This window comes from Mesorhizobium sp. KR2-14 (assembly GCF_040049255.1).
Lineage (GTDB): Bacteria > Pseudomonadota > Alphaproteobacteria > Rhizobiales > Rhizobiaceae > Pseudaminobacter.
In genome coordinates this window covers 1-57,671 of sequence record NZ_JBDZDR010000012.1, presented here as the reverse complement: position 1 = coordinate 57,671, position 57,671 = coordinate 1, and the positions used below count along the sequence as shown (strand labels likewise).

At 61.2% G+C, this 57,671-nt stretch carries 46 protein-coding genes and 2 pseudogenes (1 of these 48 running past the window's edge); 15 read left to right on the top strand and 33 right to left on the bottom strand.

From position 1 onward, the window contains the following. The 3 genes from ABLE86_RS21490 to ABLE86_RS21480 all read right to left on the bottom strand — a co-directional run. A protein-coding gene (locus ABLE86_RS21490) for an ABC transporter permease subunit (protein ID WP_348781036.1) crosses the window boundary here: on the bottom strand, window positions 1-871 show its 5' portion. It extends 329 nt beyond the left edge of the window; only the first 871 of its 1,200 coding nucleotides appear in the window; its start codon is at window positions 869-871; its stop codon lies beyond the left edge, outside the window. 68 nt (window positions 872-939) lie between these two features. Then, window positions 940-1,971, bottom strand: a complete 1,032-nt coding sequence (locus tag ABLE86_RS21485) for a transporter substrate-binding domain-containing protein (RefSeq protein WP_348781035.1) — start codon at window positions 1,969-1,971, stop codon at window positions 940-942. A gap of 313 nt (window positions 1,972-2,284) precedes the next feature. Further along, window positions 2,285-3,184 (bottom strand): LysR family transcriptional regulator, encoded by a 900-nt coding sequence (locus ABLE86_RS21480; RefSeq protein ID WP_348781034.1) that lies wholly within the window; start codon window positions 3,182-3,184, stop codon window positions 2,285-2,287. Between the two features lie 128 nt (window positions 3,185-3,312). Between ABLE86_RS21480 and glyA the strand changes: the two genes are divergently transcribed. The 4 genes from glyA (at window position 3,313) to ABLE86_RS21460 (ending at window position 8,300) form a co-directional block, all read left to right on the top strand. After that, window positions 3,313-4,590 (top strand): serine hydroxymethyltransferase, encoded by a 1,278-nt coding sequence (gene glyA, locus ABLE86_RS21475; protein WP_348781033.1) that lies wholly within the window; start codon window positions 3,313-3,315, stop codon window positions 4,588-4,590. A 144-nt stretch (window positions 4,591-4,734) separates the two neighbouring features. Then, entirely contained in the window at window positions 4,735-5,631 is an 897-nt protein-coding gene (gene purU / locus ABLE86_RS21470) for a formyltetrahydrofolate deformylase (protein ID WP_348781032.1), read from the top strand. Window positions 5,632-5,706: 75 nt separating this feature from the next. Continuing rightward, entirely contained in the window at window positions 5,707-6,957 is a 1,251-nt protein-coding gene (locus tag ABLE86_RS21465) for a D-amino acid dehydrogenase (RefSeq protein WP_348781031.1), read from the top strand. Window positions 6,958-6,974: 17 nt separating this feature from the next. Beyond that, window positions 6,975-8,300: a D-serine ammonia-lyase gene (locus tag ABLE86_RS21460; RefSeq protein WP_348781030.1), complete on the top strand. Its 1,326-nt coding sequence runs from the start codon at window positions 6,975-6,977 to the stop codon at window positions 8,298-8,300. A gap of 540 nt (window positions 8,301-8,840) precedes the next feature. On the opposite strand, the gene ABLE86_RS21455 is transcribed toward ABLE86_RS21460, so the two are convergent. The 4 genes from ABLE86_RS21455 to ABLE86_RS21440 form a co-directional block, all read right to left on the bottom strand. Beyond that, the gene (locus tag ABLE86_RS21455; protein WP_348781029.1) at window positions 8,841-10,394 is read right to left on the bottom strand and encodes a helix-turn-helix domain-containing protein; all 1,554 of its coding nucleotides are present in this window, start codon (window positions 10,392-10,394) and stop codon (window positions 8,841-8,843) included. A 151-nt stretch (window positions 10,395-10,545) separates the two neighbouring features. Continuing rightward, entirely contained in the window at window positions 10,546-10,875 is a 330-nt protein-coding gene (locus ABLE86_RS21450) for a hypothetical protein (RefSeq protein WP_348781028.1), read from the bottom strand. Window positions 10,876-11,103: 228 nt separating this feature from the next. Next, window positions 11,104-11,730, bottom strand: a complete 627-nt coding sequence (locus ABLE86_RS21445; RefSeq protein ID WP_348781027.1) for a hypothetical protein — start codon at window positions 11,728-11,730, stop codon at window positions 11,104-11,106. A gap of 310 nt (window positions 11,731-12,040) precedes the next feature. Beyond that, window positions 12,041-13,150 (bottom strand): DUF1194 domain-containing protein, encoded by a 1,110-nt coding sequence (locus tag ABLE86_RS21440; RefSeq protein ID WP_348781026.1) that lies wholly within the window; start codon window positions 13,148-13,150, stop codon window positions 12,041-12,043. 429 nt (window positions 13,151-13,579) lie between these two features. Between ABLE86_RS21440 and ABLE86_RS21435 the strand changes: the two genes are divergently transcribed. Next, entirely contained in the window at window positions 13,580-14,032 is a 453-nt protein-coding gene (locus tag ABLE86_RS21435; RefSeq protein ID WP_348781025.1) for a hypothetical protein, read from the top strand. Beyond that, the gene (locus ABLE86_RS21430; RefSeq protein ID WP_348781024.1) at window positions 13,969-15,405 is read left to right on the top strand and encodes a universal stress protein; all 1,437 of its coding nucleotides are present in this window, start codon (window positions 13,969-13,971) and stop codon (window positions 15,403-15,405) included. The genes ABLE86_RS21435 and ABLE86_RS21430 overlap by 64 nt, the downstream gene beginning before the upstream one ends. 120 nt (window positions 15,406-15,525) lie before the next feature. Here the strand turns inward: ABLE86_RS21430 and ABLE86_RS21425 are convergent, their stop codons facing one another. From ABLE86_RS21425 to ABLE86_RS21370, 12 genes are all read right to left on the bottom strand, one after another. Continuing rightward, on the bottom strand, window positions 15,526-16,227 hold the full coding sequence (locus tag ABLE86_RS21425; protein WP_348781042.1) for a VIT family protein: 702 nt from the start codon (window positions 16,225-16,227) through the stop codon (window positions 15,526-15,528). Window positions 16,228-16,394: 167 nt separating this feature from the next. Continuing rightward, window positions 16,395-18,134, bottom strand: coding sequence for a sulfate permease (gene sulP, locus ABLE86_RS21420; protein ID WP_348781023.1), 1,740 nt, complete (start codon window positions 18,132-18,134; stop codon window positions 16,395-16,397). Between the two features lie 30 nt (window positions 18,135-18,164). After that, the gene (locus ABLE86_RS21415) at window positions 18,165-19,061 is read right to left on the bottom strand and encodes an MBL fold metallo-hydrolase (RefSeq protein ID WP_348781022.1); all 897 of its coding nucleotides are present in this window, start codon (window positions 19,059-19,061) and stop codon (window positions 18,165-18,167) included. Window positions 19,062-19,076: 15 nt separating this feature from the next. Then, window positions 19,077-19,520: a YeeE/YedE family protein gene (locus tag ABLE86_RS21410; protein ID WP_348781021.1), complete on the bottom strand. Its 444-nt coding sequence runs from the start codon at window positions 19,518-19,520 to the stop codon at window positions 19,077-19,079. Beyond that, a complete protein-coding gene (locus tag ABLE86_RS21405; protein WP_348781020.1) occupies window positions 19,520-19,948 on the bottom strand; it encodes a YeeE/YedE family protein in 429 nt (142 codons plus the stop codon). Before ABLE86_RS21405 ends, ABLE86_RS21410 begins: the two co-directional genes overlap by 1 nt. Beyond that, on the bottom strand, window positions 19,945-20,262 hold the full coding sequence (locus ABLE86_RS21400) for a metalloregulator ArsR/SmtB family transcription factor (protein WP_348781041.1): 318 nt from the start codon (window positions 20,260-20,262) through the stop codon (window positions 19,945-19,947). Before ABLE86_RS21400 ends, ABLE86_RS21405 begins: the two co-directional genes overlap by 4 nt. Window positions 20,263-20,509: 247 nt before the next feature. Continuing rightward, window positions 20,510-20,716 carry a DUF2892 domain-containing protein gene (locus ABLE86_RS21395; RefSeq protein WP_348781019.1) on the bottom strand — a complete coding sequence of 69 codons (207 nt, stop codon included), beginning with the start codon at window positions 20,714-20,716 and terminating at the stop codon, window positions 20,510-20,512. A gap of 501 nt (window positions 20,717-21,217) precedes the next feature. Then, complete coding sequence (locus tag ABLE86_RS21390) at window positions 21,218-23,389, bottom strand: cyclic nucleotide-binding domain-containing protein (protein WP_348781018.1); 2,172 nt, start codon at window positions 23,387-23,389, stop codon at window positions 21,218-21,220. Between the two features lie 160 nt (window positions 23,390-23,549). Continuing rightward, the gene (locus tag ABLE86_RS21385) at window positions 23,550-24,992 is read right to left on the bottom strand and encodes an FAD-dependent oxidoreductase (RefSeq protein ID WP_348781017.1); all 1,443 of its coding nucleotides are present in this window, start codon (window positions 24,990-24,992) and stop codon (window positions 23,550-23,552) included. A 23-nt stretch (window positions 24,993-25,015) separates the two neighbouring features. Beyond that, complete coding sequence (locus tag ABLE86_RS21380; RefSeq protein ID WP_348781016.1) at window positions 25,016-28,330, bottom strand: adenylate/guanylate cyclase domain-containing protein; 3,315 nt, start codon at window positions 28,328-28,330, stop codon at window positions 25,016-25,018. A gap of 250 nt (window positions 28,331-28,580) precedes the next feature. Further along, window positions 28,581-29,318 (bottom strand): cyclic nucleotide-binding domain-containing protein, encoded by a 738-nt coding sequence (locus ABLE86_RS21375; RefSeq protein WP_348781015.1) that lies wholly within the window; start codon window positions 29,316-29,318, stop codon window positions 28,581-28,583. A gap of 211 nt (window positions 29,319-29,529) precedes the next feature. Beyond that, window positions 29,530-29,658 (bottom strand): hypothetical protein, encoded by a 129-nt coding sequence (locus tag ABLE86_RS21370; protein ID WP_348781014.1) that lies wholly within the window; start codon window positions 29,656-29,658, stop codon window positions 29,530-29,532. 29 nt (window positions 29,659-29,687) lie between these two features. Between ABLE86_RS21370 and ABLE86_RS21365 the strand changes: the two genes are divergently transcribed. Next, window positions 29,688-29,870 carry a hypothetical protein gene (locus ABLE86_RS21365; RefSeq protein WP_348781013.1) on the top strand — a complete coding sequence of 61 codons (183 nt, stop codon included), beginning with the start codon at window positions 29,688-29,690 and terminating at the stop codon, window positions 29,868-29,870. A 497-nt stretch (window positions 29,871-30,367) separates the two neighbouring features. On the opposite strand, the gene ABLE86_RS21360 is transcribed toward ABLE86_RS21365, so the two are convergent. The 8 genes from ABLE86_RS21360 to ABLE86_RS21325 form a co-directional block, all read right to left on the bottom strand. Further along, window positions 30,368-31,084 (bottom strand): peptidylprolyl isomerase, encoded by a 717-nt coding sequence (locus ABLE86_RS21360; RefSeq protein ID WP_348781012.1) that lies wholly within the window; start codon window positions 31,082-31,084, stop codon window positions 30,368-30,370. Further along, window positions 31,081-31,797, bottom strand: coding sequence for a respiratory nitrate reductase subunit gamma (gene narI / locus ABLE86_RS21355; protein ID WP_348781011.1), 717 nt, complete (start codon window positions 31,795-31,797; stop codon window positions 31,081-31,083). Before narI ends, ABLE86_RS21360 begins: the two co-directional genes overlap by 4 nt. A gap of 17 nt (window positions 31,798-31,814) precedes the next feature. Next, a complete protein-coding gene (narJ, locus tag ABLE86_RS21350; protein ID WP_348781010.1) occupies window positions 31,815-32,438 on the bottom strand; it encodes a nitrate reductase molybdenum cofactor assembly chaperone in 624 nt (207 codons plus the stop codon). A 3-nt stretch (window positions 32,439-32,441) separates the two neighbouring features. Then, window positions 32,442-33,974: a nitrate reductase subunit beta gene (narH, locus tag ABLE86_RS21345; RefSeq protein WP_348781009.1), complete on the bottom strand. Its 1,533-nt coding sequence runs from the start codon at window positions 33,972-33,974 to the stop codon at window positions 32,442-32,444. After that, window positions 33,971-37,729, bottom strand: a complete 3,759-nt coding sequence (locus ABLE86_RS21340) for a nitrate reductase subunit alpha (protein ID WP_348781008.1) — start codon at window positions 37,727-37,729, stop codon at window positions 33,971-33,973. Before ABLE86_RS21340 ends, narH begins: the two co-directional genes overlap by 4 nt. Beyond that, the gene (locus ABLE86_RS21335) at window positions 37,726-38,979 is read right to left on the bottom strand and encodes an MFS transporter (RefSeq protein ID WP_348781007.1); all 1,254 of its coding nucleotides are present in this window, start codon (window positions 38,977-38,979) and stop codon (window positions 37,726-37,728) included. Before ABLE86_RS21335 ends, ABLE86_RS21340 begins: the two co-directional genes overlap by 4 nt. Before the next feature lie 4 nt (window positions 38,980-38,983). Then, window positions 38,984-39,562 carry a hypothetical protein gene (locus tag ABLE86_RS21330; protein ID WP_348781006.1) on the bottom strand — a complete coding sequence of 193 codons (579 nt, stop codon included), beginning with the start codon at window positions 39,560-39,562 and terminating at the stop codon, window positions 38,984-38,986. 941 nt (window positions 39,563-40,503) lie between these two features. Then, window positions 40,504-40,851: a hypothetical protein gene (locus tag ABLE86_RS21325; protein WP_348781005.1), complete on the bottom strand. Its 348-nt coding sequence runs from the start codon at window positions 40,849-40,851 to the stop codon at window positions 40,504-40,506. Window positions 40,852-41,150: 299 nt separating this feature from the next. On the opposite strand from ABLE86_RS21325, the gene ABLE86_RS21320 reads away from it, so the two are divergent. Continuing rightward, complete coding sequence (locus ABLE86_RS21320; RefSeq protein ID WP_348781040.1) at window positions 41,151-42,629, top strand: protein adenylyltransferase SelO; 1,479 nt, start codon at window positions 41,151-41,153, stop codon at window positions 42,627-42,629. Window positions 42,630-42,704: 75 nt separating this feature from the next. Here ABLE86_RS21320 and ABLE86_RS21315 read toward each other — a convergent pair whose 3' ends face one another. Further along, window positions 42,705-43,691 carry a diaminopimelate dehydrogenase gene (locus tag ABLE86_RS21315; protein ID WP_348781004.1) on the bottom strand — a complete coding sequence of 329 codons (987 nt, stop codon included), beginning with the start codon at window positions 43,689-43,691 and terminating at the stop codon, window positions 42,705-42,707. Window positions 43,692-43,914: 223 nt separating this feature from the next. Between ABLE86_RS21315 and ABLE86_RS21310 the strand changes: the two genes are divergently transcribed. From ABLE86_RS21310 to ABLE86_RS21285, 6 genes are all read left to right on the top strand, one after another. Next, on the top strand, window positions 43,915-44,043 hold the full coding sequence (locus tag ABLE86_RS21310) for a hypothetical protein (protein WP_348781003.1): 129 nt from the start codon (window positions 43,915-43,917) through the stop codon (window positions 44,041-44,043). A gap of 879 nt (window positions 44,044-44,922) precedes the next feature. Continuing rightward, window positions 44,923-46,263, top strand: a complete 1,341-nt coding sequence (locus tag ABLE86_RS21305; protein ID WP_348781002.1) for an efflux RND transporter periplasmic adaptor subunit — start codon at window positions 44,923-44,925, stop codon at window positions 46,261-46,263. Between the two features lies 1 nt (window position 46,264). Next, window positions 46,265-46,981 carry an ABC transporter ATP-binding protein gene (locus ABLE86_RS21300; protein WP_348781001.1) on the top strand — a complete coding sequence of 239 codons (717 nt, stop codon included), beginning with the start codon at window positions 46,265-46,267 and terminating at the stop codon, window positions 46,979-46,981. Further along, complete coding sequence (locus ABLE86_RS21295; protein WP_348781000.1) at window positions 46,978-48,213, top strand: ABC transporter permease; 1,236 nt, start codon at window positions 46,978-46,980, stop codon at window positions 48,211-48,213. The genes ABLE86_RS21300 and ABLE86_RS21295 overlap by 4 nt, the downstream gene beginning before the upstream one ends. Window positions 48,214-48,761: 548 nt before the next feature. Further along, on the top strand, window positions 48,762-49,679 hold the full coding sequence (locus ABLE86_RS21290; protein ID WP_348780999.1) for a DUF1259 domain-containing protein: 918 nt from the start codon (window positions 48,762-48,764) through the stop codon (window positions 49,677-49,679). A gap of 115 nt (window positions 49,680-49,794) precedes the next feature. Next, window positions 49,795-50,991 (top strand): MFS transporter, encoded by a 1,197-nt coding sequence (locus ABLE86_RS21285; protein ID WP_348780998.1) that lies wholly within the window; start codon window positions 49,795-49,797, stop codon window positions 50,989-50,991. Window positions 50,992-51,338: 347 nt separating this feature from the next. On the opposite strand, the gene ABLE86_RS21280 is transcribed toward ABLE86_RS21285, so the two are convergent. The 3 genes from ABLE86_RS21280 to ABLE86_RS21270 form a co-directional block, all read right to left on the bottom strand. Next, window positions 51,339-51,923 (bottom strand): DUF4337 domain-containing protein, encoded by a 585-nt coding sequence (locus tag ABLE86_RS21280; RefSeq protein ID WP_348780997.1) that lies wholly within the window; start codon window positions 51,921-51,923, stop codon window positions 51,339-51,341. Between the two features lie 240 nt (window positions 51,924-52,163). Next, on the bottom strand, window positions 52,164-52,583 hold the full coding sequence (locus ABLE86_RS21275) for a hypothetical protein (RefSeq protein WP_348780996.1): 420 nt from the start codon (window positions 52,581-52,583) through the stop codon (window positions 52,164-52,166). Between the two features lie 205 nt (window positions 52,584-52,788). Beyond that, window positions 52,789-53,250 carry a metallophosphoesterase family protein gene (locus ABLE86_RS21270; RefSeq protein WP_348780995.1) on the bottom strand — a complete coding sequence of 154 codons (462 nt, stop codon included), beginning with the start codon at window positions 53,248-53,250 and terminating at the stop codon, window positions 52,789-52,791. 305 nt (window positions 53,251-53,555) lie between these two features. On the opposite strand from ABLE86_RS21270, the pseudogene ABLE86_RS21265 reads away from it, so the two are divergent. After that, window positions 53,556-55,034, top strand: a pseudogene (locus tag ABLE86_RS21265) (protein adenylyltransferase SelO). A 323-nt stretch (window positions 55,035-55,357) separates the two neighbouring features. On the opposite strand, the gene catB reads toward ABLE86_RS21265, so the two are convergent. Both catB and ABLE86_RS21255 read right to left on the bottom strand, forming a co-directional pair. After that, entirely contained in the window at window positions 55,358-55,996 is a 639-nt protein-coding gene (gene catB, locus ABLE86_RS21260; protein WP_348780994.1) for a type B chloramphenicol O-acetyltransferase, read from the bottom strand. Between the two features lie 601 nt (window positions 55,997-56,597). Next, a pseudogene (locus ABLE86_RS21255) lies at window positions 56,598-57,671 on the bottom strand (IS91 family transposase); the annotation flags it as partial.

Genomic DNA, 57,671 nt, shown 5'->3' with positions numbered 1-57,671 from the left:
CGTCGATGGCGCCGCGCACGATCTCGGCGATGTAGGCCGCGCTGTTGACGACGACCGCCAGCAGCAAGGCCGCCATTTCGGGGCTTATGCTTGTGCCGCCATGGGCCTGGAACTTCGAGGCGATCGGATAGTCGAGTACAACCGCGCCGGTGGCCAGCATGAGGCAGAACAGCGCCAGCGCCGAAGCCGCGCAAATCCACCGCAGCTTCACGCTGAAAATCGCTCCTGCGGCGGTAACCAGGGCTGCGGCCAGTAGTGCAAGCGCCACCCAGGAACCTTCACCCGCCCAGACGGGAACCGGAAAATAGAGCCCCTGCTGGCTGATGATGATGCCGCCATAGAGCTTGGCTGCGGCAGCCAGCGGCGGAAAATGCAGGACTACGGCGAAATACCAGAAGACGAGCTGGATCAGCAGCGGCGTGTTGCGGACGAACTCGACGCACCAGAACGAAATGTTGCGCACCACCCAGTTGGTGGAGAGGCGGCCGACGCCAAGGAGCGTTCCGAGCACCGTGCTCAGCACAATGGCGAGAATGGCGATCTTGATCGTGTTTACGAGGCCGCTGACAAAGGCCTGCGCGACTGAAAGGTCCGCGGTGAAATCGGAGAAACCGGGCCAGAAGCTTCCGTCGAAGACAAAGGTCTTGCCTTCGCTGATGTCGAAGCCGGCGGCGTCCAGGAGGAACGAGAAGCTGAACTTGATGCCGTGTCTTGCCAGACCTTCTTTGACGGCAACGGCAAAGACTGCGACCAATCCGATGGCTGCAGCGATGATAGCGAGCTGAATGGCTTCGTGCCTGAGCCGATTGCGCCGCCGCCGCGAACCATCATTTGCGGGGAGATGGTACGCATCCGTTTGTTCAATGGTCATATCGAAGTACCAAACGCTTTCTCAGAGTCGCTGAGGCGGAAGTTCCGCCTCAGCGAGCATGTGTTGGATCAGTTCCAGAGGGGCGAGTAGATCGCGCCGCCCTGCGTCCAAAGCGCGTTCGGGGTGCCCTTGCGGTCCAGATACATGCTGGTGTTCGGGCCGAGGTTGCGATCGTAGATTTCGCCGTAGTTGCCGACGGCCTTCACTGCCTGGGCGACGAAATCTTCCGGAAGGCCGAAGTCCTTGCCGTAGCCGGCGCCCACGCCGAGGAACTTCTGGACGAACGGATCTTCGCTCTTCAGCTGTTCATCGAGGTTTGCCTGGGTGATGCCGGACTCTTCTGCCTGGAACAGGCCGAAGCTGATCCAGCGCAGCGCGTTGCGCCACTTGGAGTCGTTGGCGGCGACGAAACCGGCAAACGGCGACTTGTCGAGCGTGTCGGGGAGGATCACGTAGTCGGCCGGGTTCGGCGAGTTGCCGGCCCAGGCGGCGAGTGCCGACTTGTCGGTGCTCATCGCGTTGCAGCGGCCCGAGTTCAGGGCTGCGAACAGCTTCTCGAGGTTCTCATAGGTCAGAACCTTGGAGTTCTTCCAGCCGCGTGCCTTGAAGGCGCCGGTCAGAACCGTCTCGGTGGCGGAGCCCTGCGTCGTGCAGATGGTGGCGCCGTCGAGATCGGCGAACTCCGTCACGCCGCTGTCGGCCTTCACCATGATGCCAGTGCCGTCGTAGAAGTTGATCGGCAGGAAGTCGATCGCAATCGACGACTCGCGCGCCGGCTTCATGGTGGTGTGCGCGAAAACGACGTCGACCTGGTTGGTCAGCACGGCATCGAAGCGGCTCTTGTCGGTGACGGTGACGAACTTGACCTTCGAGGCGTCGCCCAGGACCGCAGCGGCGACGGCCTTGCAGAAATCGACGTCCAGGCCTTCCATCTGGCCCGTCGTGGTGTTCAGATAGCCAAAGCCCGGCGCAGTATTGTCGGTGCCGCAGTTCAGCGTCCCGCGCTGCTTGACGGTATCCAGCACCGACGCCGACGCCTGGGTGGCGGCAAAGGCAAGCCCGGCAAACGCGCCGGCCGCCAGGATTTTCATAAGTTTCATCGCATTCCTTCCCATATGACGAAAATGTGCGTGGACACGCAGTATGGCTGCATCGTGGCGTAGAATTGAAAGGCGATAGGCAACGGCGGCCATCAGCCGTTCTTGAAGCAAGCGGCTTCCGCCATCTGGCCTATTTTCGCTGTTGAGGTTCCTCCCGCAAGCGCGCCCATCAATCGACCGCCGCAGGATAGAAATGCGGTATATTCAGGTCTACTTAATTCTCCTTGACTTACAGTTTAGAAAATATGGGCAATCGCCGTGGGGCCACCGCGAGCCGAAAGCCAACTGGCGCGTTGACTGCCTTGCCTTTGCGTCAATTCAGGGGCCTGGCCCGACCTTCGATCTGCGCAATAAAGGCCTGCAGGGCAGGGCTGCGCTTTTCGCCTTTGCGGAACGCCAGCGAGATCTTGCGCCGGATTTCGGGCACGACCTTGCAGACCCATACGTCCTCGAGATCGTTGCTTGCGCGCAGCCCGGGCAGCATGGAGATGCCGTAGTTCTCGCGGATGAGCGCAATGGTGACCTCAAATCCCTTGCAGCGCGCCACGATGTGCGGGTTAAAACCCGCCGCCTGGCAGGCATCGGTCAGCATCCGCGTATAGGTCGACGAAGCCGTGTCGATCGCCCAGCGTTCGTTCCGCAGTTCCTGCAGGGTCACGGTAGGCCGCTCAGCGAGGTGGTGGTCTTTGGACACCATCACATTGAAGATGTCTTCCATGAGCGGGATGGTTTCGAGATTTGGGTCCAGCGCGCCCGGCGGCACGTTCAGATCGTCGATGATCGCCACGTCGGTCTGCCAGCTGCGCAGTGCGGCAAGGCTCTCGGCCGGTTCCATCTCGTCGAACTGGACGATCAGTCGGGGATGCAGCTGAAGCAACTCGCGCACGGTGCCCGGTATCAGCGCCGCGGCAACGGAGGGGAACGCCGCCACGCGCAATTCGCCGGCAATTACCTTCTTCAGTTCGGCAATGTCGGCGCGCGCCGATTCCAGTTCGGCAAGAATGCGCTCGGCGCGTTCGACGAGCTGCTGGCCGGCCAGCGTCAGGCTGACCCCGCGGCCGCGGCGCTCGATCAGGTCAATGCCGACCTCTTCTTCCAGAAGGGCAAGTTGCTGCGACACGGCCGAGGGCGAGACGTAGAGCGCCTCGGCCACCGCCGCCATGGTCTTGCGGATCGACAATTCGCGTAGGGCGCGCAGCCGGGCGAGATCCATCTTCAGTCTCCATTCTGCGCAAAATCATTAGCAAATCAGAGCGCATATGCAAAGATTATTAACTTTTTCTGGATCAAGGAACTCACTAGGGTTCTCTCAATACCTTCAAGCGGTATCCGGAGATAACCATGACCGTTCATACGAAAAACCATTTTAACGCCTCGGTTGCCGAGCGCGACCCGCTCATTGCCCAGGCGCTGGATGGCGAGAGGAAGCGCCAGCAGAGCCAGATCGAGCTCATCGCGTCCGAAAACATCGTCAGCCGCGCGGTTCTGGATGCTCTCGGCCACGAGATGACCAACAAGACCCTCGAGGGCTATCCCGGCAACCGTTTCCACGGTGGCGGCGAGTTCGTCGACATCGTCGAGCAGGCTGCGATCGACCGTGCCAAGGAGCTGTTCAAGTGCGGCTACGCCAACGTCCAGCCGCATTCGGGAACCCAGGCAAACCTGGCCGTCTTTTATCTGCTGCTGAAGCCGGGCGACAAGGTGTTGTCGCTTGATCTGGCCGCCGGTGGCCATCTGTCGCACGGAATGAAGGCCAATCTCTCCGGCCGCTGGTTCGAGGCGCACAACTACGGCGTGAACCCGGAAACCGAGGTGATCGACTACGACGAGATGGAGCGCGTGGCGATGGAAGTCCGTCCCACCCTGCTGATCACCGGTGGCTCGGCCTATCCGCGCGAGCTGGATTTCGAGCGCATGGGCCAGATCGCCAAGAAGGTCGGCGCGTGGTTCCTGGTCGACATGGCCCACATTGCGGGTCTGGTTGCCGGCGGCGTGCATCCCTCGCCGTTCCCGCATGCCGATATCGTCACCTGCACTACGACCAAGACGCTGCGCGGCCCGCGTGGCGGCCTGATCCTGACCAACAACGAAGACTGGTATAAGAAGCTGCAGTCGGCCGTCTTCCCCGGCGTGCAGGGCTCGCTCCACAGCCAGGTTCTCGCCGCGAAGGCGATCTGCCTTGGCGAAGCGCTGCAGGACGACTTCAAGGTCTATGCAGCCCAGGTCAAGGCGAACGCCAAGGTGCTGGCCGAGACGCTGTCGAATCGCGGCATCCGCATCGTTTCGGGCGGTACGGACACGCACATCGTGCTGATCGACCTGTCGACCAAGGGGCTCATCGGAAAGCAGGCGGAAGTCGTGCTGGCGCGCGCCAACATCACCTCCAACAAGAACCCGATCCCGAACGACAGCCCGCGTCCGCCGGAATGGGTCGGCATGCGCCTTGGCGTCTCGGCTGCGACCACCCGCGGCATGAAGGAAGACGAGTTCCGCACGCTCGGCAACGTCATCGCCGATCTCATCGAGGCGGAAGCGGCCGGGAATGCCGATGCCGTGGTTGAAGCTTCGAAGGCAAAGGTTACCCAGCTTGCCGAGGCGTTCCCGATCTACGGGAACTGACCGCCCCGGGCTGTAGCCGGATCACCGAGAATGCCGCGCCTCGCGCGCGGCATTCGCCACGCCTGCTGGCCAACAAGCCGACAGCTTTCAGCCGCCAGCACTGCGTGCCGCTGCCTGAACGGCACCCGATAAGGAATATCGTCCATGTCCAGCCAGAACCCCCGCTTTGCACTGCGCGTCACATGCCCTTCGATCCGCGGCGTGACTGCCGCGATTGCCTCCTACCTGGCCGAGAACGGCTGCAACATCTCCGACAGCGCCCAGTTCGACGACGCCGCCACTGGCCGCTATTTCATGCGCGTCAGCTTCCAGTCCGAAGAGGGGCGGACGCTGGAGCAACTGCGCGAGGGTTTTGCGCCGCTCGCGCAGAAGTACCAGGCGGAAGCGGAATTCTTCGACGAAATGGCCAAGCGCAAGGTGCTGCTGATGGTCTCGCGCTTCGGGCACTGCCTCAATGATCTCCTGTATCGGTGGCGCATCGGCGCTCTGCCCATCGACATCGTCGGCGTTATCTCCAACCACATGGACTATCAGCGGATCGTGGTGAACCACGACATTCCGTTCCACTGCATCAAGGTGACCAAGGACAACAAGCCCGAGGCCGAAGCTGCGCAGATGCGCATTGTCGAGGAATCGGGGGCCGAACTCATCGTGCTCGCCCGGTACATGCAGGTTCTTTCGGACGAGATGTGCCGGAAAATGTCCGGCCGAATTATCAATATCCACCATTCCTTCCTGCCCAGTTTCAAGGGCGCCAACCCCTACAAGCAGGCCTTCGAGCGCGGCGTGAAGCTGATCGGGGCAACCTCCCACTACGTGACCGCCGATCTCGATGAAGGTCCGATCATCGAGCAGGACACGGTACGCGTCACCCACGCACAAAGCGCCGACGACTATGTGAGCCTCGGACGCGACGTGGAAAGCCAGGTTCTGGCGCGCGCGATCCATGCGCATATTCACGGCCGTGTGTTCCTCAACGGCGACAAGACTGTCGTCTTCCCGCCGTCGCCCGGTTCATACGCTTCGGAGCGGATGGGCTAGCCTGCGGGGCCAAGGCCCGGCGTCCCGGCAAGCTCGACCCACCGACATCTGCACGGACAGTCCATCGAGGGAATCATGAAAGTCATCGTTCTTGGGGCCGGAGTCATCGGCGTCACGTCCGCTTACCAGCTCGCCAAGGCGGGCCACGAAGTCGTCGTCGTCGACCGCCAGGAAGGGCCGGCACTGGAGACGAGCTTCGCCAATGCGGGCGAGGTCTCCTTTGGTTACTGCTCGCCCTGGGCCGCACCCGGCATTCCGCAGAAGGCCATCAAGTGGACTTTCATGAAGCATGCGCCTCTCATTCTGAGGCCCAAGGCCGATGCGGCCATGCTTTCCTGGCTGATGAGCATGCTGCGCAACTGTACGTCGGAGCGCTACGCCATCAACAAGAGCCGCATGCTTCGGCTCGCCGACTACAGCCGCGTGTCGCTTGCCGCGGTCCGGGAAGAGACCGGCATCGCTTATGACGAGCGGATGCAGGGAACGCTCCAGCTCTTCCGCACCCAGCAGCAGCTCGACGCCTCCGCGAAGGATGTGACGGCGCTTGCCGCCGACGGCATTCCCTATGAGGTGCTCGACCGCGAGGGCTGTATCCGCGTCGAGCCTGCCCTGGCGCATGTGCGCCACAAATTCGTCGGCGGCCTGCTGACGCCGAAGGACGAGACCGGCGACTGCTTCAAGTTCACCACTTCGCTGGCCGACACGGCGGCCGAACTTGGCGTGCAGTTCGTCTATGGCACTGAGGTCAAGAGGCTCGATGTCGAAGGCGGCCGGGTGCGCGGTGTCGTGACCGATCGCGAAATGCTGAAGGCCGATGCCGTGGTCGTCGCGCTCGGCAGCTATTCGCCGTTTCTCCTCAAGCCGCTGGGCATCCAGCTGCCGGTCTACCCGGTCAAGGGCTACTCGCTTACCATCCCGATCACCGATGCGTCCCGCGCGCCGGAATCGACCGTGATGGACGAGACCTACAAGATTGCAATCACGCGTCTCGGCGACCGCATTCGCGTGGGCGGCATGGCGGAAATCTCCGGCTACACGGATGATCTCAGCCTGGCCCGCCGCCGCACGCTCGAGCATTCCGTCACCGATCTATTCCCCGGCGGCGATGCGTCGAAGGCTTCCTTCTGGTCGGGCCTGCGACCGATGACACCGGACGGCACGCCGGTGATCGGCGCCACGAAGATCGCCGGCCTGTTCCTGAACACTGGCCACGGCACGCTTGGCTGGACCATGAGCACCGGTTCGGCGCGGGTCGTCAGCGACCTCGTCAGCGGCCGCAAGCCCGATATCGGCGCAACCGATCTGGCGATCGCCCGCTACGCCTAGAACCCAGGAGAGCAGCCATGACGATCCAGTTGCCGAGCCATGCCATCCGCGCAGATGTACTCGACGCGCGACCGACGCTCTGGGCGAATCCATCTTATCGCCCCGGCGCCGTCAACGACGCGACGCTCCCCGTCCGCCCGGAGCAGGTGAAAGATGCGCAGCGCAATTGGCAGAGGCTCGCCCCGCTCCTGGAAACGTGCTTCCCGGAGCTCAAGGTCAGCGGCGGCGCGATCCGTTCCGAACTGGTGGATCTGGATGATCTGAGCGCCGCTCTCGGCTATGACGGGCCGGCCTTCGGCCGGCAGTTCATCAAGGCAGACGGCGACCTGCCGGTGGCCGGCTCGATCAAGGCGCGGGGAGGGGTGTACGAGGTCTTCACCTTTGCCGAGCAGCTGGCCAAGCGGGAAGGGCTGCTGAAGACGGGCGACGACGTTCGCCGTCTCGCCGAAAGCGATGCGCGCGAGTTCTTCTCCCGCTATACGATCGCAGTTGGCAGCACCGGAAATCTCGGCCTGAGCGTCGGTATCGCGGCGCGCGCGCTTGGGTTCAAGGCAACCGTGCACATGTCGTCCGATGCCAAGGCGTGGAAGGTCGAACGCCTCACCCGCCTCGGCGTGCAGGTCGTCCAGCATCAGGCCGACTATACGACGGCGGTCGAGAACGCCCGCATTGTCGCGGAGAGCGACCCGAGCATCTACTTCGTCGACGACGAGCAGTCCCAGCAGCTTTTCCTTGGATATAGCGTGGCGGCGCTGGAACTAGCCGACCAGCTTCGGGCCCGGGAGATCCCGGTCGACGCGGAGCACCCCCTGTTCATCTATCTGCCCTGTGGCATCGGCGGCGCGCCGGGCGGCGTGGCATTCGGCGCCAAGATGGTGTTCGGCGATCATGTCCATTGCTTCTTCGTTGAGCCGGTGCAGTCGCCTTGCGCGCTTGTCCAGCTCATGACCGCATCGGAAGATCTAGTCTCCGTCTACGACGTCGGGCTGACCAACAAGACCGAAGCCGACGGCATGGCGGTGGCGAGGATGTCGGCATTCGTGGCAACCGTCATGCGCAACATGCTGGCGGGCGTCTTCACCGTCGCCGACGACGACCTGTTCCGCTGGCTATATCTCGCCCACTCCACGCTCGACATGCGCCTCGAGCCCTCGGCAACCGCCTCCTTCGCTGGTCCCGAATTTGTCGTGAACCATCCCGAGGGCAAGAAGTTCTGTGCAGACGTCGGCATCGAAAAGCGTTTGCCCAAGGCCACGCATGTGCTTTGGACAACCGGCGGCTCCTTCGTGCCTGAAGAGCAGTTCGAAGACTTCCTGGCCCACGCGGCGGCATTGCAGCTGTAGCGGAGCAAGCGGTTCGCCGTTTCCTCCTGTGCCCAGCACCGCCTGCAGCGCCAACCTGCGAGGCACACCGCCAATCGGATCGAAAGGCTCAGGGCACGAGCGCTGGTTGCGCTTAACGTCTGGTTTCGGGAAGGAGGAACGACGCAGCAGAGGGGCAGAACGCGACGAAGCCCGCGCCGATCTCGCCGATCTCAATGTCCGCTCTTGAATATCTGCAGCCTAAGCTGCCCGTTCGCTCTCGGCCCCGATTCGGGCAAAGTTTGCCCGGCCGATTTGCGCCCGAAGTCAGCCATAGAGACCGTTCAGCCGCGGCCTCCAAAGCAGAGGCTCCAGGAGCCTTGAGAGACCGTTCAGTGTCATCTCCCGTGACGTGATGCGCTGAGGCTCATGGCGGTATCTCTATCCGCCGCAAACGTCGACGGTGAAGGCGGCGCCGCTGTCGCGCCCGGTTCCACCCCGAGGAAGAAGCTGGAGTGAAATTACGCCAGTCAACCGAGCCCAACAGCTCCACATGCGGCGAACGAAAGCACTTACTAACAGTCAGACGTAAGAAGATACTTTTTCGGACACCACCATTGTCGCAGGTATTGCTGCGCTGACTTCATCTGGAATGATGTCGTCGCCAAAGCGGCGGCGCATATGGCGGGCCAAGCCTACAATCACGTTTTCCTTCGCCTCGCGGGTACGATAAAGGCGTGCGCATATGTAGTAGCTCCAGAGCACCGCTGCGCGGGCATATTTTCGCGGGATAAGTGCGAGGTGAATGCGAACAGGCAAGGACGGCACAGTCTCGTTTGGGCTAGCATATAGAAGCCTGTACGGACCTTTGCTTATCGGGCTTTTGGTCAGCGATTCAAGTTCGCGGTCCTTCGCCTCGAAATTGCCCGAAGCCAACAGAACCTGGCAAATGCATGAAGTAATGTAGCGCTCGAATATAGACCCGGGCTTGCACAAGGGCCGCGCGCGGTGAAGCAATTCAAGCGCGCCATCGAAATCTCCCGCGAAGCCGCGCAAACGCCCAAGTATTGAGAGAGCGTCGGCCAGCGCCGTCGATCTGGCAAACGCCTCCTCCGCGATTTCCAAGGCCAGCACTTGGTGGGCCGGCCCCATGAAACTGAGAACATGTGCCGCAGAAAGCGCATTCTGGGGATCATCCAGCAGGTCGGGCAGAACCTCAAGGATGAGGCCCTCCATATCAGCTTGATCGCGTTCGCGGGGATCCTCGTTGGCCAGAAAGCGCCAACCATCGATGATGTAACCAGTATAGATGTTGACCGCCAGCATCAGTCGCGTGGCGGGGGTTGCATTCCCATTGCGAATTAACTGGCGCAACCGCACATCATTCTTGCGCCAGATAGAAGAAGACGGGAACGCTTCTCCCTTCAGTTTGGCTATTTCGCTGGGCAATCCTGCTGGGCTGTCGTCGGCAAACAACTCACCAGCCTCGACCATTCTAACGGCCAAGGGTGCCGCATCGGGGGCGTCTGGGCCCGGTCGGTCGATCTGGAATTGCCAAAGTGCAGAAAGGTAACTTTCGGCCAAGGAGTTGACGTCGATGTCGTGGCAGCTATCGCGCCGCACATGGATGACCTTTGTGTTCTCCCTGCTTTGGAGAGAAGAAACACAATCCCTTCTGCCGCCAGATACGATGAAAGTCAGATTTAACCGAAAAGTGAAACCAGCTTCGGTTTCATCGGGTCTGACGGACACGACGCGCCCGATGGGCAGTTGCTCCCTGAGGGCCTTCGCTACCTCTTCGGCAAACTCGATGGCGTGGCTGTCAGCGCTCTCCTGCCCGATTGTGACAATGGGGCCCACAACGACGAAGCATTCGGCCAGCGGACCTGTCTGCACGGAATGGGGGCCAACCCAAACGTATCCTTCGCCATACCGAGTGCCGATGAATTTCGGGTTCTTGGCCGAGTCCCGAATCTTGCTTCTAAGTCGATTTATGAAGAAATCGACGTTGCGGTCTGAAGAGTCAGATCCGACCTGTGAAACAGCGTCTAGCAGTTGTTCACGACTTCGCAGCATTCCGGCATGGGCAATCAGATCCGCGAGCAACAGTCGTTCTGCTCGCGTGAACTTAATCATTTTGCCGTCGTCGCCATGAGCATATGAATAGTCTGGCGCGAACGTCAAGTTTTGGTGATTAACACCCACAATTTGCTGACACCGAGCCGGATTTGCCTAGTATATGTATACAGCAAATAAAATGTGGAATCGAGAAAAAATCAATTACATCTCAAACGTCACAATCATCGATCTTGATAGAATTTTGCGACGGAACCCGACCGGCTGCGTCGTCCACAATGACATGATAGTCGAAATCGTCGAGCGGAGGTGCCTCGCCATAGTCCAGCCATCGCACTCTGCGCCCGACACGCTTGATACCGAGTTCACCGAGTGCTGCTTCCGTCATGGAGTTTAGAAGTGCGCGGCTCGCGCGTCTGTCGCGCCATTTCGTCCACCAGCTGACCAGCGTGGACGACCATGCCGTCAGCCGACCGGATGGAACGCGCACATTGCTTGCAACGTCTGCTTTTTGATCCAATCCACTCGAGAACTTCGTCATCGAACCTGCTCCCGCTTTGCTTGAGCGTGAAGAGTTTCGTACGCCTGTCGGTGCCCGAAACTCTTACGAAAGCTGCCGGTCGCCCTTCGGAACATATTTGCTCAAGCGGACATGCCGCAGACGACCCTTTGCAGTCATGGGCACTAGGCGCCGTAAGTGAGCCCTTTACGAACATTCCCAACGCCAAGCTCGTTGTCGTCCTTCAGCCCTTCGCGATCAGGTTACCGGTTACTTTCCGGCAAGGCGCGCCGCCACCGGCCTGACCCAACCATCTGGCGACAGCAGCATCCAGTCGGCCGCAGCCCATATCAGGCAACAGGTCATGAAACTCAGTGACAACAGCAGTTCCTGCATGTTTTCCAGCAGCATAAGCTCCCGCCAGAGCGCAGCCGCACCAACAAGGACCGCTGGCACTCGGCTTACCAGGACCAGATCCTTGCAGATACCGGCAACGCGCAATTGGACAAAGGAACCTTGCCTCGTTGCTGTGCCACCCAAGGCACTGCCGAATTTCCCCGCTGCGTGCAGTAAACCGGCCGAAGCGGCAAGCCACGGATTGCCCATGATGACCAATCCGATCCCGAGAAGGATTGCGCCGATGCCAGAAAGCACATCGCCCTGTTGATTGAGCCTGGGATCGGGTGGTGCACCGTTTGACCAGGCCCTGGTGTAGACGAGGCCGCCCCAGAAAAACACGAACGTGGCGCCGGTTAGCGCAGCCGCCGCCGGACTGCCTACAACATGGGCAATGCCGCGGCCCCACATAGTGGCCCCGTCATCGCGGGAAACATCCGCCGCGAGTGCAACGCCAAGCCCGACGATGAAGCCCAGTGAATTACCCAAATTGTAGAGCATGCCGGGCTCCCGCATGCGGCTCTCGATCCGCTGACGAGCGCTACTATGAGTCACTGGAGCACCGCATGGTCTCATGTAGTAAAGCGGCTAAATATAGCAACTGCTCCTCCACATATTTTATTATCAAAGCATCACACAATGGTCCGCTTCTGGAATACATCATTCGCTATACAACGGTTATTAGTGATTTATTGCTGTTCGAATTTCCGAAAGTCCGAATAATACTTGGTCTTTGTTGCACTCAGGGCTAGGATAGGGATTTGCACGCGACGCACTTTCCCGAACTGAGGCGATGGCCGAGCGGGGCGCCTCATCGAGCCGTTTGTCGAGTGACGTTGCTGGCATATTGCGCGCCTGTGGCGCCGCCGATCTGCCTGTCGCTGATCTCCAGAACAAGCTTGCGCCGAAGCGCCATTGCAAATTCTTCCGGTTTGCTCGGCGCGATCACAAAGGCTCCCACCCCCGTGATGACGTTGTTTTCCAGATATCCCGGCAGGTCATCGGTTATGCCGGGTTCGTCTCGCGAAACCGCAATGCCGTTGACGATGTAGCCGGCCGCGAATGCTTGCGCCCGGCTGTCGATGAGCGGTAGCCCGTCATTGTTGGTGCCGTTCGTGGAAACGTCGATGACCTTGCGCCCCGCGTGGCCGGGGTATCTGCCGAGCAGCAATCTGCCAGCGTCGATGGCGAATGAAAGCGAGGTTCTGCCGCCCCCCCTTCGCTCGATGCCGTCGCTTCCACGTTCAAGGATGAGGCCCGCCGCATCGCTGGCATCTTCGGCGCCGCATAGTCTCGTCCAGGGAAGGATGACGGCCAGCTTCCCAACGCTCGACCATTCGACATAGGAGATCGCGACGCATCCGATCGGACCGCTTGCTATGGCTTTGGCGACCTCGGCGGATCGTAGCGCCTCGGCATGACCGTTGAGCTGCAGCAGAGCCGTACCGGGGTCGATAGAGGAGGACTTGTCTACGGCGAAGACAACCGCCGTGTCCACCGCGTCGCCCTCGGTGGCAAATGCCGCGTCGGGCGAGAACGCTACCGAGTGCAAGGCCACGATTGCGACAGCAAGTGAGCCGCAGAAGGCGCCCCTTTTTCGAGCCGAAAATTTCCGCCCGGCTAAAAATATGCTCAGGGCGGCCGAGCGTGAGCGTACTCCGATGGCGAGGGCCGAGCTTGCCATATGCATGCGAGTGTCTCCGGTTCGTGAAATTGGCTTTGGCTTCAGGGATGGATCGCGTCCGGTCATCGCTAGTCGAAATCGAGCGGTGGCCGGCCCTTTTGACGCTGGTCGCAGCTGAAAGGCGCCCGCATCAGCATCAACAGCCTGATGGCATCGTGAAGCACTTCGGAGATCTCTCTCAGCCAAAAGCGTATCATTTGCGTTCCCTCGTACATGCTGTCTTGCCAATGTTGACATGACTGTACCTTCCGGCAGGAGACTTAAGCTTCGCTCTGCCGAACGCGCGTTGGATATGCTCTTCCAGCGTCTGTGATGGTTATCGGGGGATTGTTGTGAAAATATTTGATCTTGATAAAATCCAGCCCTGCCAGGGAGGAATGAGCCAATTGAGACAGAAGTTGTTCGTCCTTCTTGTTTCGGCCGGATGAATAGCTCCTATGCTCGCTGATCAGTAATGTCTTCGGCTGAGAATAACGGAAAGGACCTTTCAGGTTTGAACTGAAATTTTGCGAACCTTCGAACTGTTTTTTCCTCGTCTGAACGAGGGAATTCAACAAGGCGACATCGTACCCGCCGACGCGCGGCTGACGAAGTCGATCTCGCTTCAGATGAATGAGGCCGCGCTTACCGGCGAGAGCTTTCCCGTTTTGAAGGATCCCCGACGACGTGCTGCTGGGTGATCGCAGCAACATGATCTTCAGCGGAACCGGGGTCACCTATGGTCGCGGCCGGGCAGTTGTAACCGCAACCGGCATGCAGACCGAAATGGGCCGCATTGCCGATTTGCTCGAAACAACGCTGGAGCAGCCGACCCCTCTGCAGGCGGAAATCGATCAGATCGGCCGCCTGCTCGGGGTGATTGTCGCGGCCATTGCGGTCGCGATTTCCGGGACATTGTTGTTCGTCACGGGCCTCACGGGCCTGGAAGCGATCTTCGACATCCTGTTCCTGGGAATAGCTCTCGCCGTGGCCGCCGTTCCCGAGGGGCTTCCTGCGGTCGTGGCCCTGGTGCTTGCAATCGCCATCAAGCGCATGGCCGCGCGAACGTCAGACGAATGGCAGCCGTCGAGACCCTCGGATCGGCCGATGTCATCGCATGTGACAAGACCGGGACGCTGACGCGCAACGAAATGATGGTCCGGCAAGTTGTGACCGCGAGCGGCAGCGTAAGCCTTGACGGCAGCGGCTACATTCCGACGGGCGAAACTCGCAGTGACATCGACGGGCGGCTCGAGGGTCAACTGCGGGCGGAGTTCCTGCGGACACTTATTGCCTCCGACCGCGCCAGCAATGCCGTCCTGCTGGAACAAGGCGCGCGTCCGGCGGCGCGAGGCGACCCGACCGAAGTCGCCCTTCTTGTTGCCGCTCGCAAGGCCGGAGTGGAGGCGGGGAAGCTTGACGCCCGCTTTGAGCGTGCAGGTGAAGTTCCGTTTTCCTCGGAACGGAAATTGATGAGCACGGTCCATGCGGATCGGGAGCGGCAAGACGCGCTACGCGTCTTCACCAAGGGCGCGCCGGAAGTCGTCCTCGAGCGCTGCGCATATGAACTGGTCGGCGAAGGGGTTCGACCTCTGACAGCGGAGCGCAGGGCTGGCATTCTGTCGGCCAACGAGCGCCTGACACATGAGGCATTGCGAACCCTGGGCGTCGCGTTCCGGACCTTGGCGAAAGCTGCGGCCCAGCGGATTGACCACGCCATCGAGCAAGAAATGGTCTTTCTGGGTTTGGTAGGGATGATCGACCCACCGCGAGACGGGGTCAGGGAGTCCGTCGCCCGCGCGCTTGCTGCCGGCATTCGCATCATCACGATTACCGGTGACCACCCGTCAACTGCGGCCGTCATCGCCGGCGAACTGGGGATTGCACATGAAAAGCGCGCGCTGAGCGGCGCAGACATTGAGGCCAGGACCGACCAGGAATTGGCGCAGACGGTTAGGAATCGCGTCCCGGCGCGGCTTCGACGATGGTTGGTACCGAACGGTTGGATTAAGATCAGGTGGGCCGAGAGATCGGCAATCCACCGACCGCAACATGGGAGAGCTGGCATGTATCCGCATATTCTAATAGCGACGGACGGATCGGAGCTTGCATACAAGGGCCTCGAGCAGGGCCTGGCGCTAGCGAGTGCGCTGGGCAGCAGGGTCACGATCATACACGTGACAGAGCCGTATCCCGCCATGGCGCTGCCGGGTTTCGGCTGGCCGAGCACGCCTGACGAAATCGAATCCTACATGCAGCGCAGTGAGAAGTATGGGGCTTACATTCTCTCCTCTGCCAAGGCCAAGGCGGAGCAGATGGGCGTGGCCGCGGAAACCGTCTATGTCGATCAGGCGGGACCGGCCGAAGCCATCATCGAGACGGCAGAAGACTTGCTTTGTGATGCCATCGTCATGGCGTCGAACGGCCGCCGCGGCCTCAGCAAGCTGCTGCTCGGGAGCCAGACTCTTGAGGTGCTGACGAAGACCAAGATTCCTGTCCTGGTGGTGAGGTGACAAACTCATTTCACATCACCGCTCCCGGAACTTTTCTCGTCGATTGTCGCCGAAGGGGGAGGGGCCTTCGTCCGCACTGGCGGACATTCGATGCCGACCGGCTAACGGCCCACCAACCCGTCAGGCGGCGACGGTCCCGAACAGCCAGCCGATGCCGGCAGTCGCTGCCATGGCCGCTGCTCCCCAGAACAGCACACGTCCAGCGCCCACCACGGGGCTCGCACCTCCGGTCTTCGCGCCAACCGCACCAAGTGCGGCGAGGAACACCAGGGATGCGGCAGCCACAGCCGGGATCAGCACGCCGAAAGGGACGGCCAGGGCAACGATCATCGGCAGCGCTGCGCCTGCGGCAAAGGTCAGGGCGGAGGTAATTGCTGCCTGAACCGGCTTGGCGGCAACGACTTCTGAAATGCCCAATTCGTCCCTTGAATGTGCGCCCAGCGCATCTTTCGCCATCAGCTGCTTGGCGACCTGGCGGGCGAGATCCGGGTCGAGACCGCGAGCGACATAGATTTGCGTCAGCTCCTGGAGTTCGCTTTCGGGATCCTCTCGCAACTCCCGCCGCTCCCGCGCAAGGTCGGCCTGTTCGGTGTCCGCTTGGGAGCTGACCGAGACAAACTCGCCTGCCGCCATCGACATCGCACCGGCAACAAGGCTGGCAAGTCCAGCAACCAGAACCTCCGGTTTGCCGCTCGAAGCGGCCGCGACGCCGACGATCAGACTTGCAGTCGAAACGATCCCATCGTTCGCGCCGAGAACCGCCGCACGCAGCCACCCGATCCGCTCGACGAGATGCCGTTCCGGATGCGACAAAGATCTTATCAACTGACCCTCCACAAAGCATGGTTCGACAATTCGAAACCGCGGTGCGAGAAACCGTATCTGTTATTTAGCAGTATTTGGAAACGTCCCACATGCGAGCGCTTCCAGAAGGTGCCCGGACGCGCGACCGGCCTGTCGCTCGGCGGTAGCAACAGAGCCGTTCATTGTCATGCCGGATGATAGATCGGCGCTTGTCCTTTGCCCCGCAATGCAACCACGGCCTCGTACTGGCTGAGGTACACGCTTCCCGTCAGCTGCTGCAGGAAGTCTGACCTCTTCAAGCGATCCATGACCGGACCTTTGATCTCGGAAAGATGGAAGGTTATGCCTGCATCATCGAGGCGATGATTGATTTCCTCGAGGCTTTCCAGCGCGCTGGCGTCAATGGCGTTGACGGCCGGACACATCAGGATGACGTGCCGTACTTTCGGATGGTCGGCGACGAGCGCGGCGATGCGATCTTCGAGGTAGCGGCTGTTGGCGAAATAGAGGCTCTCGTCGACGCGGATCGAAAGGATCGAGGGGTCGGTGAGGACCTTGTGCCGTTCGATGTTGCGGAAATGCTCCGTCCCGGGCACCAGACCGACGACAGCCATGTGGGGTCTGCTGGTGCGGTAAAGATGCAGCCCCAGCGAGAGCAGGACGCCCGAGAGGACGCCGGGCTCCACCCCCAGGAGCAGGGTAACCAGGATGGTTGCCGCCATCGCCGCGAAATCTGCCTTCGAATAGCCGAATACGTTGCGGATTGCCTTGAAATCCACCAGGGACAGCACGGCGACAATGATCGTTGCCGCCAGCGTGGCCTGCGGGAGGCTGGCAAGCAGCGGCGTCAGGTACAAGGTGGCGAGCGCGATGCCGATAGCGGTGAAAATGCCGGCAGCGGGCGTCTCGGCCCCGGCGTCGAAATTGACGACCGACCGGGCAAAGCCGCCGGTAACCGGAAATCCGGAAGAGATCCCTGATGCGATGTTGGCGGCCCCAAGCCCGATCAGCTCCTGGTCAGGCACGATGCGCTGACGCCGTTTGGAGGCAAGCGTCTGGGCCACCGAGACGGACTCGACAAAACCGATTGTGCTGATGAGGAGGGCCGGTCCGGCAAGGGCTGCGACAAGATCCAGCGAAAACGCCGGAATGGCCGGAACAGGAAGGCCCTGCGGGATGGCGCCGACCAGCATGACGCCACGACTTCCAAGATCGAAGGCGGCGGCAATCAGGATCGTTATTGCAACCGTCAGTATCGGAGCGGCCTTGGTGAGAATGTCCGACAACCGGCTGTTGAGGCCGGAGCCGGTCAGAAGCCCCTTCAGTCGAGAGCGCGCAAAATAGAGAAAGGCGATGGCGCCCGTGCCGATAGCGAGCGTGATCGGATTGGCATTGCCGGCGTTGGACAGGAGGCCCCCCAGGATATCGGGCAGCGTGTCTCCTTTGACCGGAACGCCCAGGATATGCTTGAGCTGGCTTGCGGCGATCAACAGCCCCGAAGCGGTGATGAAACCCGAAATTACGGGATGGCTGAGGAAGTTGGCCAGAAATCCCAGTCGGAATACGCCCATAAGCACAAGCATGGCGCCCGACAGCAGGGCGAGCACGATTGCCGCCGTCAGATAGTCGGCGGTGCCCTGCGCTGCGATCTGCCCGATCGCGGAAGCCGTCATCAGGGAGACCACCGCGACCGGACCAACCGCGAGTGCGCGGCTGGTGCCGAAGATCGCATAGGCCACCAGAGGAAGGATCGAGGCATACAGCCCAACTTCCGGCGGCAGGTCCGCGAGCATCGCATAGGCCAGTGACTGGGGGATCAGCATGATGGTGACGATCATTGCCGCCACGAGGTCGCTGGTCAGGACCGAGCGATCATAGGCTTTGCCCCAAGCCAGGATGGGGAGGATTTTCTCGATTCTGACCATGACGATGCTGTCCCCGACCGGGCCAGCCCCTCAGAGGATGTTGACGGGAACCTTCACGTAGGTCTTGCCGCTCTCGTCGGCAGGCGGGAGCCGGCCGGCGCGCATGTTGACCTGGAGCGAAGGGATGATGAGCTTGGGCATGGCGAGGGTCGCGTCACGCGCTTCGCGCATCTTCACGAACTCGTCCTCGCTGATGCCCTTGCCGACATGGATGTTGTGGTCACGCTCTTCGGCGACCGTGGTTTCCCACTGGATGTCGCGCCCGTTCGGCCCGTAGTCGTGGCACATGAAGAGGCGCGTCTGGCCAGGCAATGCCAGGACACGCTGGATCGAGCGATAGAGGGTGCGGGCATCGCCGCCCGGGAAATCGGCGCGGGCCGAGCCGCCGTCGGGCATGAAAAGCGTGTCGCCGACAAAGGCCGCATCACCGACAATGTGGGTCATGCAGGCCGGGGTGTGGCCCGGCGTGTGCAGCACATGGGCGGTCATCGTGCCGATCTGGTAGCTGTCGCCATCCTTGAAGAGCCGGTCGAACTGCGACCCGTCGCGCTGGAACTCGGTGCCTTCGTTGAAGATCTTGCCGAAGGTATTCTGGACGACCGTGATATTCTCGCCGATGCCGAGTTTGCCGCCGAGCTTTGCCTGGATGTAGGGCGCTGCGGACAGATGATCCGCATGGACATGGGTTTCAATCAGCCATTCCAGCTTCCAGCCCCTCTCCTGGATATAGGCGATGATCTTGTCGGCGCCGTCATAGGTGATGCGGCCGGCTGCGTAGTCTATGTCCATCACGGAATCGATCACAGCGCATGCGTTCGATGCCGGGTCCTTGACGATGTAGCTGATCGTGTTGGTCGGTTCGTCGAAGAAAGGAACGACTTCGGGCTTGACGGTGAGGTCGGGCGTGAAGGGAAGCGGTTCGTGCATTGGAGATGCTCCTGTTCAGGCGTGTTTCGATGCGGTTCTGGCGCTTGTCGCCCGGCGAATGAGACGCGCGAGCGCAATGCCACCAAGCATCGCGGCAACGAAGATGAAGGCCTCGGTCTTCATGAGACCGATTGCGGGGACGGCGCCGCCGGGGCAGAAGCCGGCAATGCCCCAGCCGATGCCGAAGGTTGCCGAGCCGGCCAGCAGCGGCAGGTCGAGATCCTTCCTGGTGGGCAGATGGAACTTGGTCTCGAAAACCGGCGCTGCGCGTTTGAGGACCAGGAAATAGCCGATGGCCGTGACCGCCAGCGCGCCCCCCATGACGAAGGCGAGCGAAGGGTCCCAGGTTCCGGCGATATCGAAGAAGTTCAAAACCTTGGCGGGATTGATCATGCCCGAGACGGCGATGCCGGCGCCAAAAATCAGGCCTGCGATGAGGGCGGACAGAATTCGCGGCATCAGAAGCCTCCCAGAACGTGGCGGACAATGAAGACGGTGACGGCCGTGGTCACCATGAAGGTCAGTGTGGCGGTGATCGAGCGTACCGACAGCCGGGCCATCCCGCAGACTCCATGTCCGGAGGTGCAGCCGGAGCCATAGGTGATGCCGACACCGACGATCAGGCCGCTAATGACAATCCAGGGCGTCGGAACGGTGGTCTGGAAGGGAATGTCGTAGCCGCCGACGGTCAGGATCAGGGCTGGCGCTGCAACCGCGCCAGCCAGGAAAGCCGCCCGCCAGGCCCAGTCGGGCGAGACTGGAGGCAGGATGCCGCCGAGTATGCCGGACATGCCGGCGATACGGCCGTTGAAGGCCATCAGCAAAACGGCGGCAAGGCCGATCATCGTTCCGCCGAACAACGAGGCGAAAGGGGTAAATTCGGTCATGATGTCAGCTCTTTGTTGGTTGAGATCTGGTTATCCGGCCTGCAGAAGAGCCGGTGCATGGTGTCGATGAAGATTTCGACACGGGGATCGGCCAGCCGATAGAAGACCTGCTTGCCCTCCTTCCGGCCGACGATCAGACCCGCCTCCCTGAGTTCGGCGAGCTGTTGCGACAGCCCCGGCTGGCGGATGCCGAGAAGGTCCTCCAGCTCGCGCACCGAGCGCTCTCCATCTGTGAGTGCGCAGGCGACCAGAAGGCGATCCGGGTTCGAAAGCTTCTTCAGAAAGCTCGATGCCTCATCGACATTCGCCTTCATGTTCGCCGCTTCCCGCGAAAGGGTCTCGGTTGATGTCAATCCAGTGATCTCCAGCTGCTTCATGCGGATCGTAAGCTCCCTCACTCCAGGACACTCGTTTAGCGGAAATGGGCTAGGCGATGGCTGCTGCGGGACTGTAGGGGCGTGCGCCACGATCAGTCAGCCGCGTTGCGGCAGCCATTCATGAACTCCGAGGCTTCCTCGCCCCGGCATCGAAGCGATTTACACCGAGCCTAGGCCGGCGTTCTCACCTTCGGGCCTCCATCGCCGAGCAGGTGCTCACACCCAAAACCGCGTATAGCGGACAGCTGGAAACGAGGCCGGTCACAAGCGGCACGAGGCCGACCAGACCCCACCAGCGCATGTTGCCCTCGAGGAAGTAGACGAGAGACAACAGAGCAAGCCCGACGACGATCCTGGCCATGCGGTCAATGGTTCCGACATTCCTTGTCATGAGGACGGCTCCCTTGAAAAGCTACGATTAACATAGAACGCTTTCGAAAAAATGCAATCATAAATTTCTTGCCATTCCCAAACGCCTGAAATTGAGGGGGCGCGAGACACCTCAGGCAGTGTGATCCATCTGCCATCCGAGACTTGAGACATCAGCCATGCTGGAGAGCGAGCCGTGATGTTGGCGGTCGAAGCGGGCTAGGGCGTTCTGCGGGCATCGCTTGCACTGTGCGCCGATGCGGTCAAAACCGGCGGGTCAAACGATTGACGGGCTCGACGCTACGGGTGGTTACTGGATTACTTGGCGCGACCGACCAGCTTTTGCCGACAGAGCCCCGAACGGCGGCTTACCGCCACCGTGAATCGAAAGCCGACAGTCTGTTGTCGGCCCCGAACCTGCCCCGGCGGCTACGCGACAACCAGATGTTTGACCCCGGGTTTTGATGAAGCATCCTTGTCCTACGGCACTAAGGATGCGTCACTAACGCCGGAGACTGCACATCTAGAGGCTGACTTCGCGCAGTAGCGCAGTTGTCCGCGCAAGCCTGCGAGCAAGTAGGGTTGCCGCCTCGCGAAAAATGTCACGCGCAAGTTCGGGGTCGAGGTCGGCAAGGTGGTCCATGCCCGAGCGCCCAACCGACCGGATAGAACTCTCTTCATCGGCCACGATGGTCGCGGTGCGCGGCGTGTCGGTCAGAAAGCCGATCTCGCCCACCAATGCGCCGGCAAGAAAGCTGGCAACCGTGATCTCATCGCCGGACGGGCCTTTGACGTGGGCCGAAAGCCTACCGGCTTCCAGCAATATCAGCCGGTCGGACGGCGCACCCTGGTGAACGACCACTGCGCCGGCAGGCACGTCCTCGCGGGCAAGCAGGTCGTCACCCAGCAATGCCGTCGCGCGCTCGATCAGATTGGCGAAGGCGCTTTTGGGCTGCGACCCCGCCAGCTCGGCGCGGTGCAGCCGGGCCTCCTCGACGATGCTCAGCGCATCGTCCAGTGTCGGATGCCGTTCCACGCTATCGACCAGCCCGGAAGGGCCGAGCGTTCGCATCAAAGCGGGCGCAACATTTGTCAGGATCAGTCGAACACCCGTGGTCCGACAGAGTTGTTCCAGTTTTCCGAAGTTGTAGATCGCCGAAACGTCAAGACCCTGCACCCGGCGGAAGTCGACGATCAGCGCGCGGTGGTCGCCCGGCATGCCTGCGATTTGCCCGGCGATCTGGTCGAAAAGTGTGTGTGCTGTGCCGAAGAAAAGATAGCCTTGAAGCTCGTAGACCAGGGTCGCGCCACCCTGTTCGGTGAGCAGGCGTGATGCCGCGTCGGATCGCTCCGTCGTAGACAGACGCAGCGTCCCGTTCACGCGCGAACGGACCACGTCCAGTCGCGCGTAGTTGACCAAAAACAGCACCGAAGATGCAAGTATGCCTGTCCCGACGGCCTCCAGAAAGCCAAAGCTCGCGGCGACGCCGACGATTCCCAGCAGCACCGCGAAATCCTGAGCCGGCATGCGGCGGCGTTCCAACCAAAGCCATTCATACAGGAAGTCCAGTCCCAGATAGACCACAACCGCCGCGAAAACACCCAGCGGCAACGCCGCCAGGACATCCGCGCCAGCGATCAGCGCAATGCCGCAGGCCAGCGCAGCGCTGCCGCCGATCCAGCGCGATCCGCGGCCGACAAGCCGCCGCCCCAAAAGCGTATCCGAGAGGACATGATAGCCGACCAGCCCGCCGCCGCCGGCGACGAGCAGGTTGGCGGCGCCCGTTACGCGCAGTTCACGGTCCAGATCGACCGGCGCGCCGGACGCGACTTCGATGCCGGATGCGTTCAGGATTACGCCCACCAGCGCAAGTCCGACCAGTGTCAGCAGGGCCGGCGTTTCGGCCAGTATCGCGCTGTAGTCGGCCCGGATGACCATATCGGCGCTGATCATCTGCCATTCGCCCGCACCCGAGCCAAACGGCCCCAACAACAGCCCCATCTGTCCGGCGCTCGCCAGATCAATGCCGGTGAGCGCCAGGCCTGCGTAGAACACCGCAAAGCTGACCGCCAGGACAGCCGGCAGACCGAAGTCGCTCGCCTTGCTTCGCGTGACCCACAACAGGATCAACGCGACAACCAGCACCGGCCCCCATCGCCAAAGGGCTGGCAGAGACAACAGGCTGCCGGCCGAAGGTGGAACGGCCATGTCCAGTCCGACGCGCAAAAGGAGATAGCCGCTGGCGGCCAGAAAACCGCCCAGCACCGGATACGGGATGAACCGGCCCAGAGACCCAAGCCGCAATGCGCCCAGCACCAGAAAGGCCACCCCGACCAGGGCCGCTGCAATTGCCGCCAGCATGGTGATCGTGGCCAGCAACGTCTCGGAGTTGCTGGTTCCAAGTCGGACCGCGATCGTGCCGGCGCTGATCGACAAGATGACCGCAGTGACGTCCTGAGGTTGACTAATCGTGCCGCGAAACGTCGATCCGAGCGCGCCTGCAAGCCCAAGGACCAGACCGCCGAACAGCCCCATTCCGACACCATGGCTGAGGTATGGGGCGAGGGGACCGGAAAATACGATGACGGAAAACGAGACCGTGTTGACGACGGCCAGCGGCGCTATGATCAAGGCGGCCATTGCCAGGCGCAAGGAACCAATGCGTTCGGCCTCTGCTATCGTCTGCGATGTCATTGCCGCCCTTGCGCCTCACATTTGCGCGACAGTGGTGCCCCTATGCCCGCCGGCATCGGAGCGGATTGCGTGGTGAAAGGGTGCGTGTGCACCTAAAGCGTGCAAATATCGAATGGACGCGCGATGCGCCGATATCCGATCTGGCTTGCACGCCTGCCTGTCAGGATGACGCGGTTCGTGACAGTCGGCTCCGCACGAGATCGCCCCAGTGCGGGCGGGCCTGTACGGCAGGCTGCCCGGTCTGTATGTGCTCAAGGATCAGGGATGCGATATCCATGCCTTGTGTCCAGCACTCTTCGTGCAGGCCGGACCCGTGCGTCCAGCCGCCTGCAAAATAGAGGTTGTCCTGCCCCTGCAATGGCACAATGTCGGCCTGTGCCTGCATGCAGGCAAAATCGAAGACATTGTGGTGCAGGTAGGCCACCGCCGGGTTTCCGGCCTCGTCTTTGAGCACCATGTCCTCGCGGATCGGCAAGTGCGGGTTCACCGACACGAAAAACTGCGGCAGGCCGAACTTGTCGTATTCGGGATTGGCGGCGTCATTCTGGTGTCGGTTGGCGACGTAGTTGATGACATAGGGGTGCATCGCTACGGAGCCGGGTTCGTGAATGACTATGTTGTACGTGCACCAGGCGTTCTGGTCGACGGGCAGCAGGCGATTGTCGACATGGGCGACGCTGACGGCGGTTTCATAGCTGATCTGAGCCAGGATGTTGGCAACCTGCGGCGGCAAATCGCGCATCAACCGCAGCGCGTCATTGGCGTGAGTGGCGAGGACCACGATGTCGACATCGGCCGTTTTGGCACCGCTGGCGTCCTTGACGGTCCAGCCCGGCCCGTTGCGCGAAACGCTCGCCTGGAAATCTGCGACCATGCGCACGTCCAACTGGCTTTCCATGAAGGCAGTCAAAGCCGTGATCCAATGGCTTGAACCATTGACGAAATAGTTCCGTTGGGCTGGTTCGCCGTCGCCTGCGCCTTCCTGAATTTGATAGTAATGCATCACCGCATAAAAGGGCATTTTGCGCGGTCCTAGTTCAGACGATGTGAAGTACATGCCGTTGACCCGCGGGTAGATTACCCACGGGCCAAGCCGGGGATCCCAGTCGAGTACACTGGTCTTTTCATCGATGTAATTCTCGAGTGTGTAATCGTGGTACTTGGAGTCATTCACATCCTTGGCCGCCGTCTTCATGAAGCTGTCCACGGTCTTTTTCAGCGCCGGGTCAATGCCGGTTCCCCACCAGGGAGTGTCGTTGTCGGTAAAATACAGCGACCCATCGCCGTTGTAGTAGCTTGTCGTGTCCTCCAGCGGTTTGTAGTCGACCCCGAACTTGAAGTTGATGGCGTTCATCACCCTGACGATCTGGGTATAGGTGGTCGCATTGAAATCGTTGACGCCCAGATCGGCCCATCGGTTGACCGGCCCGTTCGGGCCAGTGCCAAAGCTGAAATTCAGCGTGTCGGCATTGCCGCCAAACCGGGGCTTGGCCTCGATAACGACCAATTTGGGAGAAGGCAGGCCCTTTGCCTTGGCCTGGGCCTTCAACTCGTACGCAACGGCAAGGCCGCCGATTCCACCTCCAATAATCGCGATTTTCATGCCGTTCCCCTTCTGTTGCCTGTTCAGGCTGTGGCTTTGTTCACTCCTGCAGATATCGTTGCGAGCGCGCGGTCTATCCCCGGCACGGCGGTGTGCAATTTCGCAGCCAGTGCCTGCTCTCTCAAGGCGCGCAACCGCTCGCCAGCGTCGCGCCCTGCGGCGGCATCAGTGATCGCATGGGCGCGGGCAATGAAGAATTCTGACCACGGAGTGGGTTCTTCGGCGGTATATTCCGCCAGCAGGTCCGCATGGCGGCGCATCTCGGCCCAATCGCCGACATTGGAATTGGCCTCCATGGCATTTCCGTAAAACTGGAAATAGTTGTGCCCCACCGCGCCAGCGCGCAGTCGTTCCTCGCCTTCTGCCAGGGCTTCGGCACGGCGGCCGGCGTCGGGCGTCGTCAGCGCAACGGTCGACAGCAGCCAGGGGCCTATGAACGCCATGGCATCGAGGTCGCGCAGCTGTGCCAACGCTTCTTCGGCGACAGCCGCAGCCTCGTTCCGGCGTCCCTCGACAAGTCGGACCCGCGCAACGGTTTCCTTCAGGAATGGCTCGAAGCGCCGCGCGCCGAGCTGCGTGGCCAGCCCCAGGCCGAGGTCCATCTGCGACTGAGCGGCCGTGGCGTCGCCCATCGAAACCAGAACCCAGCCCGCCGTCAGCCGCGAAACGATTTCGGCTCGCGCGAGTCCCACCCGCTGCGCCAGCCTTGCCGAAGCCAGCGCTTCGGCAAGCGCGCTTTCGGTATCGTTCATGTAGATTTTCACCGTCGCCAGCATGAAACGATTGGCGGCTTCGACGGCGCCGAGATGGTGTTCCTCGCACAGCGCAAGGCATTGCTGGATCACGCTGTGGGCGGTGAACAGACGGCCGCGGGCATAGTGTGCGTCGCCCAGCCCACTCAGGGCAAGCGCCCGGCGTTCGGCGTTGCCCGCGCGTTCGGCATAATTCAGCGACAGTGCATGTTCGCGCAGGCACCCGTCGAGCTGTCCGCGCGGGAAATGCAGGCTGCCCCTGAAATAGTGGATCTCGCTCAGTTCGGGCGCCAGGTCGGCGGCTGCGGCAATGGCCTCGGTTTCGTCCAGCAAGGCAAAGGCGTCGTCGATCCGATCCAGGATCCGCATTGCGGAAATAATCCCGATGAGCGAGCGGCATTGATCCGCGGGAGTGAGCGCGATGGCGCTGGCCGCTTCGAAGGCGGCGATAGCTTCGGTGGCGCGACCCAGATCCCGCAGCATGTCGCCCTTCAATCGCAAGAGGTCGCCACGCACGGCGTCTTGGGCGGCCAGCGCCACGCCGCGTTCGGCAAGCGCCAGCGCAGAATCCTTTCGATGGGCAGCCAGCGCGTCCCGAGCAGCGGCAAGAAAGGCGGCGGCCGCACCTTCGTCACTTGCAGCTGCGAGATGCTCGGCGTGGCGCAGCGCGTCCACGGGGCGAAACCACTCTGCCGCCCGCCGATGTTGTGTGCGCAGGTCATCTCGCAGCATGGTGCGCAAAACCGCGTCGCGGATCAGCGCATGGTCGAACAGATAAATGTGATTGTGCGCGCGGATCAGCGATGCCTCGATCAGCGGACGTTCGTCGTATACTTCGATCCGCGCAACCGCCATCACCTCCGCCATGGAAAAGCGCTGGCCCAAAATGGCGGCGGCTTCCAGCACCTTGCGATCCATCGGCGACAGCCGGTCAAGCCGCGACTGGATGATGCTCTGGATCGAACCGGGCAGCGTATCGCCGCCCTGTTCGTGGGCGTGGCGCAAGAGTTGGTCCAGATACAAGGGATTGCCTTCGGCACGGGCAACGCATTCGCGCATTACCGCCTCTGATGGGCGGTGCGTTGCGCGAGCCAGGCGGTACGCGTCTTCAGCGCTTAGCGGAGCAAGGTCGATACGGGTCAACGTTGCCTCGCGTGCTTCAGCGCACCAGCCTTCATTCAGGGGATAACCTTCTGGCCGAGCGCTCATCAACAGAAGTATGGGCGCATCGGCAGTCACTGCGGCGACCTCTGCAAGCTCCCTCAGCGTCGTGCGGTCGGCCCAATGAATATCCTCGACGATCAGCAGCAACTGCCCGGTAGCCGCCACTGCGCGCAGCACCTGTCCCAACATTGCGCGCAAGCCTTCCTTTCGCGCCGCATCGCTCATGGCGTCGTGGATCTGCCGCGCCTCTTGATCCAGCGGGGCGCCAAGCACGATGGTCAGGAACATTGCCGCCGTCTCGTCGATCGTTCCGCAGGATTTTTGCTGGAGAACGACAGACCGCACCGCCGATGCCTCGGCCCGTTCGCTGAGACCAAAGAGGCTGCCCAGCAAAAGCCGCACCGGGCTCTGCGCATCGCTCAGGCCAAAATCAAGAACCAGCGCCTTGTGCACCTGGAACTGCTGATCTGCGGCGATCCGGGCAAACTCTTCGATCAGGCGCGACTTGCCCAACCCTGCCTCGGCGACCAGGGCGATCGCGCCACCCCTTGCCGATGCCTGGCAGTCGCTCAGGGCTTGGGTGAACTGTGCGACCTCGTCGGCGCGGCCGATCAGTGGATGATCGGCCGCGCTGTCACGAAAGCCAACCAGCCGATAGACCTCGATCGGCTGGTCAAAGCCTTTGACGGTGAGACTGTCGCGTGCCTCGCATTCGATCCGGTCACTGAGGGCCTGGTGGATCAGCCGGGTGATCAGCGTCTCCGTGCCCTTTGCCTGATTGGCCAGCCGGGAGGCCAGGTTGACCGAGTCGCCTGTCAGGGTGAATTCTCGGTCTTTTAGGGCGCCCATTCCCTGGGACGAAAAAATCACATTTCCGGCCGCGACACCGATGTGAACACTTAGCTGGCGGCCGAAGCGGGACGAAATCTCCGTCATGGCGCGATGCATTTCCACCGCGGTGCGCAGCGCGCGTTCGGCATCGTTGCCATAGGAGATCGGTGCGCCGAAAACTGCCATGACGCAGTCGCCGATATGACGGTCCACCGTGCCACCCAGGCGCCGGATGATGGCATCGAACCAGTCGTAGAATTCGGTCAGCAAGGAGTGCATATCCTCGGTGCCCAACTCCTGCGAGAGCTTGGTATAATCAGTCAGATCGGCAAAAACCGTGGTGACCTCGCGTCTTTTCGCACTTGTGGGCGACGTTCCGTCCGGCCGAAGCGGGGCAGGGTGCAGCGCTGCTGGCCGTTCTGCGATAGCTGCCAGTATTTTCTTGCGATGGCCAAGAGACGTGACGCCAATTTCGCGCAGGTCGTCGGCGGTCAGGTCCGCCAACATTGAATCGTCGATATGGTTGCTTTCAAACAGCGCGCCATAATGCGTGAAACCCAAGTCGGCGAGAATCTCGGACAGGGCCGACATTTGAGTATTCCGCTCCTCTCCAGCGCCACGTGGTCATCGCAACGGCCGCGGCAAGATGTGCCTCAATTTTCACTCAGCCAATGAACTGCCAAACCTGCTGATGCATCGATCCGAAGACAAGAGTCGAAACTCGACAAGCACGATGCGCAGAAACAAGATGTGTGGGCTCAAGGTGCCTGCACGTCTTTGCGCGTCCAGATGGATACCACACCGATCAATCACCTCATGATTGTCAAATGCGGGTCAAGCGTCAAGGAGTTGTATTCAGGGTCATGGTCCGATGACTGGCTGGGCATTCGGCAATGGCGACCGCACTATTTGTCCGCCCCGCAAGAACACTCAGTTGCATGTTGGTACGCAGCAGCTTGTCACACAGGGCGACGAAAAAGCTCGCTTTGAGCGCGTTGGCGATCTGGGGGCGGTGTTCCATCAGCGAACGCAGCCGCGCGGTCTCTATTTGCCACAAAAGACCAGGTTCGGTCAGCGTCACGGTGGCGCTGGCGGGAGCCGATGTCGAGACGGAGATCTCACCCACGAAGGTGCCGCTGGCGCAAACGCCGACCAGCTTTCCATGAGCGACCACGGCGGCTTGTCCGCTGCTGAGGTAGTAGAGCGCCGGCACTGCCGCGCCCTCCGTGCACAGGACCGTGCCCGCCGCAAGGTTCGACCACTGCCCGAGATCCAGGAGGATGCGCTGCTGCCCGGTTGGCAGGCCAGCAAAATGCTCATCCATGAACCTGCGTTCGTCTGGACTGAAACGGGCGCGGCTGTTCTGCCAGGCGCTGATGCCGAGCTGCAGCATGTTCACCGTGATCAAAGTGGTTTCCCAGAACACGCTGACCGGGTCGGTCAGGATAAAGATCGCGTAGCAAATGCCGGCGACCGCCGACAGGACGACGAAGATGCGAAGCCACAGCAACCGCCGCATGACCATCGAAATGACCAGTAGCAGATATGCGAGATGTCCCAAAAATCCGCTTGGAGACATGGCTGATTCTAGACTCAGTTCTATAGCAATCACCCCGCATTGTCAGAAGGTAGAGCCGTCATGCATGGCTGTTAGCAGATCAATGCTGCGAAACTGTCGGATGTTCGGCGGCTTCCAGGTAAGATATATTGTGTGGGATACCACATCAATCCAAGAGGTGGTCGTTATCGTGGTAGAGCCAGCGGAAAGTCTGTTTATTCTTTTGGTCATGTTACAGGTAAAGCACCTGTTTGCTGACTACGGCCTGCAATTTGGCTTCATGTTGCGCGGGCGCGATGACTTCTTCCATGCCGGTCGGCTGGCGCATGTCGCCATACACGCGGCGGTTCTGGACTTGCATTGTTTGTCCTGGGCACACAGGCGGGCTTGTTGCAGGTTCTCGTGGTTGCCGAAGGCGTTGCGCACTACCTGATCGACTGGTCCAAGGCCGCTTGGGTGGCCAAGCGCGCGCTGACGCCACAGGACCGGGGCTTCTGGTGGGCAACAGGCGCCGATCAATGCCTGCACCAGCTTAGTTACCTTGCCCTTTGCTGGGGCTGGTTGACACTGTGAGCTAAACACTTTGCACCTTTCAATCGCACCGGGCGGGACGAATGGAGAAGGCCGGTGTTGTTCGGCTAATCTCCTGCGTGATGAATCCTTCTCGGGCGGGACGATCGAAGGATACGCGTGGGTCTCGATTGGGTGGGAATGCGGACAGGCAGGTTTTGGGCAAATGCGCCGGGAAAGCTGCCCTTCTCACAACACCCAACCTAGTGATCAAAGCCTATTGGTTCCGAGGCGCCCAACGCACTCGTCGCTCGCTGCGCTCGAGCTTAGCAACTCCTCTGAGGAAACCTGCGTCACTCCAGCCGCCACAGCGGCTTGCCAGGGCTGCCCGACACCCACCGGACCCGACCGCCATCGCTCATCTCCACAGGCGGTGCGATAGGGAGAAATGCCATGGTTGGGGTCATAGAACACAGCGTCTTCGTGCAAGATCTCAGCGCTTGCTGCGCGTCGACGCGCAGGGTCACAAGGCCCTATCCATGCACCGAACATCGAGCGGCCTATTGCACCATTGGCGTGTCAGCGGAGTCAATCTCAACCCCCACAAGTTCTGCTCGCCCCGCCAGGATGGCGATATACTGGCGCAGTGCTCGCTCTTCGACCACCGCGCAAAGTGTTTCGCCGATTTGCTCACGCACTTCTTCGAAGGGAATATCCACGCCTGGAATGCTTCGGTCCACCGAAACAATGTGAAAGCCGAAACGGGTTTTCACCAGATGCGGTAGGATGCCGAGCGCATCGATACGGAACAGCGCATCCTCGAATTCCGGAACCATGTCGCCGCGGCCGGTCTGACCGAGATTGCCGCCTTGTTCGCCCGACGGGCAATTGGAAAGCTCGCGCGCCATCTCGGCAAAGCGCTCCGGTTCGGCCAGAAGCTCGCTGAGCGCCTGTTCGGCGCGGGCGCGGATGACGGTGATGTTCACCGAAGGCGTGACCTGGAACAGGATGTGGCGCGCGTGAACCAGGTCGCCCGAGCGGAATTCTGCTCGATGTGCCTCATAATAGCGTCGGCATTCTTCATCGCCCGGCGTCGGAACCTGCACCTCATGCGCCAGCAACTTTTCGATTGCCACATCCACAATTGCATCGTCGATGGCACTTGGGTCTAAGAAACCAGTTTCGGCTGCCCGTTGACGAAGCAATTCATGTATGGCCGCGAATTTCGCGTCATCCCCATCATCCGCAATCGGAACGCCATTCACATAAGCGGTCATGGACGGATCGGCTCCTTGGCGCGCGTCTGCGGCGTTCGCACGATCTGATAGGGCCGAAACAGGTAGGCAAGTGCGCCCACGCCGCTCCAGATATGAATCATGCGGGTGAAGGGCGAGATCAAGAACAGTGTGAAGCCAAGCAGGACATGCAGCTTGTAGGTAAGCGGCACGCCGGCCATGTAGGAAGACGCATTCATGTCGAGCGTGACGATGCCCTTCACGTAGCTGGTCAGTGTTTCAAACAGCACGCCGTCCATGTGAAAGGCTGAAAGCGGTACGGTAAGCAGCCCAAGTGCAAGCTGGAGCCAGATCATGACGACCACGGCGATGTCCCATTTGCGGCTATTGAGCCTGATGCGGGGATCCGCCAGGCGGCGATAGATGAGGATCGAGAGGCCTATCGTGGCGATGAGCCCGGCGATGCCGCCTACGATCATGGCAAGCAACTGGTGCATGGTCGGGGAGAGAAAGGGCGAAACCAGCCAGTGCGGCGCGAGAAAGCCGACGAAGTGGCCGAGGATGACGACAATTACGCCGTAATGGAACAAGTTGGAACCCAGGCGCAACTGGCCCGAGCGCAGCATCTGCGAAGAGTCGCTCTTCCAGGTATAGGGCTCCCGGTCGAAGCGGATCAGGCTGCCGAGCAGCAGCACCATCAGGCACACATAGGGATAGATCCCGAAGAGGAGCGTGTTGAGATTGTTTTCGGACACGGCATTCCTCCCTTTTCTCAGAGCTTGGGGCGGTCGCCAGCCGGCTCCGCGAAGGCCGGCTGTTCGGCCCAGTCGCGATCGAGCGCGGCAGGATGCTCCTTTACCGGCTTGATCTCGGCTGCGTTTACCGGCTTCTCTCCGGCGATTACGAGCAGCGCCTGTAGAACAGCCGCATAGCGGCTTTGTCGAGCAATCAGCGAACGGGTGATGGCGGCCAGTATGTGGGCACAGTCGGCCAGCATGTCGCGCGCCTCCTTCAGGTCGCGGCAGCTCAGATATTCCAACACCACCGGCAGGTAATCCGGAAGTTCATGGCCGATCAGCTCGAAGCCGGCGGCTTCATAGAGATTCTTCAGCTCCACCATGGCCGCGCCGCGATCCCGGCTTTCGCCATGCAGATGTTCGAAAAGATGCAGCGAAAGCGACCGCCCTCTGTCGAACAGATCGACATAGCGGGACTCGACGGTGAGCAGGTCCCCTTCGCCCAACTCGCGCACCAGCGCCCCCAGTTCACGTTTCTCACCGGTCGAGATCAACGGGGAAGCCTCGACCGCGCCAGCAATCTCATTTAATGCCGCGCGCATATCCGCGGTGGGGTAGGAAAGCAGCGCGCTGAACGCCTTGAACAGGATCATCGGCATGGGTCAGGTGTCCAGAGGACGAATGGGATTGAGCTTGCGTCGGCCCATTTTGCCGCCGAAGAGCGAGGAGTGCGGCGAGCCGAAATCGCAGCCATTGCCGAAGGTGAAGCCACAGGAGCCTTTCAGGCCGTAGGCATCCTCTGCCAATTCGCGGTGCCCAGTGGGGATGACGAAGCGGTCCTCGTAATTCGCGATGGCGAGATAGCGGTGCATCTCCTCCACTTGCCCAAGCGACAGACCGGCCTGGTCGAGTACTGCCTGTCCGTCGCCCTCGCCGAGCTGGCGCTGGCGGAAATGGATGCGCATGGCGAACAGGCGCTCCAGCGCGCTGACGATGGGCGTTTCGTCGCCCGCCGTCAGCAGGTTGGCGAGGTAACGAACGGGAATGCGCAGCGAACGTACATCCGGCAGTTCGCCCACCGTCTCGATCGCGCCGGAATTGGCGTGCGACTGGATCGGCGAAAGCGGCGGCACATACCAGACCATCGGCAGGGTGCGATATTCCGGGTGCAGCGGAAACGCCACGCGCCAGTCCACGGCCATCTTGTAGGTGGGAGAGCGCTTGGCCGCCTCGATCCAGGCATCTGGCACGCCGTCCGCGCGTGCCCGGGCCTCAATTTCGGGGTCATTCGGATCGAGGAACAGCTTCAGTTGCTCTTCATACAGATCCTGCGTGTTTTCGGTGGAAGCGGCCCTTTCGATGCCATCGGCATCGTAGAGCAGCACGCCGAGATAACGGATGCGCCCGACGCAGGTCTCCGAGCAGACGGTCGGCTGCCCGGCCTCGATGCGCGGGTAGCAGAAGATGCATTTCTCGGCCTTTCCAGAGGTCCAGTTGTAGTAGATCTTCTTGTAAGGGCAGCCCGACACGCACATGCGCCAGCCGCGGCACTTGTCCTGGTCAATGAGGACGATGCCGTCCTCTTCGCGCTTGTAGATGGAGCCCGATGGGCAGGAGGCGACGCAGCTTGGATTGAGGCAGTGCTCGCAAATCCTCGGCAGATACATCATGAAAGTGTTTTCGAACTGGCCGTAGATGTCCTTCTGCACGCCCTCGAAATTGTAATCCTGCGAGCGCTTGTCGAACTCGCCGCCGAGGATCTCCTCCCAGTTCGGCCCCCACTCGATCTTTTCCATCGGCCGGCCCGAGATCAGCGAGAGCGGCCGCGCCACCGGCGCGGTCGTCAGTTCGGGCGCGTTTTGCAGGTGCTCGTAGTCGAAGGTGAAGGGCTCGTAATAGTCATCGATCTCGGGCAGGCGCGGATTGGCGAAGATCTTGGCAAGGATGGAAAGCCGGCCTCCCTGCCGGGGCACGATCTTGCCGTTCTTCTTGCGTCGCCAGCCGCCGTGCCAGCGTTCCTGGTTTTCCCAATCCTTCGGATAGCCGATGCCAGGCTTGGTCTCGACATTGTTGTACCAAGCGTATTCCATGCCCTGGCGCGAGGTCCACACATTCTTGCAGGTGACGGAACAGGTGTGGCAGCCGATGCACTTGTCCAGGTTCATCACCATCGCGATCTGCGCGCGAATTTTCATGGTGCCGTCTCCTTCTGCGCCGGATCGACTGGATTGGAGTGATCGAGCCAGTCGATGCGGTTGAGCTTGCGCACGATGACGAACTCGTCACGGTTGGAGCCGACCGTGCCGTAGTAATTGAACCCATAGGAAAGCTGGGCATAGCCGCCGACCATATGGGTGGGCTTCATCACAGCGCGCGTCACCGAATTGTGGATGCCGCCGCGCTGCCCGGTGATCTGCGAGCCCGGCACATTCACGATCTTCTCCTGCGCATGGTACATCATGCACATGCCCGGCTTGATGCGCTGGCTCACCACCGCGCGCGCGGCGATCGCGCCGTTCACGTTGAACAGCTCGATCCAGTCGTTGTCGACGATGCCGGCGCGCTTCGCGTCCGTTTCCGATATCCAGACGATGGGTCCGCCGCGCGACAGCGTCAGCATCAGCAGATTGTCGGTATAGGTCGAATGGATGCCCCATTTCTGGTGCGGCGTGATGAAATTGAGCACGATCTCGGTTTCACCATTGCCATGTTTGCCCAACATGGCGGCGATGGTACGCGTATCCACAGGCGGCCGGTATAGCGCAAAGGCCTCGCCGAAATCGCGCAGCCAGCGGTGATCCTGATAGAACTGCTGGCGGCCTGTAATGGTGCGCCAAGGGATCAGCTCATTCACATTGGTGTAGCCGGCCGTATAGCTGACATGCTCGCTTTCGATCCCCGACCAGGTGGGCGAGGAAATGATCTTGCGCGGTTGAGCCTGCAGATCACGGAAGCGGATTTTCTCGTCCTCGCGCGTTGCGGCGAGGTGGGTGTGGTCGCGGCCGGTAATCTTGCCAAGCGCCGCCCACGCCTTCACCGCCACCTCGCCGTTGGTCTCGGGCGCGAGATAGAGAATGGTTTCGGCCGCATCGATGTCGCTTTCGATGCGTGGGCGCCCCTGCGTCGGCCCGCCATCGTTGACGCGGTAGTTGAGGTCGCCGAGGCCCTTCACCTCGGCCTCGGTATTCCAGCTTATGCCCTTGCCACCATTGCCGAGCTTGTCGGCGAGGGGACCAAGCGAGGTAAAGCGGCGATAGACATTCGGATAATCGCGCTCGATCGTGACTATCTGCGGTGCAGTGACGCCAGGCACCAGGTCGCACTCACCCTTCTTCCAGTCTTTGACGTCGATCGGCTGGGCGAGTTCAGCCGGCGTGTCGTGCTGAATCGGTGCCAGCACGACGTCCTGCTCGACGCCGAGATGGCCGACTGCCAGTTCCGAAAAGCGCCTGGCGATAGTCTTGTATGTTTCCCAGTCGCTGCGCGCCTCCCACACCGGATCCACCGCTGCCGACAACGGATGGATGAAGGGGTGCATGTCGGAAGTATTTAAGTCGTTCTTCTCGTACCAGGTGGCCGTCGGCAGCACGATGTCGGAGTACAGACAACTCGTGGACATGCGAAAGTCGAGGGTGGTGACGAGGTCGAGTTTGCCCTCCGGAGCCGGATCGCGCCAGACGACATCCTTGGGCTTCTCACCATCGGTTTCGCCCAGGTCCTTACCCTGCAGGCCGTGGCGCGTGCCGAGCAGATGACGAAGAAAGTATTCGTGCCCCTTGCCGGATGATCCGAAAAGGTTCGAGCGCCAGATGAACAGGTTGCGCGGGAAATTGACCGGATTATCGGGGTCTTCGCAGGCCAAGCGCATGTCGCCTGATCTCAATGCAGCCACGACGTGGTCCTTGATCGGGATGCCTGCCTTCTCCGCCTGTGCAGCAATCCCCAGCGGGTTGACGTTGAACTGTGGCGCGGAGGGCAGCCACCCCATGCGCTCTGCCTTTACGTTCATGTCGATGAAACTGCCGCGATGGTCGGCAGGGTCCGCGAGCGGCGAGAGAATCTCGGAGACGTTCAGACGCTCGTAGCGCCACTGGTCGGTATGAGCGTAAAAGAAGGAGGTGCCGTTCATCTGGCGCGGCGGACGCGCCCAGTCGAGGCCGAAAGCAAGCATGGTCCAGCCGGTCTGCGGCCGAAGCTTCTCCTGCCCGACATAATGCGCCCAGCCGCCGCCGGAAACGCCGACCGTGCCGCACAGCATCAGCATGTTGATGATGCTGCGATAGTTCATGTCCTGGTGATACCAGTGGTTCATACCGGCACCGATGATGACCATGGACCGGCCATTGGTCTTCTCGGCGTTTGCGGCGAAGCCGCGCGCAACGGTTATGGCATGCTCCGACGGCACGCCGGTGATCATCTCCTGCCAAGCCGGCGTATAGGGCACGTTGTCATCGTAGGATTTGGCTGCAGCGCCGCCGAGGCCGCGGTCCAGCCCGTAATGCGCACACATGAGATCAAAGACCGTGGCGACACGCGCCTCGCCCCTCGCTAGCTTGACGCGGCGTACCGGCACGTTACGCGTCAGCGTATCGCCATCCTGCGGATTGTCGGTGAAGTGCTCGTGTGCGCGTCCGCCGAAATAGGGGAACGTCACCGCAAGCGTTTCCTCATGGCTGCCTAGAAGCGAGAGCGCCAGGCTGACATTCGCGCCCGTCTCGCCGTCCCGCGGCTCTAGATTCCACTTGCCCGCGGGTTCCTTGTCTTTCGGCCAACGGTAGCCGATCGATCCCTGCGGCACGACCAGTTCGCCGCTCTCCTCATTCAGCGCCATGGTCTTCCAGGAGAAGTTTTCGGACTTCGGTGCCCCAGGCAGATCGCTGCGGCGCAGGTAACGATCGGCCACCCAGCGGTCGCCTTGTTGCTTGAGCATGACCAGCATGGGCAAGTCCGTATAGCGGCGGCAATAGTCTTGAAAGTAAGGCACCTGCCGGTCGAGGAAGAATTCCTTCAGGATCACATGCCCCATGGCCATGGCGAGAGCAGCATCCGTGCCCTGCGTGGGGTGCAGCCACAGATCGGCGAACTTGGCGACCTCGGCGTAGTCTGGCGTCACCGCGATGATGCGCGTGCCATTGTAGCGCGCCTCGACGAAGAAATGCGCATCAGGCGTGCGGGTCTGCGGCACGTTCGAACCCCAGGCGATGATGTAGCCGGAATTGTACCAGTCGGCGGATTCCGGCACGTCGGTCTGCTCACCCCATGTCTGCGGGCTCGACGGCGGCAGATCGCAATACCAGTCGTAGAAGGAAAGTAGGGTGCCGCCGAGCAAGCTGATGTAGCGCGAGCCCGAGGCATAGGAGACCATTGACATCGCCGGAATGGGCGAGAAGCCTACCACCCGATCCGGACCATAGGTCTTGATGGTGTAGACATTGGCGGCGGCTATGATCTCGCTTACCTCCTCCCAGCCAGAGCGGACGAAACCGCCCCGCCCGCGCATGGATCTGTAAGACTTTGCCGTCTCCGGGTTCTCGACGATGGAGGCCCAGGCCTCCACGGGCGCGAGCGTCTTACGCGCCGCGCGCCACGCCTTGACGAGGCGGCCGCGCACCATCGGATATTTGATGCGGCTGGCACTGTAGAGATACCAGCTATAAGAAGCGCCGCGCGAGCAGCCACGCGGCTCATGGTTGGGCATTCCGGGGCGGGTGCGCGGATAGTCGGTCTGTTGCGTCTCCCAGGTGACGAGCCCGCTCTTGACGTAGATCTTCCACGAGCAGGAACCGGTACAGTTCACGCCATGAGTGGAGCGCACAATCTTGTCGTGCTGCCAGCGGTCGCGATAGCCTTCTTCCCAGATGCGGTCTTCGTCGCGCAGTTCGCCAAGCCCATCGGCGAAGGTGCCACGGCGACGGGCGAGATAAGTCATCCGGTCGAGAAAGTGGCTCATTGCGCGGGCTCCTTTTTCAGGCGCGGCGATACCATCATGTCGCGATCGTCATGCCCCATGACGGGCGCCTGGCGTACCTCAGTCAGGTAGCTGAGCATCAGCGACACCGAGACGACGCCGTAGAGCAGCATGAAGCAACTCGAATTGAAGCCGAGCCAGTCCAGGAGACCGCCGAACATGATCGGCAGCAGGAAGCCGCCGAGTCCCCCCACCATGCCGACGAGGCCACTGACGACGCCCAGGTTCTCCGGAAAGTCGTCGCCGATATATTTGAAGGTCGACGCCATGCCGAAGGCAAAGGTGACGCCAACGACGAACAGCAGCGGCGTAAACACCCAAGGCGTCAGTGCGATCGTGAAGTGGCTATAGCCGTCGACCGTGCGAATGGCGAATTCGGTGTGCGGATAGGACAGAAGGAAGAGGGCAACCCACGCCACCCACAGGACCCACCAGGTGACGTTATGGGCACCGAACCGATCCGCGAGCACGCCGCCCACGGCGCGAAGCGCACCACCCGGCAGCGAAAAGCAAGCTGCTAGAAGTGAGGCAACCGCAATCGAGAAGCCATATTCGCGCACATAATATTGCGGCATCCAGATCGACAGCGCGGTAAAGCCGCCGAAGACGATCGAATAATACTGGCAATACTTCCACACACGACGGTCACCCATGACCGCAAGCTGTGATCGAAACGAGGTGGCTCTACGTGCCCCAGGATCGGGCGCCGCGAGAAACCAGAATACGATTGCGATCATGAGGAGCAACACCGCGTAAAAACGCGGAACCGCTTGCCAGCCGAAGTTGTTCATCAACACTGGCGCGATGAACATGTTGAGCGCGGCCCCAACCGTGCCGGCTCCAAAGAAGCCCATGGCGAAGCCGCGGCGTTCCGGAGGGAAGAAGCGGGCGACATAGGGTGTCCCGACTGAGAAGGATGCGCCAACAAGGCCAAGCGCGAGCCCGAGCAGCAGAAACTGCCAAAGTTCACTGGCATAGGAGGCGAGCCACAGCGGAACAGCGCATGTGATCAGCAACAGGAACATGACGATGTGACCGCCGAAACGATCGGCCCAGATACCGAGTGGCAGACGAAATACCGAGCCGGTCAGAACCGGGGTCGCCGTCAGCAGACCGAACTCCGTCGAGTTGAGTTGCAACTGATCGCGCAGCGGAATGCCGATGACGCCGAACATCATCCATGCGGCAAAGCACGCCATGAAGGCGGCCGTGCTTACGACCAAGACCGTCATGCGTTTAGCCTCGGACATGACTGCCCCTCGACAAATTATAGGGTAGGATTAATTGCGTAGCAGCCCGACTTGCAGAATTTTCATTATCGCAAACGGTTGCAGTACGTCGCCGATTCTCGAAGATGCGGGCGTGGCAATCGTTGACCTCGTCCAAGGTCACCTGTCCGTCACCGTTGGCATCCATGACCGCGAAGAGGATCTTCAAACCTACGCCGCGCATCCACGGCGGGCCGTGACGGTGCTTGCGCCATCCGCCTTCTTCACGCGCCTCGGCTGCCCGCTCGCGCAACCTTTCGCACATCATTCCGCCTCTCTGCCCCATCATCTCGGCTCCGGGCCGCCTCGGGCCTCTCGGGGCTTCTGGCCCTCCCTGCTCTTCCATGCGCTGCGTCATCGTCTCACGGGGGGCCTGCCGGATCATCTGGCGCAACTGGTCAGGGCTGATCTGCACTTGCGGCACGCCTTGTTGTTGCCGCTGGGCCGTCTGATAGGAAGTTTGTTCCTGCGCAAAGCTCGGCGACGCCGGTAGCGCCACCATTAGTCCCGCCACTGCAATGCCAGCCAGCATCTTGAGGCGTGTCACGATCTCACTCCTCCGCATTGAAATTTGGACGTCCTGCGGTCGATGGGTCGTGGAGGCGTGCTCATGCTTCAAGACAGCCAGAGTGGGACGGGTTTCCCCAGAAGGCATTGACCCGCATCAATGACAGCAGCCGGTTGTAAGCCACCCCGCCGAATTCCGCCTGGCCTCAGTGGCAACAAGACTACGAGGCAGAAAACCCGTTCCCGCCGCCTGCAGCAGGTTGCCGACGCCGTTGTTGTTTCCGTTGTTCGAACCGGAGTTATGGTTGCCATCGACGTGGACGAAATCGCGGCGCTGCCGGCAAAGTTCGCACTACTCCTCCCGGTCTGGCCAAATCCGATTGCATAAACCGGGTGGGGGGGCCTATTTGTCAGGTATTCCTGACTTGGCTGCGAACTGCGATATGCGAGCATCGATGTGCTGTCCGCCTGGCAGCGTGAGGCATCGGCGCCGTCCTATCCCCTTGGAGCGTCGCCGAGCCTCTATGGGCCACAATACGCTTGCGGAGGGGCTCGGTCCCGAGATCGACCGCCTCACGGTTAGGGTAGTCGTCGACAACTATCAATTCGCGGTCGCGCCCAGCCACAATATCGCGAATGTCGCCATTCAGCATTTCGGTTGGGGTAGGTAACCTTTCTTGACGAGAGAGCGCCCGCGACCCAGACGTCCGGCCGGAAATAGGTACTGCGCATTTCGATGCCGCGCAGCGGGATGCGTCCGCCAGAGAAGACGAGGTAAGCCATGAACAGCGCCTGGGTTCGAGGTGTGTCCCTCTTCGAGTCATTGTTGTCCTGACCCCAATTGCGGTAGTCGGCGAGGTCCTCATAGGGGAATTGGTTGAAACTCTTCGCCGAAGAGGGCTTATCGTTGCTGCAACCGACAAAGATCACGCCGTTCGGACTAGAGCACGAAGCCTTGGCATGCATGTCATCGATTTTGGTTCAGACTATGTTCTGCAATGAGACCTCATCACGCTGCCTGATCTCAAAGAGCACATTTCCGGCTTCCTGAAGGCGACCAGAAATCACGAGATTGATGCCCATCATGGCTGGAGCGAACGTCATATCCTTTCGGTCGTGGATCACGAATATCTTCTGCCCGAACAGCGTCACTTGAAGGGTATCTGGAAACATCGACGCCCACGGCTCGACATCGACATTGCCGCGAATTGCCGAGTGTCGGGATTCCAATGCCGCCCGCTGGACGATGTGGTCGACGCCTTGGAGAAGCGCAACAGCGTCCTCACGCAGAAGGCCGTGAGCATCTGAGATCACACTGAGAATGTTCATAGAGCCCAGAACTATCAGTCCTTGCTGGCATTGGCGAGAATGCTGACCTCGGAGTCGTTGGTCTGCGCTTGGAGACCCAGAACGAGGACTACGTCAAGGGTACGCATCAGACCCTCGGCCGCTCGCTTCCTTCTAGATATGGAATGGCGCTACGGCGACAACTGACAGCAGCTTCCTGGCTGGACGTCCAATATCAGAAACTGCGATTGGGTTGCGACCCAACAGCCCCTCTCAAATTGTTGGCCCGCGACCCGCGGCATCCCTATTTTGCTGGTAACCTGAACAAGCCCCGAGATGACATGCGCAGTCCCCGGTTCCACCACACCTATGCCGTCGATCTCCCCGAACGGCTTTATGCACACACGGATCCATCGCCAGTGTCAGCTCAGCGGCTGCTTGAGTTGAATGAACCACTCGCGACGGAACTAGGCCTTGATATTGGCTGGTTGCGTAGTTCTGAAGGTATCGAAATGCTGGCCGGTAACCGCTTTCCCGCTGGCGTGCGTCCCATCGCTCAGGCCTACGCTGGTCACCAGTTCGGCAACTTCGTGCCGCAGCTTGGCGACGGCCGTGCCCTCCTTGTGGGAGAGTTGGCCGATACCAGCGGCCGATTGCGCGACGTTCAGTTGAAGGGCTCCGGTCCGACCCGGTTTTCCCGTAATGGTGATGGGCGCGCAGCGCTCGGACCGATGATGCGCGAGTACATCGTCAGCGAGGCGATGCACGCACTCGGGATCCCAACCACGCGAACCCTATCGCTGGTTGCCACTGGTGAGCACGTCTATCGCGAAACCAAGCTTCCCGGAGCGCTGATAGCGCGCGTTGCCGCCAGCCATATCCGCGTCGGCACGTTCCAGTACCTTGCCGTACGAGAAGACATTGACGGCATGAGGGCCTTGGCCGACTACGCAATTGCGCGGCACTACCCGGATCTGGCCGGCAGTCCCAACCGCTACCTTGGGTTTCTCGAAGCCGTTGTCGCGGTGCAGGCAAAGCTGGTGGCACAATGGATGCTGGTCGGCTTCATCCATGGCGTCCTCAATACTGACAACGTCGCCATTTCGGGTGAGACGATCGATTATGGTCCATGTGCGTTCATGGACGCCTATCATCCGGCGACCGTGTTCAGTTCCATCGACCATCAGGGTCGCTACGCCTTTGCCAACCAGCCGCGCATCACCGTTTGGAATCTGGCGCGCCTAGCTGAAGCGCTGCTGCCGATCCTGGGCGATGATGCAGGTGGAGACGACCAAGGCTTCGAGCTGGCGAAAGCAGCAATCGGATCGTGTCAGGCGTACTACGAGGCAGAGTTTCATAAAGGCATCCGCCACAAGATCGGACTGTTTTCCGAAAAGCCGGGCGACCTTGATCTTGCCGCCGAATTGCTCGACCTGATGGCGCGCAACAGCGCCGATTTCACTCTTACATTTCGCGATCTCGCGCATGAGATCGACGGGTCCGGGCGAGCACGCAACCATTTCATCGACCCGACCGCTTTCGACGGCTGGGCCGCGCGCTGGCGTGAACGGCTGGCCCGCGAGCCGGAGAATGCAGCCGACCGCGCCGCTCGGATGCGCGCGATCAATCCGAAATACATAGCGCGCAATCACCGCGTCGAAGCTGCCATTGGCGCTGCCACGAATGATGGCGATTTCGGTCCTTTCCATCGCTTGCTCACGGTCCTGGCGCGTCCGTTCGACGAGCAGCCCGAGATGGAGGAATACGCGCAGCCGCCAGCAGACGAAGGGCGCGTGCTGCAGACATTCTGCGGTACGTAATTGCGACTACGGTACAGAACAAGCCGTCCAAGTTTCGTGGCGACTCAGACGCGCAGCGTTCCCGAGCCGTCTCTTTTACAGTAGTTCGGCGCGAAGTTCTGCCGCGGTCCTGGGTGAGAGCAGGCCGGGTGCTACGTCGAAGACGGTCACCGCGCCATATCGGCCCATATTGTTGAGGCGGTGCACGGCGCGAGCATAGGCGACGAGCACGCTGGCGGTAAATTCTGGATTGCTGCCGAGCTTCAGCGCGTATTCGATTACCTGCGCATTTTCAGGCGTGGTGTTGCCGCTGCGGATGACAAAGCCGCCATGAACCATAGCATGATGATCCCGTGCGAGTTCTTTGGCGGAGATGAACTTCACCGTCGTGTCGTACTCATCGAAATAATGCGGCATGGTGACAATGGCATTGCGCACCGTTTCGGCATCGGCGCCTTCTTGGAGAACGACGAAGCATTCACGGTGGTGCTTTTCGCGGGTCGTGAACGTCGGCCTTGCGCCGCTGCGCACTCGGTCGACTGCTTCCTTGATCGGCCTCGTGTACTGGACAGCACCTGCGACGCCTTCAACACGGCGAACCGCATCGGAATGGCCCTGGCTGAGGCCGTCGCCCCAGAAGGTGTAGGTTGCACCGTCCGGCAAAAGCGCCTCGCCGAGCGCGCGGTTGATCGAGAACATGCCAGGATCCCAGCCTGCCGAGATCAGCGCTGTGCACTTATTTGCCCTCGCCGGCGCATCGACCGTTTCGAAATATTCGGGAATCCGCGCATGGGTATCGAAGCTGTCGACGGTATTGAAGAGTGCGGCGAATTCCGGCCCCTGCAGCGGCAGGTCCTCTTTCGAACCACCGCACAGGATCAGGACATCGATCGCATCGGTGTGTTCCTTGAGCGTGGCCATTTCATAGACAGACGTCCCGGCGTCTCTCGGCTTGATCTGCTCGGGCGGGCGCCGGCTATAAATGCCGACTAGGCGCATGTCCGGATTCTTTGCGACTGCCGCTTCCACGCCGCGCCCAAGATTTCCGTGCCCGGCGATGGCGATCCGGATCTGCTCTGCCATGTCGAAGTTCCTTCGCTGAATCTGCGTGCTGCTTTCACAGAGGGAGAAGCCCATGTTGCTAAGTCTGAGGTGCCTTTGCCCTCTTTGCCCTGCCGATCGCCTTCGAAACGTCGCTGATTTCGGCCAATTCCATGCAGGCGCGCCGTTTAGACCATCCATCCTCCAGATGCCAGACCTCCGCAAACAACGCGCAGGGAGGTTCCTGCAGGCATTGGACAATCTGGTGCGCGCCGGACCTATCTGGGCCGGCGGCTGGCGGCAGCGCCTGGCGCTCAAGGGCGCGGTAGACGCCTGCCGGCTCGCCGAGCGTCAGGTCACCACTACCCGAATGTCGGCTCTTCAGGGCCCGTAGCCTCGAAGCTGACGGTCCCCAACCGCCCCCAAGCTGCCAGGCGGCAACGCGCCCGATGTCGGCCGTACAGGCAAATTTTGCTTCCGCCCAGAAGCAGACGCCGCGGGGTGAGCATGCTGAAGGTTGTGGTCGTGCCCACGCGGACGTCAGCTCAACTCACTAGGTGAGCCGCGAAAGGCGGGCGAAGCCAGTCAGGGATAGGTCGAGATGGGACGCAAGCGCCCACGCAGATCTCACCCCCGGGAGATCAAGGCAGGTTCAAAAAAAATTTGAATTGCTGGGAACTTCTACCTCGTTCCGCTGTTTGACGTGGTTGGCGGTCAAGTCCACGGCTCCGGATCGAGGGGCCGGGGGCAAATTCGTGCGTTACTACGCTCCGACGTGATGACTCCCCATTAGCCGCCTTCAATCCGCAACATAGCTCTTGAAGGAGCGAAAAGATGAAGCACCTATTCGCCTCTCTCACCGTTGGCCTATGCTTGGTACTTCCGCCAACTGGCGCGGCATTTGCCACCGGCCAACCCGGCGCCTCCGCAGGCGTGGCGTGCGAAGTAAGTCCCGATGCCCTCATGACACCTGGCAAGGCGGGTAGCGCGGGCAACCCGGCTGGCACCAACGGTGCGGCATTCAACGAGTCACTTGTGAAGGGATATGCCGGAAACCCAGGCAACCCGACGACGACGAACGGACACGCAAGTCCCAACGCGGTTTCCCAGTACGACATTGCCTGCAAGAACGTCTCGTCGAAGCAGATGCCATAGCGGGCGCGTCTACGCGTTCAAAGGTGTGGTCGGCTTTGATCGACCGCGTCGTTCCGGCGTGCAGGGTATTTGGAGTTTTGGGCAAAACGCCGGACGACTGGAATAGAATGACAGCTTCATGCGTTCCGTCGTTGTGGCGAGCTTCCTTTCTGCGCTGGCGGTCGGTTTAGGCTACACCTACAGCGAGGAAGGAACGGCTCCAATCTTCCTTACGGCCCCGGTCGAGCGTGGCCATATCTCTACCTTGGTGAAGGCGAGTGGCACCGTCGAGGCCGCTGTGAGCGTTGACGTGAGCTCACAACTGTCGGGTCGGATTGCGGCGGTGTTCGTGAATTTCAACGATGCCGTAACGGCTGGTCAGCCGATTGCCCAGATAGATCAGGAGATTTTTGCCGCCCAGGTCAATGAGGCGAAGGCCGCCTTGAGCGTGGCAAGGGCTGCTACCCAGGCCGCAAAGGCCGCGCTGGAAAGAGCGAAAGTCGCCGTGATGGATGCGCAGACCGCCAAGGAATTGGCGGTGGCTCAATCGGCGGCAAGCAAATCCAGACAGGATGAATTGGAGCGTGATCTCCAGCGAAAGGCGAAGCTGGCACGCACCGGAAGCGGGACCGAGCGAGACCTGAGTCAGGTGAAAGCTTTGCGTGACGCGGGGGTCTCCGACCTGCGCGCTTCTCTTGATCAGGTCCAGATGAAAGCGGAGGCCATTGCCATGACCGTAGCAGAAAAGCTGATGGCCGAGGCCGGTCTCGAGAATGCTCAGGCTGTCGTTGAGCAGAGGCAGGCGGCTCTAGACCAGGCGCGACTTGATCTCGATCGTACCGTGCTCCGCGCTCCGATCGACGGGACCATAATCAGTCGGGATGTCAATCCGGGGCAAACCGTCGCCGTCAGCCTGGAAGCCAAGACGCTGTTCAAGATCGCGAACGATCTGCGGCAGATGGAGGTCCACGGAAAGATCGACGAGGCCGACATTGGGCAGTTGCACATGGGCCAGGCGGTCCAGTTCAGAGTGGACGCCTATCCTGATCGAACTTTCAGCGGGCGGATTCTGCAGATCCGCAAGGCGCCCGCGGTCGTGCAGAACGTCGTGACCTACACGATAATTGTTTCCGCGCCCAATCCGGACCTTCTGTTGATGCCGGGAATGACCGCGGAACTGCAAATTGTCGTGCGGGATTCCGGCGAGATCCTCAAAATACCCGGTCAAGCGCTGCGCTTCCGGCCGAACGGCGCCGACCCCACGCCCGGTCACCCGAGTACAGTCCCCGGGGCGTCCGCGACAGTGTGGGTGGTCGGCGAAGGCGGGCAACCAGCCCCCATTGCCGCGAGGCTTGGGACGAGCGACGAGAGGGGCGCAGAACTGCTTGAGGGCTCGCTTACGGAGGGCCAGCAAGTAATCGTCGGGGTTGCCAATCCACAGAACCAGAAGGGTTACTTCGGCATTCGCCTGGGTTTTTGAAATGCAGCCGCTGCTCCAGACCGTTAGAATCTCAAAATACTACCCCTCCGGCGCGACTGTCATACGGGCGGTATACGGCGTGTCGCTGTTGATCAAGCAGGGCGAGTTTGTTGCGATCCGCGGCCGCTCAGGTTCAGGCAAATCGACCCTGATGAACCTCCTGGGGCTCCTGGAGCGGCCGGATACCGGCGAATATCTGTTGCAGGGGCAGGCGGTTGCAGAGCTTGGCGAGGACAAGCGCGCCGCCCTCAGGCGCCATGCCATCGGCTTCATATTCCAGTTGCCCGTCCTATTGCCGCGAGCGACTGCGCTGGAAAACGTCGAGCTGCCCCTCATCTACGCGGGCGTTCCTCGCCCACAGCGGCGTCGCAGGGCCAAGGATGCGCTTGACCGCGTAGGCCTTGCCGACCGCGGTCACCATTGGCCGAGTCAGCTCTCGGGAGGAGAACAGCAGCGGGTCGTCATTGCGCGTGCAATCGTAAACGACCCTGCCCTGATCCTGGCCGACGAGCCGACTGGCGCGCTGGACAGTGGCACCAGCGACGAGATTCTGTCCTTGTTCGAGGGCCTTCACCGCGACGGTCGCACGATCATCATGGTTACGCATGCCAATAATGTCGCCGATCGTGCGCAACGACAGATCACCCTGCACGATGGGCGGATCGTTCAGGGTGTAGGGTCATCGGCTGGCAGTTCGTTTGCGGTGGTCCCCTCATGAGTCCGCTGGAGAGCGTTCGGATCGCCACTCGGGCGCTTGGCGCAAACAAGCTGCGGAGCGCCTTGACCGTGCTTGGGATCGTTGTTGGCGTCGCGGCTGTGGTCTGCATGATATCGATCGGAGCGGGCGCGCAGGCGGAGGTTTCGGAGAAGATCCGCACGCTTGGCGCAAATCTCCTGCTGGTTTTGCCCGGGGCCCAGAATTCCAACGGGGCGAAGCTCGAGTCCGGAACTCAGCCCACACTGACCGAAGAGGATGCGGCAGCAATTCGCCGCGAACTGACGGACGTGCAGGTTGCCGCCCCGCTGCTATCGCGACCAATGCCCCTCGTCGCCGCAAACAAGAACTGGATGACGCTGATCGCCGGGATCAATTCCGACTATCTGGTCGCTCGCGAGTGGCAAGTCGTCAACGGTCGATCCTTCACAGACGGAGAGGTCTCATCTGGAGCCAAGGTGGCCGTCGTAGGGTCGGTCATTGTCGAGGAACTTTTCGACGGACGTGCCGGAGTCGGTGAAACGTTTCGGATTGGCAACGTGCCCTTCACCGTGATCGGCGTGCTCGACAAAAAGGGGTTGGGGGCGGCTGGCCGAAGTCAAGACGATGTCGTGTTCATTCCGCTGTTGACGGCGAAAAGCCGCGTGGTCGGGGCTGTGCGTGGCACGACCCGTGAGGCTTTGGATTTCGTCTCGGTCAAGGTGTCGGATGCGGCCGCCATGCCGGAGACGCAACGGGAGGTCGAAGCGTTGCTTCGGCAGCGGCACCGCATTCGCGGGGACGCTCCCAGTGACTTCAGGATCGAGAACCCGGCGGACGTCCTCACCGCACGTGGGGCCGCGGTGCGGCTCCTCGGGATTCTGTTGATTGCGGTGGCATCGGTCTCGCTGGTCGTTGGCGGCATCAGCGTCATGAACATCATGCTGGTTTCCGTGACCGAACGCACCCGCGAAATAGGTTTGCGCATGGCGGTCGGGGCCAGCCGCCGCGATATCCGATCGCAGTTCCTGATCGAAGCCTTGATCTTGGCATTGATGGGCGGGCTTGTCGGAGCAGTCCTTGGAGCGGCCACCGCAGTCGCAATCGCATGGGAAGCTGGCTGGCCCATCCTGATCAGCCCATGGGCAGTTGTCTTGGCTTGTTGTTTTTCGGGCTTCATCGGAATTTCATTCGGCGTCTATCCAGCCCATCGGGCTGCTCGGCTCGATCCGATTGAGGCATTACGCTTCGCGTAGACCCCTGGCGGAAACCGCGGAGCCATCCGACGATTTTCCGAACGGAATGTCTTAGCAACATCACGCGGCGCCGAAGCCTGAGATGCGGTCAGTCGCCATCTGTACCTCCGCTGGAGCGCGCCATGATGGATTTCCAAACTGACACGGTCGGCTGGTCGAACTGGTCGATGCTAATGTCGCCTTATGCGCTTCTTGCGTGCGCACTGCGCGTTCGCCAGGTGCCGGATATGGAGTGCGGGTCGCGACCCGGCATCGGCCGTTCAATTAATGGCATTCGCGGAACTAGATTCGCGTCCTTTTCTGACCTTCATGAGCCGGATGGCGGTTGATCGCCTGGAACGGAGAGCCCGCGCCGCTATTTGTCAGGGGTGATGTGCAGGACATGCAGTGATGGCGGCCTTTGTCCCGAAGACCAGAGCCCGAAGTTCAACCAGCTATGCTCGGAACTGAGGCCACACACGCAAGGACTCCATGACCGACCCAGTCGCCATAGGTGGATGGGGTCGATCTGGATGGTGTGGGAAGAAGCCGAGCTCGGGAGAAATGACATGCGTACTCACCTTTTCGCCGCCGCTGTCACGAGCCTTGTCGCGCTCTCCACCCCTGCCTGCCCGGCGGAGTCTTGGCAGCAGGCAATCGCCGCTGGGCTCGGCAAAACTGGTACGGAGTTGCCGGGAGGGGTTTATCGCGTCGGCCTGCCTCGGACGGATCTCAAGGTCATGCTCGACGGTGTCGAGATTAAACCAGCCTTGGCCCTGGGATCATGGCTCGCCTTCAGGTCCACGGACAAAGAGGTCATTGTCATGGGCGACCTGGTCCTGACGCAGGAGGAGGTCAACCCCGTGATGACCAAGCTGGAAGAGGGTGGAGTCGAGGTCACCGCCTTGCATAACCATCTCCTGCGTGCAGTGCCCAATCCGATGTACATGCATGTGCACGGACATGGCGATCCGGGGAAGCTCGCGGCAGCACTTCACGCAGCGCTCACGCTGACCAAAACGCCTTTCGGCACCGAAGACGCTGGGCCGTCTGCCACGCAGCAGACCACTGCGACCGGAAACCAAGAAGCAACGATCGACCTCGACACCACGACCATCGAGCGGACCCTGGGGGCGAAGGGCAAAGTCACCGGCGGTGTTTATCAGATGACCGCGCCCCGGGCAGAGACCGTCAGGGTAGCCGGGATCGAGGTGCCAGCCTCAATGGGCTCGGCCATTGCCATCAATTTCCAGCCGACCGAGGCGGGTAAGGCCGCGATCACGGGAGACTTCGTGCTCACGGCAGATGAGGTGAGCGCCGTCGCCAAAACCCTGCGCGCGAACGAGATCGAAGTGACGGCGATCCACAACCACATGCTTGGTGATGAGCCACGTCTGTTCTTCATGCATTTCTGGGCCAAAGACGATGCCCGCAAGCTCGCCAAAGGGCTCCGGGCCGCCTTGGATCATGTCAAGACGGCGAAGTGAGGGGGCACCGGGAGAGCCCCACTCGCCAGCGCCAGGACGCGCAGCGGCTCCGCCGCCCCCTGATGGATATGGATTAGTCTACGTCTGCCTGCGTCGATTGCGGCTGGCAAATCAAATGCACATCCAACCGGCGAGTTTTCTGTTTGCGGCGCGTGCCCTGCGTGACTTTGGTGACGCCTACGTGGCCGTGCTGTTGCCAGTCTATATGCTCGCGCTCGGATTTACGCCACTGCAGGTCGGGGTTCTTGCGACCGCGTCCCTGTTGGGATCGGCACTTCTCACCATTGGTATCGGTTTCCTCGGCGCGCGGCGCGATCATCGCCGGCTCTTGCTCGCTGCCGCCGGCCTGATGTTTGCAACGGGAGCGGCATTCGCAGGCCTTCAAGAGTATGCTCTGCTTCTGCTCATTGCGTTCGCCGGCACGGTCAATCCGTCCGCCGGCAGCGTCAGCATTTTCGTGCCATTGGAACATGCTGTGCTCGCTCGCGAAGCTCCGGCTTCTGAGCGCACCCAGATGTTCGCGCGCTACAGCTTTGTGGGAGCAATTGCCGCGGCGCTCGGTGGGTTGGCCGCGGCCACGCCGGATCATCTGGCGATGTTCGGCCTCGACCGGCTCGACGGTATAAGGGCCATGTTCGTCCTTTATGCTTTGCTGGGCGTGCTGGGTGCCGTGCTCTACGCCCGCATCCCCGAACGCGAGGCAACACCGGAAACCAAGCCAGCGGCCGCGCTCGGGCCTTCCCGCCACGTTGTGATCAAACTGGCCATGCTGTTCAGCCTCGATGCGTTCGCCGGCGGCTTTGTCATTCCATCCCTGTTGGCGCTGTGGCTGTTCGAGACATTCAACCTGACTCTGTCGCAGGCGGGCACATTCTTCTTCTGGTCCGGCCTGCTTTCAGCGGCCTCCTATCCGGTCGCTGCCCGGCTTTCGCGACGCATCGGGCTCATCAATACGATGGTGTTCACACACATCCCGTCGAGCATCGCCCTAATGCTGGCGGCAGTTGCGCCAACCTTGCCCGTCGCGCTTGGGCTGCTGCTGACACGCGCCGCACTCTCGCAGATGGATGTGCCGGCGCGCTCGTCATACGTCATGGCGGTCGTGACCGAAACCGAGCGTGCCGCCGCTGCCAGCTTCACTTCGGTGCCTCGCAGCCTCGCTGCTGCGATCAGCCCTACCTTGGCGGGTCTGCTGTTTGCCGCTTCCCTTCGAGCTTGGCCGCTCCTCATCTGTGGAGTGCTGAAAATCGGCTACGACCTGCTGGTCCTGGTCCAGTTTCGTCACATCAAGCCGCCTGAAGAGCAGACCTAGACTCAAGGGAGAAAGTTCCAGCAGAGCCCGAACAGAACAGGGCCGCGAACGAATAGAAGCCGGTCCCGGCCTCGCCACTCCAAAGGGCCAGCGAACAGCATCATGCCCCCGTTTTGGGCGAGAAGCGATCGGGCGCAGAAGGACGGCGGTGCTCATAACCCCTGTCCAGTTTTCCGAGCCCGCTCTGTCCGGCGGCTGCTCGTTTACCAGCCTTGTTTGGTAGCTGACCCCCTGGTCGTTCGGAACTGAACCTTCTCAGGCGCGCCAAGGGTTCGATCACATCATGAGCCTTAGCCTCTTCCGTGTGCCGGTCCTGATGCGACAACTATGCAATATGCCCCGGCACTTCAAATCACGAGCATTGCCCACAGGAAGAAGCCAGCGCCGAGAAGGCCAAGCGATGTCGACCCGAGCCAGGCGAAGCGTTTGCGCGTCAGTGCTGCTACGGCGCCTAGCGCAATCGCCACCTGAAGCATCGCCACCGTATAGGCGAAAAAGTGATGCCGATGGATCAGAAGATCGGCGTCCGAACCCTTCTCGTCGCGCTGACGCTCGAACTCCTGGGCCCTTTTCTGCGCTTCCTGCTGCTCGTCCTTGTAGCGTGCAATGTTCTTGTCGAGGTCGGATGAAACAGATTTGCCTCCGCTTGCCAACAGGCTTTTCTGAGACTCTAGGACAACGGCCTTGATGCCCTTGGCCTGGTAGTAAGCCCATTGGTCGGACGCCTGCGCCTGCAACTGTGTCGCCTCGGTCTTGAGGGCGAGTGCTTCGTTGACCGTGCTGCCGGCAAGCAGCGATGAGACCGCCGCCAACGCCGCGAACAACGCGGTAGTCAGCGCTATCGTGCGAAGCAACGTGCCTCCCTCTTTCTCCACCTCCTCTTGGATCGCCTCGTGCAGTTTGTCGGTGTCTACTTCGATCTCTTCAGGCATGGCAACACTCGCGGGTTGCGCGTCAGAGTAGCCCAACATTGCGGTTGGTTGTAGGTATCCTGATAGGGCCGACGTTCTGGCAAGGTACCCGTCGCCGGATCGGCCGGCGATCAACGCCTGGCGCCAAATTCACAGGCGCACACTACGGCCTGCGCCACCGGCGCACCATCGTCCCGCGCGGGATCGGGACCTTGCTCCACCAAGACAACCGGTTGGGCCCTCAGGCTCGTTGTCTTGGGATTAGGCAAGAGTCTGCCACAGATGCCGTTGGTACGAGACGAAGGTTAACGGCGAAGAAAACCTGATTTCCAGTCCATCAATGTAGCCGATGTCGGTCCGCACCTTGCCGCGGAACACCCAGTAGGACCAGCCCGTATACATGAGGATGACCGGCAGCAGAAACAGCAGCCGACCATCAGGAACGCTTGCGTGCTCTGCGCCGAGGCGGCATCCCACAGAGTGTAGGTGTACGGCACGATCATCGACCACAGGCTGATGGCGATGCCGAGATAGGAGACCAGGAACAGACAGATCGCCGCGATGAAGGGTACCGCTTCGGAGTTGTTGTTGAGCGAGGCCGTTGATCGAGTGCCTCGTCGATGTCGATTGATTATGATTTGCAGGCGCTGCATAGGTAACAGTCGCCGCCAACTTGAGCATGAAACGGCGGCTTTCTGAGACGTGCAGCCGAAGCCTGATCGTCCATTGGCGGCCCCGACACGGAGGAAATGGTTTCCGGATTAGGATACCGAGCGCTATGTCCGCGATGTCACCGATTGGTCGTCAACGGAACGGCGGCCTAGCGCGATCGTGATCCGAAAGCGGCCAGTCCGCTGTCGGCCCCTTGTCAGACATGCCGACGGCTTCAGTAAAGATCTGAGGCAATCTCGTAAATCTTGGGCACCAATCGCCCGTGGATGATCTGGACCATTGCCAAGGTGATGGGCAGCCCGAACCTGCGCGGGCCTGCACTGCCCGGGTTGAGATAAATAACGTCATCGCGGCTCTCGATACTGGCACGATGAGAATGACCAGAAATCACGAGATTGATGCCCATCCTGGCTGGAGCAAACGTCATATCCTTTCGGTCGTGGATCACGAATATCTTCTGCCCGAACAGCGTCATTTGAAGGGTATCTGGAAACCACGGCTCGACATCGACATTGCCGCGAATTGCCGAGACTGGCGCAACACGTTCCAATCTCTCTATGATGGTGGGGTTTCCAATGTCGCCCGCATGGACGATGTGGTCGACGCCTTGGAGAAGCGCAACAGCGTCCTCACGCAGAAGGCCGTGAGTATCTGAGATCACACCGAGAATGTTCATAGGGCCCAGAACTATCAGTCCTCGCTGGCACTGGCGAGAATGCTGACTTCGGAGTCGTTGGTCTGCGCTTGGAGACCCAGCACGAGGACTACGTCAAGAGTACGCCAATTAGAATCAGACCCTCGGCCGCTCGCTCCTTCTAGATAGGGAATGGCGCTACGGCGACAATTGACAGCAGCTTCCTGGCTGGACGTCCAATATGAGAAACTGCGATTGGGGTGCGATCCAATAGCCCTCTCAGATTGTTGGCCCGCGACCCGCGGCATGGCTATTTAGCTGGTAACCTGAACAAGCCCCGAGATGTCATGCGCAGTCCCCGGTTCCAACACACTTATGCCGCCGACCTCCCCGAACGGCTTTACGCCCGTCCGGATCCATCCCTGGTTTCGCCACCGCGTCTGCTTGAACTGAATGAAACACTGGCGACGGAACTCGGCCTCGACATCGGCTGGTTGCGTGGTCCTGACGGTATCGCAATGCTGGCCGGAAACCGCTTTCCCGCTGACGTGCTTCCCAACGCCCCAGGCCTATGCGGGTCACCAGTTCGGCAACTTCGTGCCGCAACTCGGCGACGGTCGTGCCGTCCTCGTCGGAGACTTGCTCGATACCAGCGGCCAATTGCGCGACGTTCAGTTGAAGGGCTCCGGTCCGACCCGGTTTTCCCGCAATGGCGATGGGCGCGCAGCGCTCGGACCGATGATGCGCGAGTACATCGTCAGCGAGGCGATGCACGCACTCGGGATCCCAACCACGCGAACCCTGTCGCTGGTTGCCACTGGCGAGCACGTCTACCGCGAGACCAGGCTTCCCGGAGCGCTGATAGCGCGCGTTGCCGCCAGCCACATCCGAGTCGGCACGTTCCAGTACCTTGCCGTACGGGAAGACATTGACGGCCTGAGGGCGTTGGCGGACTACGCGATTGCGCGGCACTATCCGCATCTCGCCGAAGTCCCCCGTCGCTACCTTGGGTTCCTCAACGCCGTTGTAGCAGCGCAGGCGAAGCTGGTGGCACAATGGATTCTGGTCGGCTTTATCCATGGCGTCCTCAACACCGACAACGTCGCAATTTCTGGCGAGACGATCGATTATGGTCCATGTGCGTTCATGGACGCCTATCATCCGGCGACCGTGTTCAGTTCCATCGACCATCAAGGCCGCTACGCGTTTGCAAACCAGCCCCGCATCACCGTCTGGAACCTGGCGCGACTGGCCGAAGCGCTGCTGCCCATTCTGGGAAACGAAACCGGCGGAGACGATGAAGGCTTCGAGCAGGCGAAAGCGGCGATCGGATCGTTCCAGGCACGCTACGAGGCGGCGTTTCATGAAGGCATCCGCCACAAGATCGGGCTGTTTACCGAACAGCCGGGCGACCTTGATCTTGCCGCCGAACTGCTTGACCTGATGGCGCGCAACGGGGCGGATTTCACTCTTACATTTCGCGATCTCGCGCATGAGGTCGACGCCTCCGGCCGAGTTCGCAACCACTTCCTCGACCCTACTGCTTTCGATAGCTGGGCTTTGCGCTGGCGTGAACGGCTGGCTCGCGAGCCGGAGAATGCAGCCGACCGGACTGCTCGGATGCGCACGGTGAACCCGAAGTACATAGCACGCAATCACCGTGTCGAAGCTGCCATCGCCGCCGCCACCGATGCAGGCGACTTTGGCCCTTTCCAGAGCTTGCTCGCTGTCCTGGCGCGTCCGTTCGACGAGAGCCCGAGATGGAGGAATACGCGCAGCCACCAGCAGACGAAGAGCGCGTCCTGCAGACATTCTGCGGTACGTAATTGCGACGACCGTACAGGTGCCGAATGAGATGGGTTGCTGGCTGATCGTTTAACCATGCATGGTTCGGCGAGAATGGGGTGGGGCAGCAAAATGGCAGCTATTGCTGTCTGGGGGGCGAAAGCCGTCTCTGGGATCCCCGCGCTTTTTTGCCGGCAGCTATCCCACATCAGAGGCTCGAACCGGACTGTCTGCTGTCGGTCCAGGGCAGCCCAAAAAGCTCCGTCCCCGGCTGAAGTGCGCGGTGGCTGCGACGTGATCAACTTGCGAATGTCTGCCTGACCGCCCTGGCTGACGGACAGGCAGACGCTAATCCCGACTGCTGCTAGCGGTGGGCGTTGATCGCCGTTCTCCAGTAGTGGTGGAGGGCGTGAACATTGCCACTGGTCAGGATGGGCATTGCCTCGTGGAGATGATCGTCAGACCAGTCCCACCACTTCAACTCCTGCAGCATCGCAATTTCAGACTCACCGAAGCGCATGCGGATCGGCTTGCTTGGATTTCCTCCGACAATCGCGTAGGGCTCTACGTCGCGAGTCACCAGGGCACGAGTACCGATCACTGCACCGTCGCCGATCTTCACGCCGGGCATGATGATCGCCTCCGAGCCGATCCACACGTCGTTGCCGACGATTGTGTCCCCTGCCGGTCGATAACCGTTCTCTGCGCCGGCGAAGGCTGGCACCTCCGCCATCCAGAAGAACGGAAAGGTACTGATCCAGTCGTGCCGGTGGCCCTGGTTGCCAGCCATGATGAAGGCTGCGCCTGACCCGATAGAGCAGAAGCTGCCGATGATCAGCCGATCGACACCATCGTCCGGCAGAAGAAACCGGGCACAGTCATTGAAGCTATGACCGTGATAGTAGCCCGAATAGTAGCTGTAACGACCCACGATGATGTTCGGGTTCGTGACCTGCTTGTCGAGGGTGATGCCCCGGAAGGGGCTTTCGAAGAAATTGCTCACAGAAATACCACTGAGTTACGGTCGCACAGGCGACGACTGCTCGCATGAGATGACGCACGCGAACGCTCACCGACACGTCTGTTCCAACATGCCGACTTGGAAGCTTCTCGCGTCGGGACGCGGAAGCAGATTCAGGTGGTACAGTCTGCGGACTTCATACACCCATCATATCCGGGATATTCACCAGAATGCTAGGGCCCGTCGGGGTCTTCGGATTGCACGCAGCGCCAAGCAGATGGTGTAGTCAGACGCAGAACGGCAGCTTACTTCGCTTTCCAACCTAATAGCTGCCGGTCCGCTCTCGTGAAGAGTTTCGGGCGCCGGCAGGCGTACGAAAGTCCCCGAGGAAGGAACCCGCGGCCCACGGGCGATGCCTATGGGGATTTTGGTTTGGGGCCGGTGTCAGGGATGGCGTGTCCGCCGCCGGGAAGCGCCGCAGTTGATGCGGACGGACCATCTCGTCTTGCGATGGGGCGGCATTGTCGGCTCGGCACACGGTCGGACGCGGTCCTGTCGGCATCGATACTCATGATGGACGCGCGTGGATCCGTTGCCGGAGGCTGAGTGCCTGCGAGCGAACGCTGGACCATGCCACGCCGGGTCATGGGGCGGTCTCCCGGTTCGCCGCCGCCTCGTTCGGCGGTCCGCGCGGCTGCCGCCACCGTTCGAACACCTCGATGACGATCATGCGTCCACCGCAGCAGGGACATGATGGGCGCACGTCGTCCGGTTCTTCCGGAGGGCCGTCGTCGGGCGATGGAGCGACGTTCAGTAGGTCGCGGGCGCGTGCGATGCTGGCCTTGCGAGCGGATCCGGCAAGCAGGCCGTAATGCCCGGATGCGGTGGAAGCCGCGCGGCAGGACATGCAGCAGGAAGCGGCGGATGAACTCGTCGGTGGCGAGCGTCATGACCTGCTGACGGTCGGCGTCGTCGCGGCGGTAGTCCTTGTAGCGGAAGGTGACGCCAGCCTCGTCGAAGGCGATCAGGCGACGGTTCGAGATGGCGACCCGGTGCGTGTAGCGCGACAGGTAGGCCAGCACCGCTTCCGGCCCGGCGAAGGGCGGCTTGGCGTAGACCACCCAGCGCTTCTTGCGGACGGGCGACAGGTGGCGCAGGAAGGCCTGGCGGTCGGCGAGATGCGCCATCGCGCCGAAGAAGGCGAGCCGGCTGGCGTCGTGCAGCGCGACCAGCCGGTTCAGGAACAGCCTTCGGAACAATTTGCCCAGGACCCGGACCGGGAGCAGGAAGGCTGGGCGCGACGATATCCACCGGCTCCCGTCCGGCGCGATGCCGCCGCCCGGCACGATCATGTGGACATGCGGATGATGCGTCAGCGCCGAGCCCCAGGTGTGGAGCACGGCGGTGATGCCGATGCGTGCGCCAAGGTGCCTGGGATCGGCCGCGATGGTCAGCATCGTCTCCGAAGCCGCCTTGAACAGCAGGTCGTAGATCGGGGCCTTGTTGTGGAACGCGATGGCGGCGACCTCGGCGGGCAGCGTGAACACGACATGGAAGTAGCCGATCGGCAGCAGGTCGGCTTCGCGCTCGGCGAGCCATGTCCGCGCCGCCGCGCCCTGGCACTTCGGGCAGTGCCGGTTGCGGCAGGAGTTGTAGGCGATGCGCCACTGGCCGCAGTCCTCGCAGGCCTCGACGTGACCGCCAAGGGCTGCGGTGC

What these genes read in the sequence shown, in the direction of transcription:
- ABLE86_RS21385 (WP_348781017.1), bottom strand. Translation starts at nt 24,992, where the DNA reads ATGAAAATCGCGATTATTGGAGGTGGAATCGGCGGCCTTGCCGTTGCG.
- ABLE86_RS21315 (WP_348781004.1), bottom strand. Translation starts at nt 43,691, where the DNA reads ATGGCAGAGCAGATCCGGATCGCCATCGCCGGGCACGGAAATCTTGGG.
- ABLE86_RS21370 (WP_348781014.1), bottom strand. Translation starts at nt 29,658, where the DNA reads ATGCAAGTCCAGAACCGCCGCGTGTATGGCGACATGCGCCAGCCGACC.
- purU (WP_348781032.1), top strand. Translation starts at nt 4,735, where the DNA reads ATGTCCAGCCAGAACCCCCGCTTTGCACTGCGCGTCACATGCCCTTCG.
- ABLE86_RS21395 (WP_348781019.1), bottom strand. Translation starts at nt 20,716, where the DNA reads ATGACAAGGAATGTCGGAACCATTGACCGCATGGCCAGGATCGTCGTC.
- ABLE86_RS21280 (WP_348780997.1), bottom strand. Translation starts at nt 51,923, where the DNA reads ATGCCTGAAGAGATCGAAGTAGACACCGACAAACTGCACGAGGCGATC.
- ABLE86_RS21485 (WP_348781035.1), bottom strand. Translation starts at nt 1,971, where the DNA reads ATGAAACTTATGAAAATCCTGGCGGCCGGCGCGTTTGCCGGGCTTGCC.
- ABLE86_RS21415 (WP_348781022.1), bottom strand. Translation starts at nt 19,061, where the DNA reads ATGCACGAACCGCTTCCCTTCACGCCCGACCTCACCGTCAAGCCCGAA.
- narH (WP_348781009.1), bottom strand. Translation starts at nt 33,974, where the DNA reads ATGAAAATTCGCGCGCAGATCGCGATGGTGATGAACCTGGACAAGTGC.
- ABLE86_RS21465 (WP_348781031.1), top strand. Translation starts at nt 5,707, where the DNA reads ATGAAAGTCATCGTTCTTGGGGCCGGAGTCATCGGCGTCACGTCCGCT.
- ABLE86_RS21340 (WP_348781008.1), bottom strand. Translation starts at nt 37,729, where the DNA reads ATGAGCCACTTTCTCGACCGGATGACTTATCTCGCCCGTCGCCGTGGC.
- ABLE86_RS21285 (WP_348780998.1), top strand. Translation starts at nt 49,795, where the DNA reads ATGCACATCCAACCGGCGAGTTTTCTGTTTGCGGCGCGTGCCCTGCGT.
- ABLE86_RS21275 (WP_348780996.1), bottom strand. Translation starts at nt 52,583, where the DNA reads ATGCTCAAGTTGGCGGCGACTGTTACCTATGCAGCGCCTGCAAATCAT.
- ABLE86_RS21445 (WP_348781027.1), bottom strand. Translation starts at nt 11,730, where the DNA reads ATGCTCTACAATTTGGGTAATTCACTGGGCTTCATCGTCGGGCTTGGC.
- ABLE86_RS21480 (WP_348781034.1), bottom strand. Translation starts at nt 3,184, where the DNA reads ATGGATCTCGCCCGGCTGCGCGCCCTACGCGAATTGTCGATCCGCAAG.
- ABLE86_RS21400 (WP_348781041.1), bottom strand. Translation starts at nt 20,262, where the DNA reads ATGAAGGCGAATGTCGATGAGGCATCGAGCTTTCTGAAGAAGCTTTCG.
- glyA (WP_348781033.1), top strand. Translation starts at nt 3,313, where the DNA reads ATGACCGTTCATACGAAAAACCATTTTAACGCCTCGGTTGCCGAGCGC.
- ABLE86_RS21270 (WP_348780995.1), bottom strand. Translation starts at nt 53,250, where the DNA reads ATGAACATTCTCGGTGTGATCTCAGATACTCACGGCCTTCTGCGTGAG.
- ABLE86_RS21440 (WP_348781026.1), bottom strand. Translation starts at nt 13,150, where the DNA reads ATGTCAACATTGGCAAGACAGCATGTACGAGGGAACGCAAATGATACG.
- ABLE86_RS21360 (WP_348781012.1), bottom strand. Translation starts at nt 31,084, where the DNA reads ATGACCGCTTATGTGAATGGCGTTCCGATTGCGGATGATGGGGATGAC.
- ABLE86_RS21320 (WP_348781040.1), top strand. Translation starts at nt 41,151, where the DNA reads ATGCGCAGTCCCCGGTTCCACCACACCTATGCCGTCGATCTCCCCGAA.
- ABLE86_RS21455 (WP_348781029.1), bottom strand. Translation starts at nt 10,394, where the DNA reads ATGATTAAGTTCACGCGAGCAGAACGACTGTTGCTCGCGGATCTGATT.
- ABLE86_RS21405 (WP_348781020.1), bottom strand. Translation starts at nt 19,948, where the DNA reads ATGACCGAATTTACCCCTTTCGCCTCGTTGTTCGGCGGAACGATGATC.
- ABLE86_RS21450 (WP_348781028.1), bottom strand. Translation starts at nt 10,875, where the DNA reads ATGACGAAGTTCTCGAGTGGATTGGATCAAAAAGCAGACGTTGCAAGC.
- ABLE86_RS21380 (WP_348781016.1), bottom strand. Translation starts at nt 28,330, where the DNA reads ATGTCGGCCCTGTCCGAGATTCTCGCCGACTTGGGTTTCACGCATTAT.
- ABLE86_RS21335 (WP_348781007.1), bottom strand. Translation starts at nt 38,979, where the DNA reads ATGACGGTCTTGGTCGTAAGCACGGCCGCCTTCATGGCGTGCTTTGCC.
- ABLE86_RS21430 (WP_348781024.1), top strand. Translation starts at nt 13,969, where the DNA reads ATGGCAGCCGTCGAGACCCTCGGATCGGCCGATGTCATCGCATGTGAC.
- narJ (WP_348781010.1), bottom strand. Translation starts at nt 32,438, where the DNA reads ATGCCGATGATCCTGTTCAAGGCGTTCAGCGCGCTGCTTTCCTACCCC.
- ABLE86_RS21290 (WP_348780999.1), top strand. Translation starts at nt 48,762, where the DNA reads ATGCGTACTCACCTTTTCGCCGCCGCTGTCACGAGCCTTGTCGCGCTC.
- ABLE86_RS21325 (WP_348781005.1), bottom strand. Translation starts at nt 40,851, where the DNA reads ATGAACATTCTCAGTGTGATCTCAGATGCTCACGGCCTTCTGCGTGAG.
- ABLE86_RS21375 (WP_348781015.1), bottom strand. Translation starts at nt 29,318, where the DNA reads ATGTCTCCAAGCGGATTTTTGGGACATCTCGCATATCTGCTACTGGTC.
- ABLE86_RS21305 (WP_348781002.1), top strand. Translation starts at nt 44,923, where the DNA reads ATGCGTTCCGTCGTTGTGGCGAGCTTCCTTTCTGCGCTGGCGGTCGGT.
- sulP (WP_348781023.1), bottom strand. Translation starts at nt 18,134, where the DNA reads ATGGTCAGAATCGAGAAAATCCTCCCCATCCTGGCTTGGGGCAAAGCC.
- ABLE86_RS21390 (WP_348781018.1), bottom strand. Translation starts at nt 23,389, where the DNA reads ATGACATCGCAGACGATAGCAGAGGCCGAACGCATTGGTTCCTTGCGC.
- ABLE86_RS21300 (WP_348781001.1), top strand. Translation starts at nt 46,265, where the DNA reads ATGCAGCCGCTGCTCCAGACCGTTAGAATCTCAAAATACTACCCCTCC.
- ABLE86_RS21410 (WP_348781021.1), bottom strand. Translation starts at nt 19,520, where the DNA reads ATGCCGCGAATTCTGTCCGCCCTCATCGCAGGCCTGATTTTTGGCGCC.
- ABLE86_RS21460 (WP_348781030.1), top strand. Translation starts at nt 6,975, where the DNA reads ATGACGATCCAGTTGCCGAGCCATGCCATCCGCGCAGATGTACTCGAC.
- ABLE86_RS21295 (WP_348781000.1), top strand. Translation starts at nt 46,978, where the DNA reads ATGAGTCCGCTGGAGAGCGTTCGGATCGCCACTCGGGCGCTTGGCGCA.